The organism is Luteimicrobium sp. NPDC057192, assembly GCF_042670205.1.
Lineage (GTDB): Bacteria > Actinomycetota > Actinomycetes > Actinomycetales > Cellulomonadaceae > Luteimicrobium.
Genome location: NZ_JBHUWD010000036.1, coordinates 1 through 56916 on the forward strand (window position 1 = coordinate 1; position 56916 = coordinate 56916).

At 74.2% G+C, this 56916-nt stretch carries 55 protein-coding genes and 1 riboswitch; of the genes, 12 read left to right on the forward strand and 43 right to left on the reverse strand.

Going from position 1 to position 56916, the window contains the following annotated elements; translation table 11 throughout:
- Positions 1–69: 69 nt before the first annotated feature.
- From ribH to rpe, 5 genes are all read right to left on the reverse strand, one after another.
- Positions 70–534 carry a 6,7-dimethyl-8-ribityllumazine synthase gene (gene ribH, locus ACFT5B_RS15775; RefSeq protein WP_386799914.1) on the reverse strand — a complete coding sequence of 155 codons (465 nt, stop codon included), beginning with the start codon at positions 532–534 and terminating at the stop codon, positions 70–72.
- Positions 531–1820 (reverse strand): GTP cyclohydrolase II, encoded by a 1290-nt coding sequence (gene ribA / locus ACFT5B_RS15780; RefSeq protein WP_386799916.1) that lies wholly within the window; start codon positions 1818–1820, stop codon positions 531–533. The genes ribH and ribA overlap by 4 nt, the downstream gene beginning before the upstream one ends.
- On the reverse strand, positions 1817–2464 hold the full coding sequence (locus tag ACFT5B_RS15785; protein ID WP_386799918.1) for a riboflavin synthase: 648 nt from the start codon (positions 2462–2464) through the stop codon (positions 1817–1819). Before ACFT5B_RS15785 ends, ribA begins: the two co-directional genes overlap by 4 nt.
- On the reverse strand, positions 2464–3564 hold the full coding sequence (gene ribD / locus ACFT5B_RS15790; protein WP_386799920.1) for a bifunctional diaminohydroxyphosphoribosylaminopyrimidine deaminase/5-amino-6-(5-phosphoribosylamino)uracil reductase RibD: 1101 nt from the start codon (positions 3562–3564) through the stop codon (positions 2464–2466). The genes ACFT5B_RS15785 and ribD overlap by 1 nt, the downstream gene beginning before the upstream one ends.
- 121 nt (positions 3565–3685) lie before the next feature.
- Positions 3686–3829, reverse strand: a riboswitch (FMN riboswitch).
- Between the two features lie 83 nt (positions 3830–3912).
- The gene (gene rpe / locus ACFT5B_RS15795) at positions 3913–4575 is read right to left on the reverse strand and encodes a ribulose-phosphate 3-epimerase (protein WP_386799922.1); all 663 of its coding nucleotides are present in this window, start codon (positions 4573–4575) and stop codon (positions 3913–3915) included.
- Between the two features lie 63 nt (positions 4576–4638).
- On the opposite strand from rpe, the gene pdxY reads away from it, so the two are divergent.
- Positions 4639–5490, forward strand: coding sequence for a pyridoxal kinase PdxY (gene pdxY, locus ACFT5B_RS15800; RefSeq protein WP_386799924.1), 852 nt, complete (start codon positions 4639–4641; stop codon positions 5488–5490).
- 21 nt (positions 5491–5511) lie between these two features.
- Here pdxY and ACFT5B_RS15805 read toward each other — a convergent pair whose 3' ends face one another.
- The 3 genes from ACFT5B_RS15805 to ACFT5B_RS15815 are packed head-to-tail and all read right to left on the reverse strand — an operon-like array spanning position 5512 to position 9189.
- A complete protein-coding gene (locus ACFT5B_RS15805) occupies positions 5512–7020 on the reverse strand; it encodes an RsmB/NOP family class I SAM-dependent RNA methyltransferase (RefSeq protein ID WP_386799926.1) in 1509 nt (502 codons plus the stop codon).
- On the reverse strand, positions 7017–7958 hold the full coding sequence (gene fmt, locus ACFT5B_RS15810; RefSeq protein ID WP_386799928.1) for a methionyl-tRNA formyltransferase: 942 nt from the start codon (positions 7956–7958) through the stop codon (positions 7017–7019). Before fmt ends, ACFT5B_RS15805 begins: the two co-directional genes overlap by 4 nt.
- A 10-nt stretch (positions 7959–7968) precedes the next feature.
- Positions 7969–9189 (reverse strand): benzoate/H(+) symporter BenE family transporter, encoded by a 1221-nt coding sequence (locus tag ACFT5B_RS15815; RefSeq protein WP_386799930.1) that lies wholly within the window; start codon positions 9187–9189, stop codon positions 7969–7971.
- 23 nt (positions 9190–9212) lie between these two features.
- Here ACFT5B_RS15815 and ACFT5B_RS15820 point away from each other — a divergent pair, with 23 nt between their 5' ends.
- Entirely contained in the window at positions 9213–9776 is a 564-nt protein-coding gene (locus ACFT5B_RS15820) for a helix-turn-helix domain-containing protein (protein WP_386799932.1), read from the forward strand.
- On the opposite strand, the gene ACFT5B_RS15825 is transcribed toward ACFT5B_RS15820, so the two are convergent.
- The 3 genes from ACFT5B_RS15825 to metK form a co-directional block, all read right to left on the reverse strand.
- A complete protein-coding gene (locus ACFT5B_RS15825; protein ID WP_386799934.1) occupies positions 9757–10401 on the reverse strand; it encodes an HAD family hydrolase in 645 nt (214 codons plus the stop codon). The two genes, ACFT5B_RS15820 and ACFT5B_RS15825, sit on opposite strands and share 20 nt — an antisense overlap.
- Positions 10398–12548, reverse strand: coding sequence for a primosomal protein N' (locus ACFT5B_RS15830; protein ID WP_386799936.1), 2151 nt, complete (start codon positions 12546–12548; stop codon positions 10398–10400). The genes ACFT5B_RS15825 and ACFT5B_RS15830 overlap by 4 nt, the downstream gene beginning before the upstream one ends.
- A gap of 66 nt (positions 12549–12614) precedes the next feature.
- Entirely contained in the window at positions 12615–13844 is a 1230-nt protein-coding gene (gene metK / locus ACFT5B_RS15835; protein WP_386799938.1) for a methionine adenosyltransferase, read from the reverse strand.
- Positions 13845–13975: 131 nt separating this feature from the next.
- Here metK and ACFT5B_RS15840 point away from each other — a divergent pair, with 131 nt between their 5' ends.
- Positions 13976–14620 carry a 4a-hydroxytetrahydrobiopterin dehydratase gene (locus ACFT5B_RS15840; protein ID WP_386799940.1) on the forward strand — a complete coding sequence of 215 codons (645 nt, stop codon included), beginning with the start codon at positions 13976–13978 and terminating at the stop codon, positions 14618–14620.
- 266 nt (positions 14621–14886) lie between these two features.
- Here the strand turns inward: ACFT5B_RS15840 and coaBC are convergent, their stop codons facing one another.
- From coaBC to ACFT5B_RS15935, 19 genes are all read right to left on the reverse strand, one after another.
- Positions 14887–16095 carry a bifunctional phosphopantothenoylcysteine decarboxylase/phosphopantothenate--cysteine ligase CoaBC gene (gene coaBC, locus ACFT5B_RS15845; RefSeq protein WP_386799942.1) on the reverse strand — a complete coding sequence of 403 codons (1209 nt, stop codon included), beginning with the start codon at positions 16093–16095 and terminating at the stop codon, positions 14887–14889.
- A gap of 28 nt (positions 16096–16123) precedes the next feature.
- Positions 16124–16426 carry a DNA-directed RNA polymerase subunit omega gene (rpoZ, locus tag ACFT5B_RS15850; RefSeq protein ID WP_386799944.1) on the reverse strand — a complete coding sequence of 101 codons (303 nt, stop codon included), beginning with the start codon at positions 16424–16426 and terminating at the stop codon, positions 16124–16126.
- A gap of 115 nt (positions 16427–16541) precedes the next feature.
- On the reverse strand, positions 16542–17159 hold the full coding sequence (gene gmk, locus ACFT5B_RS15855; RefSeq protein WP_386800021.1) for a guanylate kinase: 618 nt from the start codon (positions 17157–17159) through the stop codon (positions 16542–16544).
- A 3-nt stretch (positions 17160–17162) separates the two neighbouring features.
- Complete coding sequence (gene mihF, locus ACFT5B_RS15860) at positions 17163–17483, reverse strand: integration host factor, actinobacterial type (RefSeq protein ID WP_386799946.1); 321 nt, start codon at positions 17481–17483, stop codon at positions 17163–17165.
- A 136-nt stretch (positions 17484–17619) separates the two neighbouring features.
- A complete protein-coding gene (locus ACFT5B_RS15865; RefSeq protein WP_386799948.1) occupies positions 17620–18423 on the reverse strand; it encodes a tyrosine-protein phosphatase in 804 nt (267 codons plus the stop codon).
- A gap of 55 nt (positions 18424–18478) precedes the next feature.
- Entirely contained in the window at positions 18479–19345 is an 867-nt protein-coding gene (gene pyrF / locus ACFT5B_RS15870) for an orotidine-5'-phosphate decarboxylase (protein ID WP_386799950.1), read from the reverse strand.
- A complete protein-coding gene (carB, locus tag ACFT5B_RS15875) occupies positions 19342–22680 on the reverse strand; it encodes a carbamoyl-phosphate synthase large subunit (protein ID WP_386799952.1) in 3339 nt (1112 codons plus the stop codon). Before carB ends, pyrF begins: the two co-directional genes overlap by 4 nt.
- Positions 22681–22683: 3 nt before the next feature.
- Positions 22684–23877, reverse strand: a complete 1194-nt coding sequence (gene carA, locus ACFT5B_RS15880) for a glutamine-hydrolyzing carbamoyl-phosphate synthase small subunit (RefSeq protein ID WP_386800023.1) — start codon at positions 23875–23877, stop codon at positions 22684–22686.
- Between the two features lie 35 nt (positions 23878–23912).
- Entirely contained in the window at positions 23913–24497 is a 585-nt protein-coding gene (locus ACFT5B_RS15885) for a hypothetical protein (protein WP_386799954.1), read from the reverse strand.
- Positions 24494–25873: a dihydroorotase gene (locus tag ACFT5B_RS15890; protein ID WP_386799956.1), complete on the reverse strand. Its 1380-nt coding sequence runs from the start codon at positions 25871–25873 to the stop codon at positions 24494–24496. Before ACFT5B_RS15890 ends, ACFT5B_RS15885 begins: the two co-directional genes overlap by 4 nt.
- Positions 25870–26886 (reverse strand): aspartate carbamoyltransferase catalytic subunit, encoded by a 1017-nt coding sequence (locus tag ACFT5B_RS15895; RefSeq protein WP_386799958.1) that lies wholly within the window; start codon positions 26884–26886, stop codon positions 25870–25872. Before ACFT5B_RS15895 ends, ACFT5B_RS15890 begins: the two co-directional genes overlap by 4 nt.
- Positions 26883–27509, reverse strand: a complete 627-nt coding sequence (gene pyrR / locus ACFT5B_RS15900) for a bifunctional pyr operon transcriptional regulator/uracil phosphoribosyltransferase PyrR (RefSeq protein ID WP_386799960.1) — start codon at positions 27507–27509, stop codon at positions 26883–26885. Before pyrR ends, ACFT5B_RS15895 begins: the two co-directional genes overlap by 4 nt.
- A gap of 167 nt (positions 27510–27676) precedes the next feature.
- On the reverse strand, positions 27677–29125 hold the full coding sequence (locus ACFT5B_RS15905; protein ID WP_386799962.1) for a pyridoxal phosphate-dependent decarboxylase family protein: 1449 nt from the start codon (positions 29123–29125) through the stop codon (positions 27677–27679).
- Positions 29122–30600 (reverse strand): MFS transporter, encoded by a 1479-nt coding sequence (locus tag ACFT5B_RS15910; protein ID WP_386799964.1) that lies wholly within the window; start codon positions 30598–30600, stop codon positions 29122–29124. The genes ACFT5B_RS15905 and ACFT5B_RS15910 overlap by 4 nt, the downstream gene beginning before the upstream one ends.
- A 98-nt stretch (positions 30601–30698) precedes the next feature.
- Positions 30699–31115, reverse strand: coding sequence for a transcription antitermination factor NusB (gene nusB / locus ACFT5B_RS15915; protein WP_386799966.1), 417 nt, complete (start codon positions 31113–31115; stop codon positions 30699–30701).
- Between the two features lies 1 nt (position 31116).
- Positions 31117–31680, reverse strand: a complete 564-nt coding sequence (gene efp, locus ACFT5B_RS15920) for an elongation factor P (RefSeq protein ID WP_386799968.1) — start codon at positions 31678–31680, stop codon at positions 31117–31119.
- Between the two features lie 87 nt (positions 31681–31767).
- Complete coding sequence (locus tag ACFT5B_RS15925; RefSeq protein WP_386799970.1) at positions 31768–32181, reverse strand: hypothetical protein; 414 nt, start codon at positions 32179–32181, stop codon at positions 31768–31770.
- A complete protein-coding gene (locus tag ACFT5B_RS15930; protein ID WP_386799972.1) occupies positions 32178–32813 on the reverse strand; it encodes a hypothetical protein in 636 nt (211 codons plus the stop codon). Before ACFT5B_RS15930 ends, ACFT5B_RS15925 begins: the two co-directional genes overlap by 4 nt.
- A 66-nt stretch (positions 32814–32879) precedes the next feature.
- Positions 32880–33320, reverse strand: coding sequence for a type II 3-dehydroquinate dehydratase (locus ACFT5B_RS15935; protein WP_386799974.1), 441 nt, complete (start codon positions 33318–33320; stop codon positions 32880–32882).
- A gap of 33 nt (positions 33321–33353) precedes the next feature.
- On the opposite strand from ACFT5B_RS15935, the gene ACFT5B_RS15940 reads away from it, so the two are divergent.
- The 4 genes from ACFT5B_RS15940 to ACFT5B_RS15955 all read left to right on the forward strand — a co-directional run bounded on the left by ACFT5B_RS15940 (position 33354) and on the right by ACFT5B_RS15955 (position 37768).
- The gene (locus tag ACFT5B_RS15940; protein ID WP_386799976.1) at positions 33354–34835 is read left to right on the forward strand and encodes an MFS transporter; all 1482 of its coding nucleotides are present in this window, start codon (positions 33354–33356) and stop codon (positions 34833–34835) included.
- A complete protein-coding gene (locus ACFT5B_RS15945) occupies positions 34832–35866 on the forward strand; it encodes a serine aminopeptidase domain-containing protein (RefSeq protein WP_386799978.1) in 1035 nt (344 codons plus the stop codon). The genes ACFT5B_RS15940 and ACFT5B_RS15945 overlap by 4 nt, the downstream gene beginning before the upstream one ends.
- Positions 35863–36630 carry a glycerophosphodiester phosphodiesterase gene (locus ACFT5B_RS15950; protein WP_386799980.1) on the forward strand — a complete coding sequence of 256 codons (768 nt, stop codon included), beginning with the start codon at positions 35863–35865 and terminating at the stop codon, positions 36628–36630. The genes ACFT5B_RS15945 and ACFT5B_RS15950 overlap by 4 nt, the downstream gene beginning before the upstream one ends.
- 181 nt (positions 36631–36811) lie before the next feature.
- A complete protein-coding gene (locus ACFT5B_RS15955) occupies positions 36812–37768 on the forward strand; it encodes a DUF559 domain-containing protein (RefSeq protein WP_386799982.1) in 957 nt (318 codons plus the stop codon).
- A gap of 167 nt (positions 37769–37935) precedes the next feature.
- Here the strand turns inward: ACFT5B_RS15955 and aroB are convergent, their stop codons facing one another.
- From aroB to aroC, 3 genes are read right to left on the reverse strand one after another with little or no spacing between them, the layout of a single operon-like run.
- Positions 37936–39111, reverse strand: a complete 1176-nt coding sequence (gene aroB / locus ACFT5B_RS15960; RefSeq protein WP_386799984.1) for a 3-dehydroquinate synthase — start codon at positions 39109–39111, stop codon at positions 37936–37938.
- Positions 39108–39671, reverse strand: a complete 564-nt coding sequence (locus tag ACFT5B_RS15965; RefSeq protein ID WP_386799986.1) for a shikimate kinase — start codon at positions 39669–39671, stop codon at positions 39108–39110. Before ACFT5B_RS15965 ends, aroB begins: the two co-directional genes overlap by 4 nt.
- Before the next feature lie 5 nt (positions 39672–39676).
- Entirely contained in the window at positions 39677–40894 is a 1218-nt protein-coding gene (gene aroC / locus ACFT5B_RS15970; protein WP_386799988.1) for a chorismate synthase, read from the reverse strand.
- 110 nt (positions 40895–41004) lie between these two features.
- Between aroC and ACFT5B_RS15975 the strand changes: the two genes are divergently transcribed.
- Positions 41005–41715, forward strand: a complete 711-nt coding sequence (locus ACFT5B_RS15975) for a prepilin peptidase (RefSeq protein ID WP_386799990.1) — start codon at positions 41005–41007, stop codon at positions 41713–41715.
- Between the two features lie 24 nt (positions 41716–41739).
- Here ACFT5B_RS15975 and ACFT5B_RS15980 read toward each other — a convergent pair whose 3' ends face one another.
- The 8 genes from ACFT5B_RS15980 to ACFT5B_RS16015 all read right to left on the reverse strand — a co-directional run bounded on the left by ACFT5B_RS15980 (position 41740) and on the right by ACFT5B_RS16015 (position 50262).
- Positions 41740–42606, reverse strand: coding sequence for a shikimate dehydrogenase (locus tag ACFT5B_RS15980; RefSeq protein WP_386799992.1), 867 nt, complete (start codon positions 42604–42606; stop codon positions 41740–41742).
- A gap of 10 nt (positions 42607–42616) precedes the next feature.
- Positions 42617–43774, reverse strand: a complete 1158-nt coding sequence (mltG, locus tag ACFT5B_RS15985; RefSeq protein WP_386799994.1) for an endolytic transglycosylase MltG — start codon at positions 43772–43774, stop codon at positions 42617–42619.
- 64 nt (positions 43775–43838) lie between these two features.
- Positions 43839–44306, reverse strand: a complete 468-nt coding sequence (ruvX, locus tag ACFT5B_RS15990) for a Holliday junction resolvase RuvX (RefSeq protein ID WP_386799996.1) — start codon at positions 44304–44306, stop codon at positions 43839–43841.
- Complete coding sequence (gene alaS / locus ACFT5B_RS15995) at positions 44303–46993, reverse strand: alanine--tRNA ligase (protein WP_386799998.1); 2691 nt, start codon at positions 46991–46993, stop codon at positions 44303–44305. The genes ruvX and alaS overlap by 4 nt, the downstream gene beginning before the upstream one ends.
- Positions 46994–47076: 83 nt before the next feature.
- Entirely contained in the window at positions 47077–47439 is a 363-nt protein-coding gene (locus ACFT5B_RS16000; RefSeq protein WP_386800000.1) for a hypothetical protein, read from the reverse strand.
- Positions 47436–47807 (reverse strand): DUF948 domain-containing protein, encoded by a 372-nt coding sequence (locus tag ACFT5B_RS16005; RefSeq protein WP_386800002.1) that lies wholly within the window; start codon positions 47805–47807, stop codon positions 47436–47438. Before ACFT5B_RS16005 ends, ACFT5B_RS16000 begins: the two co-directional genes overlap by 4 nt.
- A 199-nt stretch (positions 47808–48006) precedes the next feature.
- On the reverse strand, positions 48007–48633 hold the full coding sequence (gene rpsD / locus ACFT5B_RS16010) for a 30S ribosomal protein S4 (protein WP_386800004.1): 627 nt from the start codon (positions 48631–48633) through the stop codon (positions 48007–48009).
- Positions 48634–48879: 246 nt separating this feature from the next.
- Positions 48880–50262 carry a replication-associated recombination protein A gene (locus ACFT5B_RS16015; protein ID WP_386800007.1) on the reverse strand — a complete coding sequence of 461 codons (1383 nt, stop codon included), beginning with the start codon at positions 50260–50262 and terminating at the stop codon, positions 48880–48882.
- A gap of 94 nt (positions 50263–50356) precedes the next feature.
- Here ACFT5B_RS16015 and ACFT5B_RS16020 point away from each other — a divergent pair, with 94 nt between their 5' ends.
- Both ACFT5B_RS16020 and ACFT5B_RS16025 read left to right on the forward strand, forming a co-directional pair.
- Entirely contained in the window at positions 50357–52612 is a 2256-nt protein-coding gene (locus tag ACFT5B_RS16020; protein WP_386800009.1) for an MMPL family transporter, read from the forward strand.
- A 44-nt stretch (positions 52613–52656) separates the two neighbouring features.
- Complete coding sequence (locus tag ACFT5B_RS16025) at positions 52657–53163, forward strand: oxidoreductase (protein WP_386800011.1); 507 nt, start codon at positions 52657–52659, stop codon at positions 53161–53163.
- Here the strand turns inward: ACFT5B_RS16025 and ACFT5B_RS16030 are convergent.
- Positions 53156–53959 (reverse strand): enoyl-CoA hydratase/isomerase family protein, encoded by an 804-nt coding sequence (locus tag ACFT5B_RS16030; RefSeq protein WP_386800013.1) that lies wholly within the window; start codon positions 53957–53959, stop codon positions 53156–53158. The two genes, ACFT5B_RS16025 and ACFT5B_RS16030, sit on opposite strands and share 8 nt — an antisense overlap.
- Before the next feature lie 68 nt (positions 53960–54027).
- Positions 54028–55839, reverse strand: coding sequence for an aspartate--tRNA ligase (gene aspS, locus ACFT5B_RS16035; protein WP_386800015.1), 1812 nt, complete (start codon positions 55837–55839; stop codon positions 54028–54030).
- A gap of 295 nt (positions 55840–56134) precedes the next feature.
- Here aspS and ACFT5B_RS16040 point away from each other — a divergent pair, with 295 nt between their 5' ends.
- Positions 56135–56422 (forward strand): hypothetical protein, encoded by a 288-nt coding sequence (locus tag ACFT5B_RS16040; protein WP_386800017.1) that lies wholly within the window; start codon positions 56135–56137, stop codon positions 56420–56422.
- Between the two features lie 38 nt (positions 56423–56460).
- Positions 56461–56916 (forward strand): hypothetical protein (locus ACFT5B_RS16045; protein WP_386800019.1); only part of this gene is annotated, 456 nt, incomplete at its 3' end.

The window sequence follows — 56916 nt, forward strand, 5'->3', positions numbered from 1 at the left end:
GCGTACTTCTTGTGCGACACGCCCGGTGTGTCGCACAAGAAGTACGCACTCACGGGGAGGGGGTGGCGGTCAGAGGGCGCGGAGCGCGACGACGGTCGCGACGGCCGCCTCGGCCGCCTCGGCACCCTTGTCCTCCTTCGACCCCGGCAGGCCGGCGCGGTCGAGCGCCTGCTGCTCGTCGTCGCAGGTGAGCACGCCGAACCCGACGGGCACGCCCGTCCGCGTGGCGACGTCCGTGAGCCCGTGCGTGGCCGCCTCGCAGACGTACTCGAAGTGCGGGGTCCCGCCGCGGATCACGACGCCGAGCGCCACGACCGCGTCCGACGTCGCCGCCGCGCGCGCCGCCGCGACGGGCAGCTCGAACGTGCCCGGCACGCGGATCTCCCGCACGTCCGTGACGTTCGCCTCCGCGAGGGCACGGCGAGCGCCCGCGAGCAGGCCGTCCATGACGACGTCGTGCCAGCTCGCCGCGACGACCGTGACCCGCAGGCCGGTCCCGTCGGTGTGGATGGTCGGTGCTCCGGCGCCGCTCATGCGTGCTCCTCCGTGTCGTTGTCGGTGATGGACTCCAGCAGGTGGCCCATCTGGGTCTTCTTGGTGCGCAGGTAAGCGTCGTTGTAGACGGAGCGCCCCACCTCGAGCCGGCGCGTCGACGCCACGTCGATCCCGCTCGCGGTCAGCCCCGACACCTTGGCCGGGTTGTTGGTGAGCAGCTCGACCCGGTCGAGCCCGAGGTCAGCGAGGATCGCGGCCGCGGCCCCGTACTCGCGCCGGTCCACGGGCCAGCCCAGCTCGAGGTTCGCCTGCACGGTGTCGAGCCCGGCGTCCTGCAGCGCGTACGCGTGGACCTTGGCCAGCAGCCCGATGCCGCGCCCCTCGTGGCCCCTCAGGAAGACGACCGCGCCGCCTTCGCGTGTCACCGTCTCCATGGCGGCGTGGAGCTGGGGGCCGCAGTCGCATCGCAGCGACCCGAACGCGTCCCCGGTCAGGCACTCGGAGTGCACGCGGACGACGGGCGTCTCGGCGGGCTCGAGCGGCGGGTTCGCGGGCACGAGCGCGACGTGCTCCGCCCCCGTCCGCAGGTCGCGGTACCCGTGGATCCGGAAGTGCCCGTGAGCCGTCGGGAGGAAGGCCTCGGTCGTGGCGCGGACCCGCGGGACCCGTGCGCCGTCGCCCGGCGCCGCCTCGCTCGCACTCACCGGGTCGTGCTCGCGCCGCCACGCGATGAGGTCCGCGATGGTGAGGATCAGCAGCCCGTCCCGCTCGGCCAGCTCCTCGACGTCGCCCAGCCGCATCATCGTGCCGTCGTCGTTCACGAGCTCGGCGATCGCGCCGACGACGCCGGCTCCCGCCAGGCGGCACAGGTCCACCGCGGCCTCGGTGTGGCCCGCCCGGTGCAGCACCCCGCCCGGCACCGCCCGCAACGGCAGCACGTGGCCGGGCCGGATCAGGTCGGACGGCCCGCTCGCCGTGTCCGCGAGGACCTGCAGCGTGCGGGTGCGGTCCGCGGCCGAGATGCCCGTCGTGACCCCCGTCGCCGCGTCGACCGTGACCGTGTAGGCAGTACGCCGCGGGTCCTGCGACTGCGGCACCATGAGCGGCAGCTCGAGCGCGTCCGCCCGCCACGTCGGCATCGGCGCGCACAGGTACCCGCTCGAGTGCCGGATCGTCCATGCGACCCACTCGGCGCTCGCGGCCTGCGCCGACAGGACGACGTCCACCTCGTTCTCGCGCTCGGGCGAGTCCGCGACGAGCACGGGACGGCCGGCGCGCAGCTCCTCGAGGGCCTCCTCCACGGTGGCCAGCCGGACGGCGCTCATGCCCGCTCCTCGGTCGTGGCGGGGGCGGCCGCGACCTGCAGGTGCTGCAGGTGGCGCTCCACGTACTTCGACAGCACGTCGACCTCGAGGTTGACGACGTCGGACGTACCGAGCCGCCCGAGGGTGGTGTCGGCGAGGGTCGTGGGGATGAGGGAGACGCCGAACGCGTCGTCGAACACCCAGGTGACCGTGAGCGAGACCCCGCTCACGGTGACCGAGCCCTTCTCGGCGAGGTAGCGCGCGACGTCGGGCGAGGTCGCGACCGTGACCTCGTCCCACCGCGGTCCGGGGACCCGCTCCCGGATCGTGCCGATGCCGTCGACGTGGCCCTGGACGACGTGGCCTCCCAGGCGGGCGTCGGCCCGCAGCGCGCGCTCGAGGTTGACGCCGCGGCCCGGGGCGAGCTTCTCGAGGGCCGTGCGCCGCAGGGTCTCGGGCATGAGGTCCGCGCTGAACGTCCCCGGGCCGGCCGACCCGAGCGACGTCACGGTGAGACAGACACCGTCGACGGCGATCGAGTCGCCGTGCCCGGCGTCGGACGTCACGAGCGGGCCGCGCACGGTGAGCACCGCGTCCTTCTCGGGTCCGTCGGGGAACTCGATCCCGACGACCTCGCCGACCTCTTCGACGATCCCGGTGAACATCAGGCCTCCTGTGCAGTTGGGCGAGAGGGAGAGGGATGCGTGCGCGCCGTCAGCAGGACGTCGTCCCCCAGCCGGCGCACGTCGTGCGTGCGCCAGCGGGGCGCGTCCGCGAGGGTCGTGACGCCGAGGTCGCCGACGGCGCCCCGGCCGGCCCCGAGCAGCACGGGCGCGACGTAGGCGTGCAGCTCGTCGACGACGCCCGCGTCCAGGAACGCGGTGGCGAGCCGCGGCCCGCCCTCGACGAGCAGGGTGCGGACCTCGCGCGCGGCGAGCGCGGCGAGGACCTCGGTCACGTCGTGCGTTGCGAGGTGGACGAGCGCGCCGCCCTCCTCGGTCCGCAGCCGGGCGGCAGGGGGAACGTCGCGCCGCCCGACGACGACGCGCAGCGGCTGGTGCGCGGCGAGACCGCCGCCCGGCCGGCGGGCGGTCAGGGCGGGGTCGTCGGCCGCCACGGTCCCCGTGCCGACGGCGATCGCGTCGACGGTCGCGCGGACCTCGTGCGCGTGAGTGCGCGCCTCGGGGCCGGTGATCCATCGGCTCGAGCCGTCCGCGGCGGCGACGCGCCCGTCGAGGGTCGTGGCCGTCTTGAGGATCACGTAGGGGCGGCCCGCGGCGGCCGCCGTGGCCCAGGCGTGGGTGAGCTCGGTCGCCGCCGACGTCGGGCGGAGCTCGGTCCGCACGCCGCGGCTCGCGAGGTGCTCCGCTCCCCCGGCCGCGACCGGGTTCGGGTCCGCGACCGCGTAGACCACCTCGGCGACGCCGGCCTGCTCGAGCGCGACGGCGCAGGGACCGGTCCGACCGGTGTGGTTGCACGGCTCGAGGGTGACGACCGCGGTCGCGCCCCGGACGTCGACGCCCGCCTCGCGCGCCGCGGCCAGCGCCGCCGCCTCGGCGTGGGGTGTGCCCGCGCCGCGGTGCCAGCCCTCGGCGAGGACGGTCCGCTCCGGCGCGCCCGCGGCGGAGGGCGCGAGGAGCACGCACCCGACGCGCGGGTTCGGACCCCAGGACGGCCCGCGGGTCGCGAGCTCGACGGCGTGCGCCATGGCGTCGTCGACGGAGGCGACGGCGCGGGGTGCCGCGGCGGCGGGGTGGTCGGTCATGGCGGTGCGGGCGGTCCTTCCGGGCGGTGCGTCGGCGCACCTGCTCCGGGGGTCGGACGAGGCCCGGGTGCGCCACGTCAGGCATGGCACCCCGCACCACGGGACGTCACGACGACGCCCCGCACGCACTGCCTCCCATCCGGACTTTCACCGTCGGTCCCGGAATTCCACCAGGTCAACCGCCCCGCTGCCTCGGTCGAGGCTGCTGGACGGGTCGCGGACTGTCACCGCCGGTTCGGACTTTCACCGACCCCGGAGCACGTGCTCGTTGCTTGCTAACGATGATGCCACACGCCGTGTTCCCGGCCGGGCACGAGCGGCCCTGTGACCGCCTGTTGGGACGACGTGTCAGTGCGCGTGCCCCGACGCGAGCTGCCGCAGCGCGTCGATCTCCGCCGGGACGTCGTCGGCCCCGTACACCGCCGAGCCCGCGACGAAGACGTTCGCGCCTGCGTCGGCGGCGCGCTCGATCGTCGAGCGCGAGACCCCGCCGTCGACCTGGACCCACACGTCGAGGTCGGCGGCCGAGATCGCCCGCCGCGCGCGGTGGATCTTCGGGAGCGTGCCGTCGATGAACGACTGGCCGCCGAATCCCGGCTCGACCGTCATGACGAGCAGCATGTCGATCTCGGAGAGCAGGTCGAGGAACGGCTCGACGGGCGTCGCGGGGCGCAGCGCGAGGCCCGCGCGGGACCCCAGCCGCCGCAGCTCGCGCGCGAGCCGGACGGGGGCGGTGGCGGCCTCCGCGTGGAACGTCACGGACTGCGCGCCGGCCTCGGCGAAGCCCGGGGCCCAGCGGTCGGGGTCCTCGATCATGAGGTGGGTGTCCACGGGGACGGGGCTCACCTGGACGAGCCGCTCGACGACCGGCAGGCCGATCGTGAGGTTCGGCACGAAGTGGTTGTCCATGACGTCGACGTGCGCCCAGTCGGCCGTCGCGATCTTCCCGAGGTCACGCTCGAGGTTCGCGAAGTCGGCGGACAGGATGCTCGGGGCGATGAGGGCTGCCATGCGGCCCAGCCTAGGGGCGGACGACCGCCGCGGGCGCGCCGCCCGCGGTGGGATGATCGGGGCGTGAAGATCCTCTCGATCCAGTCAGCGGTCGCCTACGGGCACGTCGGGAACTCGGCAGCCGTCTTCCCGCTCCAGCGCATCGGCGTCGAGGTGCTCCCCGTGTACACGGTGAACTTCTCGAACCACACCGGCTACGGCCAGTGGCGCGGCCCCCTCATCAGCCCCGACGACGTGCGCGAGGTCCTCCGAGGGATCGAGGAGCGCGGGGTCCTCCCCCAGGTCGACGTCGTCCTCTCGGGATACCAGGGCGGCGAGGGCATCGCCGACGTGATCCTCGAGGCCGTCGAGCGCGTCAAGGCCGCCAACCCCGACGCCGTGTACTCGTGCGACCCGGTGATGGGCAACGCGAAGTCGGGCTGCTTCGTCGCCCCCGCGATCCCCGTGCTGCTGCGCGACCGCGTGGTCCCGGCGGCCGACATCATCACGCCCAACCAGTTCGAGCTGGGCTTCCTCACCGGCACCGAGCCGGACACGCTCGAGTCCACGCTCGCCTCGGTCGAGCTGGTCCGTGCCACCGGGCCTCGCACCGTCCTCGTGACGAGCGTCGAGCGCCCCGACCGCGAGGACGGCACCATCGAGATGCTCGCCGTCGACGACAGCGGCGCGTGGCTCGTCACGACCCCCTACATCCCGATGAAGGCCAACGGCTCGGGCGACGTGACGGCCGCGCTCTTCACGGCGCACTACCGCCGCACGGGCGACCTCGCGGACGCCCTCGCGCGCACCACCTCGAGCGTCTTCGACCTGCTCACGCGCACCCACGAGTCGGGCGAGCGCGAGCTCCAGCTCGTCGAGTCGCAGGAGGCGTACGCGCACCCTCGGATGCAGTTCACGCCGGAGCGCGTCGCCTGACCGCGCCCCGGCGGGGCGTCGCTAGGCCGCCCGACGGCGCAGCAGCGTGAGGTGCATGGCGTCCGTCCCGTGGACGTGGGGCCACAGCTGCACGTCGAGGCGGTCGGCGAGCGGTATCGCCTCGCCCGCGACACGGCGCACCGCCTCGGCGGCGTCCACGCGCTCGACGTCGTCGCGGCGCCGCAGCACGTCGTCCACGACGACCCGCGTCTCCGCGAGGTGCGGCGAGCACGTCACGTAGGCGACGAGCCCGCCGGGCCGGACGGCGTCGAGCGCGGAGGCGAGGAGCTCGCGCTGGAGCGCGGTGAGGTCCTGCAGGTCGGTGGGCGTGCGGCGCCAGCGGGACTCCGGGCGGCGGCGCAGCGCACCCAGGCCCGTGCAGGGCGCGTCGAGCAGCACGCGGTCGTAGGCGCCCGGCTCGAGCGTCCCGACCTCGCGGCCGTCGCCCGTCCGGACCTCCGTGACCGCGTCGCGCACCGCGCGGACGGACCGCTCGACGAGCCGCGCCCGGTGCGGCGCGACCTCGTTGGCGACGACCGTCGCACCCCGCTCGAGCGCCAGCGCGCCGAGCAGCGCCGCCTTCCCTCCCGGCCCGGCGCACAGGTCGAGCCAGCGCTCCCCCGCGCCCGCGGCACCGTCGACGTCCGCGGCGGCGAGGGCGAGCGTGACGAGCTGGCTCCCCTCGTCCTGCACCCCCACGCGCCCCTCGGTGACGCCGGGCACGGCGGCGGGGTCGCTGCCGGGCAGCACGACGGCGGTCGGGGCCCAGCGTCCGGCGGCGCCGTGCGCGTCGGACCGGACCTCGTCGGGGTCGGCGAGGCCGGGCCGCGCGACGAGCGTCACACGGGGCGCGGTGTTGTCGGCCTCGAGGAGCGCCGGCAGGTCGTCCGCCGTGAGCCCGTTGCCGACGAGCGCCTCACGGAGCGAGCGGACGATCCACGCCGGGTGGCTCTGCGTCGCGGCCAGGGCGGCCGTCTCGTCGGGAGCGGTGACCCGCAGCTCCTCGAGCCAGGCGTCGAGGTCGCGCTCCGCCACGCGCCGCAGGACCGCGTTGACGAACTGTCCCGCGCCGCTGCCGACCCGGTCGCGGACCAGCCCGACGGTCTCGGAGACGGCCGCGTGCGGCGGGACCCGCATCCCGAGGAGCTGGTGCGCGCCGAGCCGCAGCGCGTCGAGGACCGGCGGGTCGGTCTCGGCCAGGGGCCGTGACGAGCACCGCGACAGGATCGCGTCGTACCGGCCGCGGAGCCGGAGCGTGCCGTAGGCGAGCTCGGTCGCGAAGGCAGCGTCCCTGCCTTCGATGCGTCGCTCGCGCAGCAGCGGCGGCAGGACGAGGTTCGCGTAGGCGTCGGACGCGTCGACGTCGCGGAGCACGTCGAACGCCGCGGTCCGCGCGGGGTCCGCCGCGCGGCGGCGCTGCGACGGCGCCTGCGAGCTGCGGTTCCGGTCTCCGCGCAGTCGTGCGGCGCCCCGCTCGCGCCCGCGCGAGTCGCGGCCGTCGTAGCCCCCGCGACCGCCCTGGCCGCTCACGCGGCCGCCTCCGCACCGAGCACGGCGTCGCCGCCGAGGCGCGCTCCCCGCGCCCAGTCGGCCGCCGCCATGTGCTTCTTGCCGACGGGCGCGACGTTGCCGAGCTCCACGGCGTGGGTCGCGGTGCCGACTAGCACCTCACGCTTCCCGGTCCGGACCTGGCCCGGGGCGAGGTCGGTGACGTCGGTGCGGGGCCGGACGGGACCGAGCCCGAGCCGTCCTCCGTCGGGCGCCGTGGTCCACGCCCCCGGCGCCGGGGTGCAGCCGCGCACGAGCCGGTCGATCGCGAGGGCGGGCCGGCTCCAGACGACGCGGGCGTCGTCGGGGGTGATCTTGGGAGCGAGGCTGACGCCGTCGGCGGGCTGCTCCACGGGGGTCGCGGTTCCGTCCTCGATCGCGTCGAGCGTCCCGAGGAGCAACGGGGTGCACGCGGTCGAGAGGCGGCCGAGGAGATCGCCGGACGTGTCACGCGCCCGCACGGTCTCGGTCATCGTCCCGAACACCGGGCCCTCGTCGAGTCCGGGCGTGAGCCGGAACGTCGAGACGCCCGTGACCTCGTCGCCCGCCATGACGGCGCGCTGCACGGGGGCGGCCCCGCGCCAGGCCGGGAGGAGCGAGAAGTGGACGTTGACCCAGCCGTGGGGGACGGCGTCGAGGACGGCGCGCGGGAGGATCTCGCCGTAGGCGACCACGACCGCGGCATCGACGCGCAGGCCGGCGAGGACGTCGAGGAAGCCCTCGCTGCGCGGCCGCGCCGTGATCACGGGCAGGCCGGCCTCCTCGGCGCGCACGCGGACGGGGCTCGGGGTGAGGGCCCGGCCTCGGCCCACCCTGGCGTCGGGACGCGTGAGCACGGCGACGACCTCGTGGCGCGAGCCGAGGAGCGCCTCGAGCGACGGAACGGCGACGTCCGGGGTCCCGGCGAAGAGGAGGCGCATGGGCCCGATTCTACGGGCGGGCAGCGTCGTCGGTGGTCGCGGCCGCGGCGGAGGTGGGCGCCGAACGGTGCAGCACCGCTCCGACGACGAGTCCCGCGAGCAGCGCCCAGAACGCCGCACCCACGCCTGCGAGCGCGACCCCGGACGCCGCGACGACGAACGCCACGACCGCCGGCTCGCGCGGCCCGTCCGCGACGAACGCCCCCCGCAGCGCGCCCGCGAGGCTGCCGAGCAGCGCCAGCCCGGCAGCGGCCTCCACGACGCCGTCGGGCGCGAGGGCGACGAGCGCCGCGAGCCACGTCGAGGCGAGCGCGAGCACCACGTAGCACCAGCCGGCGACGTGCGCCGCGAGCCAGCGGCGGCGCGGGTCGGGGGCGGCGTCGGGCGAGGCGGCGAGGGCCGCGGTGATCGCGGCGAGGTTCACGGCGTGCCCACCGACCGGCGCCGCGAGCACCGTGCCGATCCCGGTCACCGTCATGGCGGACCGCCACGGCACGCGGTACCCGAAGGTCCCGAGCACGGCGACGCCGGGGACGTTCTGCGACGCCATCGTGACGAGGAACAGGGGAACCGCCAGCCCGACGACGGCCTGCCAGGTCAGGTGCGGCGTCGTCCAGACCAGGTGCCCGACCGACGCGCCCGGGAGCCCGCCGTGCCGGAGCTCGTCGACCACGACGAGGGCCAGCGTCAGCGCGAGGGCGGCCGGCGTCGCCCACCGCGGCGCGAGCCGCAGGAGCACGAGCCAGACGACCACCACCGGGACCACGAACGCGGGCTCGGAGGCGAGAGCGCGCACGGGAGCGAGGCACAGGGTCAGGAGCACGCCCGCGAGCATGGCTTGCGCGACCGGCACCGGGATCCGCCCGACGAGCGCCCCCAGCCGCGGCCATGCGGCCGTGACCAGCACGAGCACCCCCACGAGCACGAACGCCCCGACGGCGGCGGCCCACCCTCCCGCGACCGTTCCGGTACTCACGAGCAGCGCCGCGCCGGGCGTCGACCAGGCGAGCGTGAGCGGGATCCGGTGCCGCCACGAGAGCAGGACCATCCCGATCCCCTGGGCCAGGCAGAGCGCGGCAAGCCCGGAGCCGGCCTGCGCCGGCGTCGCCCCGACAGCCCGGAGCCCGGCGATGACCACCGCGAACGAGCTGGAGAACCCGACGAGAGCAGTGACGACGCCCGCGAGCACCGGCCGGGACCGGTCGCTGCGGGCGACCCGGGAGCGTTCCATATACGGAACGATAGTCTGAGCCTGTGGCAGCGCACGAGCACCCGGACCCGAGCGACGACGTCGCCCTCCGCGTGGGCCGCCGGATCCGGCAGCTCCGTGAAGGCCGCGGGCTCTCGCTGTCAGCGCTGGCCGCGCACGCGGGCGTCGGCAAAGGCCTGTTGTCCGAGCTCGAGGCGGGGCGCCGCAACCCCACGCTCGCGAGCCTCTACGCGCTCGCGGGACCGCTCCGGGTCACGCTCGCCGACCTCCTGGGCGACGCGCCCGGCAGCGTCGTCGACGGCGAGGGCGCCCGGAGCAGGCTGCTCGACGTGCGCACCGAGGACGACGGCACGACCGTCGAGGTCTACACGCTCGAGCACGACCCCGGCGTGGCGCGTCGGTCTCCCGCGCACGCACCCGGCGTCGTCGAGCACCTCGTGACCACGCGCGGGCGGTTCCGGGTCGTCCGCCACGGCGAGGACGGCGACGAGGTGCACGACGCGCCGCAGGGGCGGCACGTGAGCTGGACCAGCGACGTCGCGCACTCCTACGAGGCGGGACCCGACGGCGCGACGGCCGTCCTGGTGATCACGACCCCGCGAGGCTGACCCCGAGGCCGCGCAGGTCGCGCCGCAACGCCCCCGCCGTGGTGAAGCGCACCGCGACGAAGCCCACCCGCGCGGCCGCCTCGACGTTCGCCGGAGAGTCGTCGACGAAGACCGTGCGGGCCGGGTCGAGCCCGAACCGCTCGGCCGCGCGCTCGAAGATCGCGGGGTCGGGCTTGACGAGCCCCTCGCGGCCCGAGACGAGCACGTCCTCGAGCAGTCCGATGGCGGGCGCCGCGACGGGCCCGTGGGGGTACGTCTCCGCCGACCAGTTCGTCAGCCCGTAGAGCCGCAGCCCGAGCGCCCGCAGCTCCCGCACGACGTCCTCGCTGCCGGGGACCGGCCCCGCGAGGGTCGCAGCAAAGCGGGTCACGTAGGCGTCGATGAGAGGCGCGTGGTGCGGGTGCGTCGCGGCGACCTCGTCGCGGACGTCAGCCCACGACAGGCCGGCGTCGGCGCGGAGGTTGAGGCGGGGGAAGTCGACGTCGGCGAAGAACCGCTCGACGTCGTCGCGCGAGGCGATCCCCTCGAACGCGCCGTGCGGGTCCCACCGGACGAGCACGTTCCCGAGGTCGAACAGGACGGCCTCGACGGGCTCCTGGCGGTCGGCAGCGGGTTCGATGGTCACACGATCTCCTTCGGGTCGAGCCGGACACGGAGGTCGCCGCCCTCGCGGCGCGCGCTGCGCACGGCGAGCGACGTCGCCAGCTGGCGCGCCAGCTCGCGGCCTTCCTCCCACGGCACACGGACGAGCACCCGGACGGGTTCGGCGCCCGGCAGGACGAGCGCGCCGTCGTCGGGCGCGCGACCCGGGCGCTGCGTGGACACCGGGTCGAGCGTCACGGGGCCGAGCACGGCGTCCCCGGTGGCCAGGGCGACGCGCCCGACGACGGCGGACACCGCGGTGCGCTCCCCCTCGACGGACGCCATGCGCACCGCGGGCGGCAGACCGAGCTCCGCCACCTCGTCGAGCTCGCGCGCGGCCAGCCCGACAGGGTCCCAGCGCACGAGCGCCCCGGTGGGCGCGGGGGCCGCGTCGCCGACGAGGAGAACCGTGCCGCCGTCCGGTGCGGCGCGGACGAGCGCGGCCGCGGCGAGCCACCGGGCGAGCGCGTCCTGCGCCACGCCGAGACCACGACCGGCCGTGCTCGCGGCGGCGTCGAGCAGCAGCGCGCACGCGTAACCACCGGTCGCGACCGGCTCGGCGCCGGGCGTCGAGACGACGATCGCGCGCCGCGCCGGCACGGTGTCGAGCACCCCCGTCGCCGCGCCCGACACCCGCACCGTGACCCCGGGAAACGCGCGCCCGAGCTCCTCGGCCGTGCGCCCCGAGCCCACGGACGTCGCACGCAGGCCGTGCGCGCCGCACTCGTCGCACGTCCAGTCCGCGGCCAGCCGGCCGCACCAGCGGCACTGAGGGTCCGTGCGCGCGCCCGACAGGCCGAGCGGCCCATGGCAGGTCGCGCAGCGCGCGGGGGTCCGGCAGCGCGAGCACGCGACCACGGGGACGTACCCGCTGCGCGGGACCTGGACGAGCACCGGACCGGCCTCGAGGGCCTGCCGGACGGCGTGCAGCGCAGGCGCGGGAAGACGCGCCGCGGCACCCGGGCCCTCCTTCGCGAGCTCGACCGACGTCAGCGCCCGCACCCGCGGGGTCCGCTCGCGCACGACCGCCCGCGGCGCGACGACGTCCTTGGCCCAGCCGCGGGACACCAGCGCCTGGGTCGCGGTCGTGCGGGCGTGCGAGCCCACGAGGAACGCGCACCGCTCGAGCTCCGCGCGCAGCGCGAGGACCTCCCGGGTGTGCGGGTAGGGGGCGCGCGGCTCGGCGTGCGTCTCGGCGGTGTCGTCCCAGCAGACCACGAGCCCCAGCTCCGGCACGGGCGCGAACGCAGCGGCGCGCGTCCCGATCGCCACCCGGACGTCGCCGCGCAGCACCGCGAGGAACTGCGCGTAGCGGGCCGACGGCCCGTCGTCGGCCGTGAGGTGCGCGACCCGGCCCCCGGTCGAGGGCACCCACGGCCCGAGCCCGCGCGCCTCGAGGGCGCGCGAGAGGCGGGCGACGTCCCGCGCGTCGGGCAGGACGACGAGGGCGCCGCGTCCCCCGGCGACCGTGACCCGCACGGCCTCGGCGAGGGCGGCCGACCAGTGCGCACCCGTCTCGACGAGCGGGTCCGGTCCGGGCAGCGTCGTCCAGGCCGCGCGCGGCGCGCCACCGGCAGCGAGGTGGCGCAGGAGCGCGACCCCGCCCCGGTACGCACGCCATTCCCCGGGCGCCGCAGCCAGGGCGGGGAGGTCGGCGTCGGCGGCGTCGGCGTGCGCCGCCTGCTCGGTGCGGGCGTGCCGAGGAGGCACGGCGAGACGGAGGACGTCGGCGAGCGTGCCCGCGTACCGGTCCGCCACGGTGCGCGCGAGCCGGAGCACCGACGGCGTGAGGACACGCTCGGGCGAGACCACGCGGCGCAGCGGGACCAGGCGGTCCCCGTGCTCGGACGACTCCGCGCGCTCGAGCACGTACCCGCCGACGTCCTGCCCGCCGAACCGGACCTTGACCCGGACGCCCGGCTGGGCGGCGTCGCTCGCGTCCGCCGGGACGGCGTAGTCGAACGTGCGGTCGAGGTGGGCCGGGGGCAGCTCGAGCGCGACCCGCGCGACCGGAAGCTCCTCGGCGAGCGGGATGCCGCCCTCGGCTACGCGTCGACGTCTCGCCCCGCGTGGGGTGCCGGCCGTCTCGAGGCCCGGCAGCGCGAGCTGCTCGACCGGTTCCGCTCCCATGGCCCTATCCCAGCACGCCGCGCCCGCCCCGGGGCGCCACGTGCACAGGCGGGGCAGCCCGCCCGGTCAGACGGCGGCGCGCAGCGCGTCGACGCGGTCGGTACGCTCCCACGTCAGGCCGTCGAGCTCGCGCCCGAAGTGCCCGTACGCCGCGGTCCGCCGGTAGATCGGCCGCAGAAGGTCGAGGTCCGCGATGATCGCCGCGGGACGCAGGTCGAAGACCTCGCGGATCGCCGCCTGGATGCGCTCGACCGGCACGGTCTCGGTGCCGAACGTCTCCACGTACAGGCCGACGGGGTGGGCACGCCCGATCGCGTACGCGACCTGGACCTCGCACCGGCGCGCGAGACCCGCGGCCACGACGTTCTTCGCGACCCAGCGCATCGCGTAGGCCGCCGACCGGTCGACCTTCGACGGGTCCTTGCCCGAGAACGCGCCGCCGCCGTGGCGTGCCATCCCGCCGTACGTGTCGACGATGATCTTGCGGCCCGTGAGCCCCGCGTCGCCCTTGGGCCCACCGATCTCGAACTTGCCGGTCGGGTTCACGAACACCTGGCGCGGCCCCTCGAGGCTCGCGCCGTCCGGGAGCTCGAGCGCCGCGAGGACCGGCTCGATCACGCTCTCACGGACCTGCTCGCGCAGCTCCGACTGGATGGTCTTCTCGTCGTGCTGCGCCGACACCACCACGGTCTCGATGCCGACCGGGCGGTCGCCGTCGTACGCCACCGTGACCTGCGTCTTGCCGTCGGGCCGCAGGCCCGGGAGCGTGCCGTCCTTGCGGACCAGGGCGAGCCGCTCCGCGAGCCGGTGCGCCAGGAACACCGGGAGCGGCATGAGCGTCGCGGTGTCGTCGCAGGCGTACCCGAACATGAGGCCCTGGTCGCCCGCGCCCTGGACGTCGAAGGGGTCACGCGTCACGGACGGGCCCGACGAGTCGTCCCGCTCCTCCTCGGACTTGTCCACGCCCTGCGCGATGTCCGGGGACTGCTGCCCGATCGACACGGACACGCCGCACGAGTCGCCGTCGAACCCGATGTCCGACGACGTGTAGCCGATGCTCTTGACGACCTCGCGGACGATCTGCGGGATCTCGACGTACGCCGTCGTCGTGACCTCGCCGGCCACGTGGACGAGGCCGGTCGTCACGAGCGTCTCCACCGCGACCCGCGCGCCGGGATCCTGGGTGAGCATCGCGTCGAGGATCGCGTCGGAGATCTGGTCGCAGACCTTGTCCGGGTGTCCTTCCGTCACCGACTCGGAGGTGAACAGGCGCATGCCGGAGAGGTCGCTCGTCATGCGCGCCAGCGTACAGGCGCGTACGTCCGAGGGAACCCCCCGTGCACGTGCGTGTCCGCACGTCGAGACGGCGCGGCGCCGCGCGGGTCCGGCGAGGTGCCCACGCGGGCAGGCCGCGCCACGATGGGGAGATGACGACGCTCACCGGACAACAGGTCGACGACGCAGCCCCCACGGGCTGGGCGAACCTCGGCGGGGTCCTCGTGACCCGGTTCGCGACACCCGACTTCGCGACGGGCCTCGAGCTCGTCGACGCGATCGGCGCGCTCGCCGAGGAGGCGAACCACCACCCCGACGTGGACCTGCGCTACACGCGTGTCGACGTCGCCCTCACGAGCCACGACGCGGGCGGCCTCACGGCCCGGGACGTCGAGCTGGCGCGGCGGATCACCGAGGCCGCGGCCGTGCGGGACCTCACGCCCGACGAGACCGACGTGTCCCGGGTCGAGCTGGGGCTCGACTCCCCCGACCACGCGCGCATCCAGCCGTTCTGGGAGGCGTTCCTCGCCTACGAGCACCGCCGCGGGATCGACGACGAGCTCCGTGACCCCGCGGGAGCTCAGCCCCTCGTCTGGTTCCAGCCTTCGGGCTCGGAGGAGCCGCGCCAGCGGTGGCACCTCGACGTCTGGGTGCCACCGTCGCAGGTGCAGCCGCGCATCGACGCGGCGCTCGCGGCGGGCGGGACGGTCGACGACGCCGCCGCCCCCGCCTTCTGGGTGCTGGCGGACGCCGAGGGCAACCGGTCGTGCCTGTGCACGTGGCAGCAGCGCGACTGAGCGCAGCCACCTCACGAAGCATCCCGGCCGTGGGTACCTCACGAAGTAGACCGGCATCCGGGGTACCTCGCGAAGTAGACCGGCATCCGGGGTATCTCGCGAAGTAGACCGGCAGCCGGGGTACCTCGCGAAGTACCCCGGATGCCGGGGTACTTCGGCGTTCAGGCGTGGCCCGACGACGCCGCGAAGCCTGGGCGGGCAAGGCGGCACGAAGCGAGACGACGGCGAGGCACCCGCCCGCGAGCCCGACCACGCGGGCAGTGCAGTCAGCGGGTGAGGCGCTTGACGACGGCGTCCCAGACGACGTCGGCGACGTGCTCCTTGGAGCCTGCGGCGGTCTCGACGACCTCGCCGGCAGAGTCGACGATCGTCACGTCGTTCTCGTCCGTCCCGAAGGCCTTCCCTGCCCCGACGGCGTTGACGACGACGAGGTCCGCGCCCTTCCGGCGGGCCTTGGCCCGCCCGTGGAACAGGACGTCGCCCGTCGCGTCGCCGGTCTCGGCCGCGAAGCCCACGACCACCTGGCCGGGGCGCAGGCGCTCGGTCGCGAGCTCCCGCAAGATGTCCGGGTTCTCGACGAGCTCGATGGGTGCGGGCGTCTCGCCGGGCACCTTCTTGATCTTGGCGTCCGGGACGTGCACCGGCCGGAAGTCCGCGACGGCCGCGGCCATCACGACGGCGTCCGCCTCGTGCGCCGCGGCGCGGACGGCGTCACGCAGCTCGGCCGTGGACACGACGGGGACGAACGTGCCCACGCCGGTCGGGGCCTGCGGGAGGTTCGCACCGACGAGCACGACCTCGGCTCCGCGGGCGACCGCCGACCGGGCCAGCGCGACGCCCTGCTTGCCGCTCGACGCGTTGCCGATGAAGCGGACCGGGTCGATGGCCTCGCGGGTGCCTCCCGCGGACACCACGACGCGCCGACCGGCGAGGTCGCGGGGGCGCGAGCCGCGGGCGGCGACGTCGAGCGCGACCCGCGCGATCTCCTCGGGCTCGGGGAGCCGACCGGGGCCGCTGTCGGCGCCCGTGAGCCGGCCCGACGCGGGCTCGATCACGTGCACGCCCCGCGCCCGGAGCGTCGCGACGTTCGCCACCGTGGCGGGGTGCTCCCACATCTCGGTGTGCATCGCGGGCGCCACGACGACGGGTGCCCGCGTGACCAGCAAGGTCGCGGTCAGCAGGTCGTCCGCCTGGCCCGTCGCAGCGCGCGCGAGCAGGTCCGCCGTCGCGGGCGCGACCACGACGAGGTCGGCCGACTGCCCGAGCGCGACGTGCGCGACGCCCGGGACGTCGTCGAACACGTCGGTGCTGACGGGCTCACCCGACAGCGCCTCCCACGTGGGCGCGCCGACGAAGCGCAGCGCGGCCGCGGTGGGGATCACACGGACCGCGTGCCCCGCCTCGCGCAGCAGGCGCAGCAGCAGGACCGCCTTGTAGGCGGCGACCCCGCCCGCGACCCCGAGGACGACGCGCATGGCCAGCTAACCCCGATCGCTCAGCAGCTCAGAGCTGAGGCGCGGCGGAGTCGCCGGGAACGCCCTCGACGTCCTCGCGCTCCGTCATGGTGAGGAGGCCGGCGTTGATCTCGCGGAGCGCGATCGACAGCGGCTTCTCCTGCGGGCGCGTCTCGACGAGCGGGCCCACGTTCTCGAGGAGACCCTCGTTGAGCTGCGCGTAGTACGAGTTGATCTGGCGGGCGCGGCGCGCGCCGTAGATCACGAGCGCGTACTTCGAGTCGGCACGGTCGAGCAGGTCGTCGATCGGCGGGTCGGTGATGCCCTCGGGCTTGGCGACGGTTCCGGACACGGAGGCTCCAGTTCGAGAAGGACGGAAGGGGATCTAGCCCATTCTACGGGGTCGGACGCGCGAGACGCCCGCAACCCGGGCCGAGGCGCCGGTCACAGGCCCCCGGAACCGCGCGCTAGGCGTTCACGGCGCCGGTCGTGCGGCCCGCACCGTGCGGGGCCAGGCCCATCACGGCGACGAGCTCGTCCGTGGCGCGGTGCACCTCGTCGTTGACGATCGTGTGGTCGAACTCGGGCTCCGCGGCCAGCTCGACGCGCGCGGTGCCGAGGCGGCGCTCGCGCTCCTCGGCGTCCTCGGTCCCCCGTCCGACGAGGCGGCGGACGAGCTCCTCCCAGCTCGGCGGGGCGAGGAAGACGAACCGCGCGTCAGGCATCGACTCGCGGACCTGCCGCGCACCCTGGAGGTCGATCTCCAGGAGCACGGGGCGTCCGTCGGCCAGTCGCTCGAGCACGGGCCCGCGCGGCGTCCCGTACCGGTTGCGGCCGTGGACCACCGCCCACTCGAGCAGCTCGCCGTGCTCGACCATCCGGTCGAACTCCTCGTCCGTGAGGAAGACGTAGTGGACGCCGTCGACCTCCCCGGGCCGCGGCGGGCGCGTCGTCGCCGACACGGACAGCCAGATCTCCGGGTAGCGGGCGCGCACGTCCGCCGAGACGGTGCCCTTGCCGACGGCCGTCGGACCTGCGAGGACGGTGAGCCGGGCGCGGGGCGCGGCGGAGTCGGTGCGTGTGATCGTTCAGCCCTTCGAGTCGAACCTCTCGATCAGGGCCTTCGCCTGGTGCGGACCCAGCCCGCGGACGCGGCGGGTCTCGGCGATCCCGATCTCCTCCATGATCGCACGGGCCTTGACCTTGCCGACGCCGGGCAGGGACTCGAGGAGGGAGACGACCTTGAGCTTGCCGATCACGTCGTCGGTCTGCCCCTGCTCGATGACCTCGGAGAGCGAGCCCTGCGAGTACTTGAGCCGGTTCTTCACCTCGGCGCGGGCACGCCGGGCGGCGGCCGCCTTCTCGAGTGCGGCGGCGCGCTGTTCTGGGGTGAGGTTCGGGAGTGCCACGGTGGTCGCCCTTCGAGTGGTGGGGATGCCGGACGGCAACTGCACCCCTCGAACGTAGCGAGGCACCCGGGCCCGTGCAATCGATCGGCGCCCGACACGCGCAACGCACAGGTGATCTCTGACCTGCTCGGACGGGTCAGAGGAGCCGACCGACGAGGCTGTCACGGTCCTCGGAGGACAGCCCGCACGCCGCGACGTAGGCATCCACGCTGCCGTGCTCGCGCACCGCGAGGTCCCACGCCGAGAGCAGGAAGTCGTCCTCGACGGACACGAACGGCTCCACCGCGTCGGCGTCCAGGCCGGGGATCGGGGGGATCCGCGCGAGCATCGTCTGGGCGGCCTGCGCGCTGAGGAGGTACTCGGCGAGCCGGGCGTCGTCGTCGACCCCGCACAGGTACTGCACGAGCGCGACGAGCCAGCCCGTGCGGTCCTTGCCCGCCGAGCAGTGCACCACGGCCGCGCCGTCGGCGTGCGCGAGATCGGTGAGCGCGCGGCCGACCGCGGCGCGCACGACGCCGTCGGTGACGAACGAGGCGTAGACCGTCCGCATCATCGTGCGGGCGACCTCGGCTGGCCGGTCGGCCTCGAGGAGGCGGACGACGAGAGCCTGGGTGTCCGCGGTCGGCGACATGGGCGCGCCGTCCACGGAGGCACGTGCGGAGTCGGCGGAGGCCAGCGCGGACGCGGGGTCCATCGCCCGGTGCAGGACGGCGATCCCCGTCCCGACGGCGTCCGCGCCGTCCCGTTCGACCTCCTGCGGCCCGCGGAGGTCGATCACGGTCGTGACCCCGAGCCCGTCGAGGGTGGCTCGGCCGTCGTCGTCGAGGCGGGCGAGGCTCGCCGTGCGCAGGAGCACGCGCTCGCGCAACGGCGCGCTGCTGCCGCTGGGCACGGCCCGGCCACCGACGTCCCGCGCGTTCCACGTCCCGGAGATCTCCATCCGGCCATCCTGGCAGGTCAGGGGCCTGACGCGCGAGACCTCCGGGACGTGGCGGTCAGTCGCGGAGCGCGCTCCGGGCCTCCGCGGAGGCCTCGTCGGCCGCACGGCGCAGCGAGGCGAGGTCCGGGCCCGCGCGCAGCACGCCCCGCGAGGAGGACGCGAGCACCTGGCGGCGCGCCTTGCCGAAGACCGAGGCGAGCTCGGCGGGTCCCCCGCCCTGCGCACCGACGCCCGGGGCGAGCAGCGGACCGTTGACCGCCGTCAGGTCCGTGGCGGTCCGCTCGGCGGCGTCCCCGACGGTCGCGCCGACGACGAGCCCGATCGACCCCATCGGGTCGACGTCCGCGTTGAGCGCGGCGGCGTGCGCGGCCATCGTCGCGGCGACGCTCGGCCCGTTCGGCCAGCCGTCCACCGTGAGGGTGCGCGCGTGCTGGACCTCGTGGCCCTCCTTGTTCGAGGTCAGGCACAGGACGAACAGCCCGCGCCCCGTGGCCAGTGCCAGGTCGACCGCCGGCTCGAGCGACCCGAAGCCGAGGTACGGCGAGACCGTCAGCGCGTCGCCCGCGAGCGGCGAGCCGTCGCGGAGGAACGCCTCCGCGTACGCGTCCATGGTCGAGCCGATGTCGCCGCGCTTGGCGTCCACGACGACGAGCGTCCCCGCCGCCTGAGCGGCCGCGATGACGTCCTCGAGCGCCGCGACCCCGCGCGAGCCGTGGCGCTCGAAGAAAGCCGCCTGCGGCTTGACGGCCGGCACGCGCCCGCCGACGGCCTCGACGACCCGCAGGCCGAACTCGCGCACGCCCGCGGCGTCGTCGGGCAGGCCCCAGGCGTCGAGGAGGGTCGCGTGCGGGTCGATCCCCACGCACAGGGGCCCTCGCTCGTCCATGGCCGCGGCGAGCCGCGCCCCGAACGGCGCGGTCACGCCGTGGCCCCAGCCGTGCGGGCGGAGCGCTCCGCGAGGTGCTCCTGCAGGCTCCCGACGGCGAACGGCCCGGCGAGCTGCGCCTCGATGCCCTGCACCGCGGCCGAGAGCTGCTGCACGGTCGTGACGATCGGCTTGTCCGCGGCGGTCGTGGCGGCGCGGATCTCGTAGCCGTCGGCGCGCGCCCCCTGGCCGTTCGGGGTGTTGACGACCATGTCGACCTCGCCCTCGGTGATGAGGTCCACGATCGTGGGCTCGCCGTCGGCCCCGCGGCCCTGGGAGTACTTGCGCACGACGGTCGCCGGGATCCCGCTGCGCTGCAGCACGACCGCGGTGCCCTCGGTGGCCAGCACCTCGAAGCCGAGCTCGGTCAGGCGCCGGATCGGCAGGACGATCGACCGCTTGTCGCGGTCGGCGACCGACACGAACACGCGGCCCGACTCCGGGAGCCCGCCGAACGCGGCGGACTGCGACTTCGCGAACGCCGTCGGGAAGTCGGTGTCGAAGCCCATGACCTCGCCCGTCGAGCGCATCTCCGGGCCGAGCACGGTGTCGACGGCCACGCCCTCGGCGGTGCGGAACCGCTTGAAGGGCAGGACGGCCTCCTTGACCGCGATCGGGTCCGCGAGGTCGATCGTCGCGCCGTCGCGGTCGGAGGGCAGCAGCCCCTCCGCGCGCAGCTCCGCGATGGTCTCCCCCGCCATGACGCGCGCCGCGGCCTTCGCGAGCGGGACGCCCGTCGCCTTGGACACGAACGGCACCGTGCGCGACGCGCGCGGGTTGGCCTCGAGCACGTACAGGACGTCCGAGACGAGCGCGTACTGCACGTTGAGCAGGCCCCGGACCCCGACGCCCTTCGCGATCGCCTCGGTCGAGCGGCGGATCCGCTCGAGCTCGGCGGCCGACAGCGAGACGGGCGGGAGCACGCACGCGGAGTCGCCCGAGTGGATGCCGGCCTCCTCGATGTGCTCCATGACGCCCCCGAGGAACATCTCGGTGCCGTCGTAGAGGGCGTCGACGTCGATCTCCATGGCGTCGTCGAGGAAGCGGTCGATGAGCAGCGGGGCGGGCAGCGAGCCGGCGGCCTGCTCGTTCGCGGCGGCGAGGGCGCGCTCGACGTAGCCCGTGAGCTGCTCGGCCGAGTAGACGATCTCCATGCCGCGGCCGCCCAGCACGTACGACGGGCGGACGAGGACCGGGTAGCCGATCGACTCCGCCACCTCGCGTGCGCGGTCGAGCGAGCGGGCCGTGCCGAACGCCGGGGCCGGGAGGCCGGCGTCGGCGAGGACCTGGCCGAACACGCCGCGGTCCTCCGCGGCGTCGATCGCCTCGGGGCTCGTGCCGAGGATCGGCAGGCCGGCGTCGGCGAGCTTCTGCGCGAGGCTCAGCGGCGTCTGCCCGCCGAGCTGCACGATGATGCCCTTGACCGGGCCCGCGGCGAGCTCCGACTGGTAGACCTCGAGCACGTCCTCGAACGTGAGGGGCTCGAAGTACAGGCGGTCGGACGTGTCGTAGTCCGTCGAGACGGTCTCCGGGTTGCAGTTGACCATGACGGTCTCGTACGTGTCGGCGAGCGCGAGCGTCGCGTGCACGCACGAGTAGTCGAACTCGATGCCCTGGCCGATGCGGTTCGGGCCCGAGCCGAGGATGATCACGGCCTCGCGCTCGCGCGGCGCGACCTCGGTCTCCTCGTCGTACGACGAGTAGTGGTACGGCGTGCGGGCGGCGAACTCGGCGGCGCAGGTGTCGACCGTCTTGAAGACCGGGCGGACGCCGAGCGCGTAGCGGACCTCGCGGACCGTGGCCTCGCCGGCCGGGCCGAGGTGCCGCAGGCGCGCGACCTGCGCGTCGGACAGCCCGTGCCTCTTGGCCCGCGCGAGGACGTCGCGCGTGATCGCGGGCGCGTCGGCGACGTCGGCCGCGACCTCGTTGATCAGCTGGATCTGGTCGAGGAACCACGGGTCGATCTTGGTCGCCTCGAAGACCTGCTCGACCGTCGCACCCGCGCGCAGCGCCTGCTGGACGCCGATGATCCGACCCTCGGTCGGGCGGGCGATCTGCTCGAGGAGCGCCTCGAGCTCGGCGCCGGAGACGGGCTCGCCGTCCCAGTGGAACACCGAGCCCGACTTGTCGATCGACCGCATGGCCTTGCCGAGCGCCTCGGTGAAGCTGCGGCCCAGCGCCATGGCCTCGCCGACCGACTTCATGGTGGTCGTGAGGGTCGGGTCGGCGGCCGGGAACTTCTCGAACGCGAACCGCGGCACCTTGACGACGACGTAGTCGAGCGTCGGCTCGAAGCTCGCGGGCGTGACCTGCGTGATGTCGTTGGGGATCTCGTCGAGCGTGTAGCCGACGGCGAGCTTCGCGGCGATCTTCGCGATCGGGAAGCCCGTCGCCTTCGACGCGAGCGCAGACGAGCGGGAGACGCGCGGGTTCATCTCGATGACGATGACGCGGCCCGTCGCCGGGTCGACGGCGAACTGGATGTTGCAGCCGCCCGTGTCGACGCCGACCTCGCGGATCACGGCGATGGAGATGTCGCGGAGCTTCTGGTACTCGCGGTCCGTGAGGGTCAGCGCGGGCGCGACCGTGATCGAGTCGCCCGTGTGCACGCCGACCGGGTCGACGTTCTCGATCGAGCAGACGACCACGACGTTGTCGTGCTTGTCGCGCATGAGCTCGAGCTCGTACTCCTTCCAGCCGAGGATCGACTCCTCCAGGAGCACCTCGGTGGTCGGCGAGTAGTGGAGGCCCTGGCCGACGATGCGGCGCAGGTCGTCCTCGTCGTACGCGATGCCGGAGCCCAGTCCGCCCATGGTGAACGACGGGCGCACGACCATCGGGTAGCCGAGCGTGCCGGCCGCCGCGATCGCCTCGTCGATCGTGTGGATGATCTCCGAGCGCGCGCTCTCCCCGCCGCACTTGGCGACGACGCCCTTGAACTGCTCGCGGTCCTCGCCCTTCTGGATGGCGGGGATGTTCGCGCCGATGAGCTCGACGTCGTACTTCTCGAGGACCCCCGCCTCGTGCAGGGCGATGGCCGCGTTGAGCGCGGTCTGGCCGCCGAGCGTCGGGAGCAGCGCGTCCGGGCGCTCCTTGGCGATGATCGAGGTGAGGACGTCGGTCGTGATCGGCTCGACGTAGGTCGCGTCGGCGAACTCCGGGTCCGTCATGATCGTCGCCGGGTTCGAGTTCACGAGGACGACCCGCAGGCCCTCCTCCTTGAGCACGCGGCACGCCTGCGTGCCCGAGTAGTCGAACTCGCAGGCCTGCCCGATGACGATGGGGCCCGAGCCGATGACGAGGACGCTCTTGATGTCGGTTCTGCGCGGCACGGGTCAGGCCTCCTGCTCGGTCGTGCTCTGGGTCATGAGGTCGAGGAAGCGGTCGAAGAGGTACGCCGCGTCGTGCGGGCCGGCCGCAGCCTCGGGGTGGTACTGCACGGAGAACGCGGGCAGGTCGAGCGCCTCGAGCCCCTCGACCACCTGGTCGTTGAGCCCGACGTGCGACACGCGCACCCGGCCGTAACGGCCGTCGTCGTAGGGGGCCGTCGACTCACCGTCGAGCGGGGCGTCGACCGCGAAGCCGTGGTTGTGCGCCGTGACCTCGACCCGGCCCGTCGTGCGGTCCATGACGGGCTGGTTGATGCCGCGGTGCCCGTACGCCAGCTTGTACGTGCCGTACCCGAGGGCCCGGCCGAAGATCTGGTTGCCGTAGCAGATCCCGAAGTACGGGATCCTCCGGTCCAGGACGGCGCGCAGCAGCTCGACCTCGGTGGTCGCCGCGCCCGGGTCGCCCGGGCCGTTCGAGAAGAACACGCCGTCGGGGTGCAGCGCCTCGATCTCCTCGATGGTGGTGGTCGCCGGGACCACGTGCACGCGCATGCCGCGCTCGGCCATCCGGTGCGGCGTCATCGACTTGATGCCGAGGTCGACCGCGACCACGGTCGCGACGGGCTCCTGGCCGGCGTGCTCGCCGAGCGGCTCGATCGTGTACGCCTCGGCCACGGAGACCTCGGCGGCCAGGGCCGCGCCCTCCATCGCGGGCGCTGAACGCACCTCGTCGACGAGCTCGGCGACCGGGCGCACGCGGCCGCCGCGGACGAGGTCGTCGCCCGAGAAGATCGCCGCCCGCATCACGCCCAGCTCGCGCAGGTGGCGCGTGAGCGCGCGCGTGTCCACGTCGCTGATCCCGACGACGCCCTGCGCCGCGAGCTCCTCGTCCAGGGAGCGGTCGGCGCGCCAGTTCGAGTACCGGCGGGCGGGGTCGCGCACCACGTACCCGGAGACCCAGATCCGGCCGGACTCGGGGTCCTCGTCGTTGACCCCCGTGTTGCCGATGTGCGGCGCCGTCATGACGACGATCTGCCGGTGGTAGGAGGGGTCGGTGAGCGTCTCCTGGTAGCCGGTCATGCCGGTGTTGAAGACGATCTCCCCCACGGTCGTCCCGCGCGCGCCGTAGGCGCGGCCCACGCTCGCGCGGCCGTCCTCGAGGACGAGCACCGCGGCGTCGGGGCCGAGGTCGGCGGGCAGCTCGGCGGTCGCCGTGCTGGGGGTGGCAGGTGCGTTCACTTGTTCTCCTCCGTCGTCTCCTGCGCGGCGTCGTCCCGCGCGCCGGTCCCCGTGCTGCCGCCTGGCCGCAGCGCGTTGACCGCGTCGACCAGCAGCGGCCTGTCGGCCGCGTGCCTGGTCCTCAGTCCTGTGTCGAGCGTGACCGGCTCGTCGGCGCCGGTGGCGACGAGCCGCCACGTCACCACGACGAGCCCGTCCTTGCCCACGAACTTGCCCGCCATGCCGGGCGCCGTCTTGGCCTCCACCACGTCGGCCGCGGGGACGAACACGTCCTCCGCGCCCTCGCGCTCGACGACCACGCCGCCCGCGAAGACCTGGACGGTCGCGTTCGACCGGAACCCGAGGTCGTGCGACGCGACGCGGTCCAACCAGTCTCCCGCGGTCGTGCTCGACACGTAGACCGCGTCCACGGGCTGGGTGCGCGCCTCGCCGAGCGCGGCGTCGTCGGGCCGGGCGGGCAGCGCCGGCACGAGCGCGCGGCCGCGGCGGGACCGGCCCCGCCAGCCGAACCACATGATCGCGAGCAGCGCGGCCGCGATGACGACCCAGATCCCGACCGCGACCGGCATGGGGAGGTTCATCGGGCACCGCCCGCCGCGAGGACGCCCGCTTCCACGGGGACCCCGTCGAGCACCGTCGGCCGCCCCCGCAGGAACGTCGCGACGACCCGCCCGGGCAGCTCGCGCCCCGCGAACGGGGTGTTGGCGCTCGCCGTCTCCTGGGCGCGCCCGTCGACGACGCGGCGCGCGGCCGGGTCGACGAGCACGAGGTTCGCGGGCTCCCCGACCGCGACGGGGCGGCCCTGCGCGAGCTCGCCCGTGTCGATGCGGCCGATCCGGGCCGGGTTGGCCGACATGACGCGCGCGACGTCGGCCCAGGTCAGGCGGCCGGTGTCGACCATGGTGGCCTGGACGACGCTCAGCGCGGTCTCCAGCCCGGTCATGCCGAACGCGGCCGCCGCCCACTCGCAGTCCTTGTCCTCGCGGGCGTGCGGGGCGTGGTCGGTCGCGACGATGTCGATCGTCCCGTCGGCCAGGCCCTCGCGGACGGCGTCCACGTCGGCCTGGGTGCGCAGCGGCGGGTTGACCTTGAACGTCGGGTCGTAGCCGCGCGCCTCCTCGTCGGTCAGGACGAGGTGGTGGGGCGTGACCTCCGCGGTCACGTCGATGCCGCGGCCCTTGGCCCAGCGCACGATCTCGACCGAGCCGGCGGTCGACAGGTGGCACACGTGCAGGCGCGAGCCGACGTGCTCGGCGAGGAGCACGTCGCGGGCGATGATCGCCTCCTCGGCGACCGCGGGCCAGCCCGCGAGCCCCAGCTCGGCCGACACGACGCCCTCGTTCATCTGGGCGCCCTCGGTCAGGCGCGGCTCCTGCGCGTGCTGGGCGACGACGCCGTCGAACGCCTTGACGTACTCGAGCGCGCGTCGCATCAGGACGGGGTCCCAGACGCACTTGCCGTCGTCCGAGAAGACCCGGACCCGCGCGGCCGACTGGGCCATCGCGCCGAGCTCGGCGAGCTGGGTCCCCGCGAGCCCGACGCTCACCGCGCCGACGGGGTGCACGTCGACCCAGCCGGCGTCCCGGCCGATCCGCCAGACCTGCTCGACGACGCCCGCGGTGTCGGCGACCGGGGTCGTGTTGGCCATCGCGTGGACGGCGGTGAAGCCGCCCGCGGCGGCGGCGCGGGTGCCGGACTCGATGGTCTCGGTGTCCTCGCGACCCGGCTCGCGCAGGTGCGTGTGCAGGTCGACGAGGCCCGGGAGGGCGACGAGGTCGGTGCCATCGACGACGACCGCGTCACCGGCGTCCGAGAACGGCGTCGCGGCGCCGGCGTCGTGGGGCTCGATCGCGGCGATCACGCCGTCGCGCAGGAGCACGTCCGCTCGCTCGCCCCCGAGCGGTCGCACCCCGCGCAGGACGTAGGTGGACGTCGTGGTGGTGGCGGCGTGGCTCATGCGTGGGCCTCCTCGGTCCGGGCTGGGGTGGTCGGAGCGGCGTCGTGCTGCCCCGTGAGCAGCAGGTAGAGCACCGCCATGCGGACCGCGACGCCGTTGGCGACCTGCTCGACGATGACCGCGCGCGGCGAGTCGGCCGCCTCAGCGGAGATCTCGAGGCCGCGGTTCATCGGGCCGGGGTGCATGACGATCGTGTGCTCGGGCAGGGTCGCGAGGCGCCGTGCGTCGAGGCCGTAGGCGCGCGAGTACTCGAGCGGGCTCGGGAAGAATCCGCCGCCCGCGGAGCTCATCCGCTCGCGCTGGACGCGGAGCATCATGACGGCGTCGGGCTTGCCGTCGCCGAGCGTCGCGTCGAGGTCGTACGAGACGTCGCACGGCCAGGTCTCGACGCCGACGGGCACGAGCGTGGGCGGCGCGACGAGCGTGACGTGCGCGCCGAGCGTCGTCAGCAGCGCCACGTTCGACCGGGCGACGCGCGAGTGCAGGACGTCCCCGACGATCGCGACGTGCAGGCCGTCGAGGTCCGCCCCGACGCCGGACGTGGCGCCCAGCGCGGGGTCGCCCGCCAGGTGCCGGCGCAGCGTGAACGCGTCGAGCAGCGCCTGCGTGGGGTGCTGGTGCGTGCCGTCGCCCGCGTTCACGACGGCGGCGTCGAGCCAGCCGGCGCGCGCGAGCAGGTGCGGTGCGCCCGACGCCTGGTGGCGGACCACGACGGCGTCCGCGCCCATGGCCTGCAGGGTGAGGGCGGTGTCCTTGAGGGACTCGCCCTTGGAGACGCTCGAGCCCTTCGCGGAGAAGTTGATGACGTCGGCCGACAGGCGCTTGGCGGCGGTCTCGAACGAGATCCGGGTGCGCGTCGAGTCCTCGAAGAAGAGGTTGACGACCGTGCGGCCCCGCAGCGTCGGCAGCTTCTTGATCTCGCGGGACTGCGTGGCGGCCATCTCGGCGGCCGTGTCCAGGACGTGGACCGCCTCCGCGCGCGTGAGGTCCGCGGCTGACAGCAGGTGCTTCATCGGGCGTCCTCCGTGGTCCGGCCAGCGGGCTCCGGCGCGCCCTGGATGACGACGGCGTCCTCGCCGTCCAGCTCGGCGAGCCGCACGCGGACCCGCTCGGCGTGCGAGGTGGGCAGGTTCTTGCCCACGAAGTCGGGGCGGATCGGGAGCTCGCGGTGGCCCCGGTCGACGAGCGCCGCGAGCTGCACGGCGCGAGGGCGCCCGAGGTCGCTGATCGCGTCGAGAGCGGCGCGGATGGTCCGCCCCGAGTAGAGGACGTCGTCGACCAGGACGACGACCTTCCCGTCGATGCCGCCGGCCGGCAGCTGCGTGCGGCCGATGGTCCGGGTGGGGTGGTCGCGCAGGTCGTCGCGGTACATCGTGACGTCGAGCTCGCCGGCAGGCGCGAGGGGCCCGGCGTTGGCGGGGTCGGTCGCCGCGATGACGGCGAGCCGCTCGACCAGACGGTGCGCGAGGGGGACGCCCCGCGTGGGGATCCCGAGGAGCACCACGTCACGGGTGCCCTTGTTGCGCTCGACGATCTCGTGCGCGATGCGGGTCAGCGCCCGCTGGATCTCGGTCGGGCCGAGGACGATCGTGCCGGCGGGCACGCTCGTGCTGCCAGGAATCTGGCCATGACTCATCAAGACCTCCTTCCCCGCCTCCCGGACGGGTGTTAAAGGAACGTCGGTTGTTGTTCGTGTTGTGGGCGTGAACGCCGAGGCGAGTCTACCGGAGCGTGCGCCGGGGCCGCCCGGATCCGGGCCGCGCGGCCGTGAGCCTCGTCACGGCCGCGCGGCCGGGGCGGCCGTCAGCCGCGCGCCGGGTCGATCGCGGCGGCCAGCACCTCGGCGAGCACCGGGTGCTTCACCTCGGGCGGCAGCGCCTCGAGCGTCGCCATGACGACGGCGAGGTCGTCGGGCAGCCCGTGGGCGAGGACCTGCTGGGCGAGCGCCGGGTCGGGGGCGGCGGGGGCCAGCCCGCGCACCTCGTCGGCGCCGGCACGGAGCGCGCCGATCAGGTCGTCCGCCACCCGTTCGGTGACCGGGGTGACGGTGAGGTGGACGGTCCGCGGCAGCACCGTGCCGTCCCCCTGCACGAGCGCGGGCTGCGCCTGGAGGAGGAAGCCCCGCCGGCGCACGGCGTCGATGAGCAGGAACGGGTCCACCCGGCGGTCCTCGGTCACGTCCTCGTCGGTCGCGAGCGCGACCAGAGGCCCGTCCGGCCGCCCGACGACGCTCAGCCCCTCGACCTGCGCGGCCCCCTCGACCACGGCGTCCGTCGCGCGCCGGGTCCGCGCCACGAGCGCCGCGAGCCCGTGGGTCCCGAGCGTGCGCGTGATCGCCCACGCGGCCGCCATCGGCCCGGCTCCGCGCGAGCCGAGGACCGTCGGGTTCACCACGGGGTAGCCGGGCCACGCCGACGTCACGAAGTACTGGGTGCGGTGCCGCTCGCGACCGCGGTAGAGCACGACCGACGCCCCCTTGGGCGCGTACCCGTACTTGTGCAGGTCGGCCGACACCGACGTCACGCCGGGGACGGCGAAGTCCCAGGCCGGCAGCGGGTCCTCGTCCTCGCCGCGCCACCAGGGCAGCACCCACCCGCCCAGGCACGCGTCGACGTGGCACGGCACGCCGCGCTCGGCCGCACCGGCCGCGACGCGCTCGACCGGGTCCAGGACCCCGAACGGGTACGACGGCGCGCTCACCACCACCAGCGCGGTCCGGTCGTCGACCTCGGCCAGCAGCCGGTCCGGGTCGACGGTGCCCGTCGCCGGGTCGACCGGGACGCTCACCAGGTCGAGGTCCAGGTAGGCCGCCGCCTTGTGGAACGCCGGGTGCGCCGTTGTCGGGGCGACGAGCCGCGGGCGGGCGTGCGCCCGGACCGGGTCGGCGGCGCGCCAGACGTCGCGTGCCGACTTCACCGCGAGCAGGCACGACTCGGTGCCGCCCGAGGTGACCGAGCCGACCACGTCGTCGTCGCCGTGCAGGACGCCCCGCGCGAGCGCGACCAGGTCACGCTCGACGGCCGCCACCGAACGGAACGTCGTCGGGTCCAAGCCGTTGACCGGGAGGAACAGCTCCACGGCCCGCGCCGCGAGCTCGTCGAGAGCCGCGTCGTCGGGGTCGTACACGTACGACAGCACCCGGCCGCCGTGCGTCGGCGGGTCCTGCGCGCGCAGGCCCTCGAGCAGGGCCAGGACCTCGGGCGCGGGGAGCCCGGCACCGGTCTCGGCGGGGACGGCGGGCGGGTTGCTCATGCGGGCTCCGGGTCGTGATCGGCAGCGTCGACCACGGCGGCCGACAGCGGGTAGCGGGACAGCGGCACGAGGCTCACGAGCGTGAGCGCCGCGGGGAGGACGGTGAACGCGAGCACGACGCCGAGGCGGGCGCTCGCGGGCTGCGCGACGGCCTCGGTCGCGGTGTGCGAGACGAAACCGGTCGCGGCGAGGATGCCGAGGACGAGCGTCGGGCCGAGCGCGAGGCCGGCCGTCTCACCCGCGGTCCAGACTCCGCTGAGGATCCCGGCACGTTCGGCGCCGCGGTCGCGGGCGTCGACGGCGATGACGTCCGGCAGCATCGCGAGCGGGTAGAGCTGCATGCCCGCGTACGCGACACCGGCGGCGGCGACGGGCGCGTAGACCCAGGGTCCGGGTGCCCAGTGCATCGGCAGGAGGGCGAGCGCCGCGGTGGCGAACAGCACGGACGAGCCGACGAGCGCGGTCCGCTTGCCGACGCGCCGCGCGACCCGGGTCGCGACGGGCATGACGAGGAGCGCCGGGGCGACGAGCGCGGCGAACAGGAACGTCACGTCGGCCTCGTCGCCGAGCGTGTAGGTGGCGACGTACTGGGCGCCGGCGAGCATCCCGCCGGTGGCGAGCGCCTGCAGCACGAACGCCCCGGCGAGCCGCCGGAACGCCGGCACCTCCCGCACCGCAGCGACCCCAGACCTGAGGTGCGACGCGACGCCGCGGACGCGACCCGGAGAGGCAGGGGGGGCGGGCCGTGGTGGGCCCTGTACGGGCGTCGGAAGCCCCTCGCGGCGTCGAGGCGCACCCCAGAAAGCCCCCAGCATGCCCAGCCCGAGCGCGACCCCGCACACGATCCCCATGAGGAGGTATCCGGGCCGTCCGCCTCCCGCGGCGTCCCGCAGCGCGGGGCCGCCGGCGCCGAACGCGAGGATCGCGACGGCGAGCACGGCGATGCGGGGCGCGACGAGCCGGGTGCGGGCGGCGTAGTCGGGCGCGATCTCGGCCGGCAGGGCGATGTAGGGGACCTGGAAGATGCTGTAGGCGGTGGCGGCGAGCAGGAACGTGACGACGACCCACCACGCCGCTCCCCCGCCCGTGAGCGCGCCGGGCACCGCGAACACGGCCGCGAACAGGAGCGGGAGCGTGAGGGCGCCGGCGAGGAGGAACGGGCGGCGGGTCCCGCGCCGGGCCGCGGAGGTGTCGGATGCGGCGCCGATCGCGGGCGCGAGCAGGACGTCCCAGACCTTGGGGACGGTCACCACGAGGCTCGCGAGCCCCGCTCCGACGCCGAGGGTGTCGGTCAGGTAGTACGCGAGGACGAGTCCCGGCAGGGTGCCGAAGCCGCCGGTGCCGACGGACCCGGCGGCGTAGCCGACGACGGCCCTGCGGGGCAGCGCGGCCTCGCGGACAGGAGCGGGGGGCGCGTCGGTGGGGGCGGGCGGGTTCTCGCTCGCCGACCGGGGCGGGGGTGGCGTCGTCGGCACACGAGCATGATGCCGGACGGCGCCGCGAGCGCGAAAACGCCGGAGCCCCGGGCGCCGCGGTGGGCGCCCGGGGCTCCGGGACGGTGGTGCTGCGGTCGTCAGGCCCGCAGGGTGGGCCCGAGCTCGGCGACGCGGGCGAGGAGCCCGTTCACGAACGACGGCGAGTCGTCGGTCGAGAGCGACGTCGCGAGCGAGACGGCCTCGTCGAGCGCGACACCGTCGGGGACGTCGTCGTTGTAGACGATCTCCCAGACGCCGACCCGCAGGATCGCGCGGTCGACCACGGGCATGCGCTCGATCGTCCAGCCGTGCGAGTAGGTCGCGAGGATCTCGTCGATGCGCTCGCGGTGGGCGTCCACGCCCTCGACGACCTCGACGGCGTACTCGGGCAGGGAGGCCTGCGTGCCGGGCTGGGCGAGCCGCTCGGAGAGCATGGTGACCGGCGCGATGCCGCGCGAGTCCGCCTCGTAGAGGACGTCGACCGCGCGCTTGCGCGCCTTGCTGCGCGCCGCCACGTCAGTCGTTCACGCGGCCGAGGTACGACCCGTCGCGGGTGTCGACCTTGACCTTCGTGCCGGCCTCGAGGAAGAGCGGGACCTGGATGCTGGCGCCGGTCTCGAGCGTGGCGGGCTTGGTGCCGCCGGTCGAGCGGTCGCCCTGGAGGCCGGGCTCGGTGTACGTGACCTCGAGGACCACGGACGCGGGGAGCTCGACGAACAGCGGCGCGCCGTCGTGCGTGGCGACGATCGCGTTCTGGTTCTCCAGCATGTAGTCCGACGCCGAGCCGACGGTCGTGGCCGCGACGGGCAGCTGGTCGTACGTGACGGTGTCCATGAAGATGAAGTCGTCGCCGTCGCGGTACAGGTACTGCATGTCGCGCTTGTCGACGTTCGCGGTCTCGATCTTCGTGCCGGCGTTGAACGTCCGGTCGACCACCTTGCCCGAGAGCACGTTCTTGAGCTTCGTGCGGACGAACGCGCCGCCCTTGCCGGGCTTGACGTGCTGGAACTCGATGACGGTCCAGAGCTGGCCGTCCAGGTTGAGCACGGTGCCGTTCTTGATGTCGTTGGTGGTCGCCACGTTCTGCTTCCTGAGGTCGGGGAGAGGTCCGGGTGCGTGAGGCGCGGGACCGCGCTGGGCGGAGCCCGCGAAAAAGCCCAGGCGATTCTACCTGACGAGGCCGTTCAGCCACAGACCGAGCAGTCCGGCGGCCGCGGCCCACACGAGCGACGCGAGCGTCCCGATGACGAACCGCTCCGAGACACCCGGGTTGTCGCGGATCTCGGGGTACCGGCCGAGGCCCTTCACGGCGACCACGACGGCGACGCCGGCGGGGAACCCGGCGAGCAGGCAGCCGGTCACCGCGAGCCGCTCGAGGATGCCGATCCAGGTCCCGCCGCGCAGGACGGCGGCGGGGTCCGGGGCGTCGGTGGTCTCGGCGTCGGCTACGGGCGCCTCCCCCGCGGAGGTGCGGCCGGCGGCACGCAGCACCGCGGGGACGACGACCAGGCCGCCGACGACACTGGCGGCGACCAGGAGGACGGAGATCCCGGTGACAGCGAGCACCTGCCCCGCGCTCATGCGGTCGTGCCTCGGTCGTCCATGTCCGCGTCGGCCTCCTCGAGCAGCCGGGCCGCGAGCGGGCGCGCCGCGGCCTCGTCGGCCCACATGCTAGCCCGCACCCGCTGGCTCACCGCCTGGGCCGACACGCCGAGCCGCTCGGCGGTCGCGCGCTGGGTCAGGCCGGCGCGGAGCAGGTCGACGACCTCCCAGCCGGCGTCCGTCCGGCGCTCCGCGACGCCCGAGAGCAGCCGGAGCACCGCCTCGGCCTCGGCGGCCCGGTCGGCCGCCGGGCCCCGGGCGGCCCCGACGACGGCGACCGGCGCGTCGCCCGCGCGCCGCTTGGCCCGCTCGACCGCCTCGCGCGCCCGGACGAACGCCGCCCCCGAGCCCTCGCGCGTGCTCGCCGGCAGCGGTTCGTCGACGGGTCCGACCCCGATGCCGACGCTCCACTCCCCCAGGCGCGCCGCGGTCTGCGCGACGTCGAGGACGGTGGTCGCGTCGTCAAGCACGCCCTGGACCTCGTCGCCGACCGTGCGGTCGAACGGCAGGACCACGCCCGGCGCACCACGCCGCGGCAGGGCGTCGAGCAGCTCGGGTACCCGGTCGCCGCGGCGGCGACTGGCACGTTGATCGAGCGTCAGGACCCACATGCGGCAAGCCTACGATCTTGATCTGAGAGAATCAAGGCTTAGAACTTGAAGATTGGATCCCCAGGTTCAGGGCTTGGCAGAGACCGCCAACAGCGCCAACCGGTACGAGTCGAACCCGAACCCCGCGACCGTCCCCGTCGCCACCGGCCCGATCACCGACGTGTGCCGGAACTCCTCCCGCGCCATCGGGTTCGAGATGTGGACCTCGACCAGCACCAGGCCCGCCTTCGTCACCTGCGCCGCCGCGTCCCGCAACGAGTACGAGTAGTGCGTGAACGCCGCCGGGTTCAGCACCACGTGCGCACCCGCGTCCACCGCCTCGTACAACCAGTGCACCAGCTCGGCCTCGTCGTCCGTCTGCCGCACCTCGGCGTCCACACCCAGCTCACCCGACCACCCGGCCACCGACTCCCGCAGGTCAGCGAGGCTCAGCGCCCCGTACACGTCAGGCTCCCGCACCCCCAGCCGACCGAGGTTCGGACCGTTCAGCACCAGCACGCGCGTCATGTGCCCGAGCGTATCGGGCCGTAGCATGCGCACGTGCCCGCACGCAGCGCCGCCCGGACCCCACGCCCCTCGCCCGACGACGCGAGCGGCGCCCCCGCACCACGCCACCCCCGTCGCGAGATCACCGCCTGGTCCCTGTGGGACTGGGGCGGAGCCGCGTTCAACGCCGTCGTCACCACCTTCGTCTTCACCCCCTGGCTCACGAGCGACACCTTCGTCGAGCAGGGCGCCGACACCGACGCCGTCACCGCCCAGCACTCCGCCTGGCTCGGCTGGGGGCTCACCGTCGCCGGCGTCCTCATCGCCGTCCTCGCCCCCGCGCTCGGGGCGCTCGCGGACCGGTCCGGCCGGCGCAAGCTCTGGCTCGGCGCCAACTCGGCCGTCGTCTTCGTGACGATGCTCGCGCTCTGGTTCGTCGAGCCGGTACCCGGGCACCTGTCGCGCGCCGTCGTGCTCGGCGTCGTCCTGCTCTCGGTCGGCAACGTGTTCTACGAGCTCGCGGGCGTCGCGTACAACGCCCTGCTCCTGCAGATCTCGACGCCCCGCACCATCGGGCGCATCAGCGGCATCGGCTGGGGCGCGGGGTACGTGGGCGGGATCGTGCTCCTGCTGATCCTCTTCGTCGGCTTCATCAACCCCGACGTCGGGTGGTTCGGCGTCACCGACGCGCACGGCCTCGACTTCCGCGTCTCCATGGTGCTCGCCGCCCTCTGGTTCGGGATCTTCGCGATCCCCGTGCTCGTCGTCGTGCAGGAACGGCGGAGGCCGCCGTTCACCGGTGAGGTGGCCGAGCCGGCGGCCGCAGCCGTCGCCCGGCAGGCGGACGCCGACGCCCGCGCCCGCGGGCTCCGCGCCGTCGCCGCCGCGTACCGGCAGCTCTTCCGCGACCTCGCGCGGCTGTGGCGCACGAGCCGCTCGACCCTCGGGTTCCTCGTCGCCAGCGCCGTGTTCCGGGACGGGCTCGCCGGGGTGTTCACGTTCGGCGCCGTCATCGCGTCGGGCACGTTCGGGTTCAGCTCGAGCGAGGTCATCGTGTTCGCGATCGCCGCGAACGTCGTGGCCGGGATCTGCACCATCAGCGCCGGCTGGCTCGACGACCGGATCGGGCCGCGGCGCGTCGTGATCGGGTCGCTCGTCGGGCTGGTCGTCGCGGGCACCGCGGTGTTCGTCCTGCACGACGCCGGGCAGGCGCCCTTCTGGGTCTTCGGGCTCCTGCTCTCCGCGTTCGTCGGGCCTGCACAGTCGGCGAGCCGGGCGCTCCTCGGGCGCCTGGCCGAGCCCGGCCGAGAGACCGAGATCTTCGGCCTGTACGCCACGACCGGACGCGCAGCGAGCTTCCTCGCGCCATTCGCCTTCTCGACGCTCGTGTCGATCACCGGGCACCAGTACTGGGGCATCCTCGGGATCGTCGGGGTCCTGCTCCTCGGGCTCGTCCTTCTGCTGCTCGTGCGCTTCCCGAGCGGCCGCGGCATCGGCGGCCTGCACGACGCGCCGGCCCCGGAGACGGCCGCGTGAGCGACACCGTCGCCTGGCGGCCCGACGCCGAGCTGGGCGACGCGTTCTCCGTCGCCACGCTGCCCGCGCCCGCGGGCGGCGGCGCGAGCCGCGGCCACGGCGGGGCCGTCCCGCCGCAGGTCACGCTCGTGCGCGCGTCGGCCGGGCGCCTGGGCGGCGAGGACGGCTCGCGGCCGCGCGCCGTCGTCCTGCACGTGCACGGGTACAACGACTACTTCTTCCAGGCGCACCTCGCCGCGGCGCTCACGGGTGCCGGATACGGCTTCGTCGCGGTCGACCTCCGCCGGGCCGGACGCTCGTGGCGGCCCGGCGAGGTGCCCCACTACGTCGACGACCTCCACGAGCACGCCGCCGACCTGGCCCTCGCCGCGTCGGGGGCGCGCGCGATGCACCCGGGGGTCCCGCTCGTGGTCCACGCCCATTCCACGGGCGGCCTGACCGCGTCGCTCTGGGCGCACTCGACCCGCCGAGGAACCGACGGCCCGGACGTGCTCATCCTGGACAGCCCGTTCCTCGACCTACGATCGTCCTGGTTCAACCGGACGGTCGGGACGCGGGTGCTGGACGCCGTCGGACCGTACGCGCCGCTGCGGCCCATGACGAGCGCGCCGTCGGTCTACGCGATGCACCAGCTCGCGAGCAACGGTGGCCGGTGGGAGTTCGACACCACGCTCAAGCGACCCGAGGGGCTGCCCGTCCGTGCCGGCTGGCTGCGGGCCGTCCGCCGTGGCCAGGCACGCGTCGAGCGCGGGCTCGACGTCGCCGCACCCGTGCTCGTCGCCCGGTCCGCCCGCTCCGGCCCCGACCGCGAGGACAACCCCGACCTCGACCGGGAGGACACCGTGCTCGACGTGCGGTCGATCGCGCGCCTCGCGCCGCGGCTCGGCCGGGACGTGACGGAGCTCGTCGTCGACGGCGGGGTGCACGACCTCACGCTCTCGGCCGACCGGCCGCGCGCCGCCTACCTCGACGGCGTCCTGAGCTGGCTCGACGGACGCCTCCGAGCCGGGCCCGGACGGACCGGCCGATGACCCGCACCCCGTACCTCGACGCGCCCTTCGTGGCGCTCGCGCACCGTGGGTTCTCGCTCGACGGGCTCGAGAACTCCCTGCGCGCGTTCGAGGCCGCGCACGCCCTCGGCTTCCGCTACGTCGAGACCGACGCGCACGGGACGTCCGACGGCGTCGCGGTCGCCCTGCACGACGCGACGCTCGACCGCACGACGGACGCGACCGGGGTGGTCGCCGACCTCCCCTGGGCCGTCGTGGCGCGGGCCCGCATCGGCGGCGTCGAGCCCGTGCCCCGGCTCGATGACCTCTTCGGCGCGTGGCCCGACCTGCGCGTCAACATCGACGTCAAGGGCGCGTCCGGGGTACGGCCCGTCGCCGAGGCGATCGAGCGGACGCGCGCTCACGACCGCGTGTGCGTCACGTCGTTCTCCGTCGCCCGGCGGCGTGCGACGGTGGCCCTGCTCAGCCGGCCCGTCGCGACGTCCGCGGGGCAGGGCGAGGTCGTGCGGTTCCTGCTCGCCGCCCGGCTGCGGTCGGCGTCGGGCGTTGCCCGCGCCCTGCGGGACGTGGACTGCCTTCAGGTCCCCGTCGCGCAGGGCGTTGTGCGCGTCGTCGACGCGCGGACCGTCGCCGCCGCGCACCGCTCGGGACGGCAGGTCCACGTGTGGACCATCGACGAGCCCGCCGAGATGCGCCGGCTGATCGACCTGGGCGTCGACGGCATCGTGACCAACCGTGCCGACCTGCTCCGCGACGTCCTCACGGAGCGCGGCCTCACCCCCTGACCGCGAGGTACCCCGGCATCCCGCATACCTCGCGAGGCGACAGTGCATCGTGTCTTCTCCTCGGCGGCTCGCTACTTCGTTGCGACGAGAGCCGACGGCGCACCTGGGGAGACGAGAGACAATCCACAGGTCCAGCCCATGTCGGCGCGCGCCGGCCTCGCGCTCCCCGATGCTGCGGGGCATGACGAACACGCAAGAGCGCCCCCGGGACGTAGGGGTCTCGCTGGAACCGCCGGAACTGCCCGAAGTCGAGCGCTACTCGCGTGGACGACGCCACGAGATCGAGGCCCGGGTACGGGACGGGACGTTGGTGCGTCTGCGCACAGGCGTCTACGGGCCCCGCGTCGTCGAGGACAGCGTCGCGAAGCGCGTTCAGGCGCGGATGCTGCAGCAGGTCCGGGCCGCCGTCGAGAGACTTCGCGGTGAGTTCTGGTTCAGTCACGTGACGGCCGCCGTCTTGTGGGGCTGCTGGACATGGAAATCGGACGGGCTCGTGCACCTGACCGAGCTGAGCAACCCTTCGATCCGTCGATCCAGCGAACGGATGATGCGCCGGCACTGGACGCCGTTGCCGCAGCGGGATCGGTCTTCCATCAACGGCATCCCAGTGACCTCGCTCGAGCGGACCGCGGTCGATTGCGCACGCATGCTCCGTCCAGGGCCCGCACTCGTCGTCCTCGACGCGGCTCTGCGCAAGCGGGCGGACCGTCGACTGATGGCGACCATTCTCGAGGAGAGCCGCGGCAAGAGGGGTGTCCGTCAAGCACGCGAGCTGCTGCCGCTCGCCGTCGCCACGTCCGAGTCGCCGGGCGAGAGCATCGTCCGGTGGGTGGCGCTGGACGCCGGGCTGCGGCCACCGTCCACCGCGATCCCCGTGGTCACCGAGATCGGGAAGTTCTGGGTCGATCTCGGGTGGGAGGACCTGAAGATCGGGATCGAGTTCGACGGCGAAGAGAAGTACAGCGGGAAGTACGGCGAACCGGCCGAGGTACGGCGTCAGGAACGGGAACGCCAGGCGGCGCTGGAGCGTGACGGATGGATCATCCTGAGGTTCCGCTGGGACGACTTCCTGGACCTCGACACGATCGCCGAAGAGGTCCGCCGCGCGCTGGCCCACCGCCACGCCCCCGCCAAGTAGACCGGATGCCGGGGTACCTCGCGAAGTACCCGGGATGCCGGGGTACCTCGCGAAGTACCCGGGATGCCGGGGTACCTCGCGGGGGTGGGTCCTCGCCGGGAGGGTCACCCTCGGCCGCTGTCCGGTCAGAGGGAGACGGTCAGAGGGAGACGGTCAGAGGGAGACGGTCAGAGGGAGATGGTGCGCGACGGCGGCGCCTCCGCCGAGATCTCCGCGTAGGCGGCCTGGAGCAGCGCGGGGTCGGGGCCCTCGAGCCGCGTGGGGCGCGCGACGTCGTCGAGCACGACGAACCGGAGCAGGTCGCCACGGGTCTTCTTGTCCCGGCGCATCGCGCCGAGCAGCTGGTCCCACCGGTCGCCGCGGTACGTCGTCGGCAGCCCGAGCGACGACAGGATCGCTCGGTGGCGGTCGACGACGTCGTCGTCGAGCTTGCCCGCGAGCCGCGACAGCTCGGCTGCGAACACCATCCCGACGGACACGGCGGCCCCGTGCCGCCACCCGTACCGCTCGGCGAGCTCGATCGCGTGGCCGAGCGTGTGCCCGTAGTTGAGGATCTCGCGGAGGCCCGCCTCCTTGAGGTCCTCCCCCACGACAGCGGCCTTGACCGTGACCGACCGGCGCACGAGCTCCGCCACGACGGCGCGAAGCTCGTCGGACGGCTCGCTTCCCGTCGCCTCCCACGAACCCCAGTCGCGCAGCTCGGCGGCGTGCGCCTCGACGAGCTCGAGGATCCGCGGGTCCGCGATGAAGCCGGTCTTCACGACCTCCGCGAGCCCGGCGACGAACTCGAACCGCGGCAGCGACTCGAGGGTCGCGAGGTCGGCGAGCACGCCCGCGGGCGGGTAGAACGCACCGACGAGGTTCTTGCCCTCGGCCGTGTTGATCCCGGTCTTCCCGCCGACGGCGGCGTCGACCATCGCGAGCAGCGTCGTCGGGACCTGCACCACGCGGATCCCGCGCAGCCAGGTCGCGGCCACGAAGCCCGCGAGATCGGTCGTCGCTCCCCCGCCGACGCCGACGATCGCGTCCGAGCGCGTGAAGTCCGCCTGCCCGAGCACGCCCCACAGGAACGCGGCGACCTGCGCGGACTTGGCCTCCTCGGCGTCGGGCACCTCGGCCAGGAACGCCTGGTACCCGACGGCCTCGAGGTCGTCGCGAACGACTTCCGCGGACGCCGTGAGCGACGGCTGGTGCACGACGAGCACCCGGCGCACGTCGGGGCCGAGCACGCGCGGCAGCTCGCCGAGCAGGTGCCGGCCGATGAGCACGTCGTACGGCGCGTCCCCTCGTACGGTCACGGCCTCGGGCGCGGTGCCCGCCTCGTCCACGAGCGACTCGCTCACACGTCCTCCTCGGTCCGGGGCGGTGCGCTCTGCTGCGCCCGCCCGATGTGCTCGACGATCTCCTCGACGACCCGGCGCGGCCCGTGGGCGTCCGTCGTCACGCGCACGGTCGCGACCGCCTCGTAGACGGGCCGCCGCGCGGCCATCAGCTCGTCCCAGCGCGTCATGGCGTCACCCGCGAGCAACGGCCGGCTGGTGTCTCCGCGCAGCCGACGGGCGGCGGCCACGCGGCTCACGTCGAGGAACACGACGACGCCACCCCGCTCCACGTACTCGGACAGCCGTTCGCGCGTGGCGGCGTCGAGCACCGCGCCGCCCCCGAGCGAGAGCACGCCAGGGTGCGAGACGAGCGCCGCGGCGACCGCGTCGCGCTCGAGCGCGCGGAACGCCGGCTCGCCCTGCTCGGCGAAGATCGTCGAGACGGCGATGCCCGCCGTCCGTTCGACGTCCGCGTCGGTGTCCCGGCCCTCCACGTCGAGCCGGCGGGCCAGGTGCCGCATGACGGTCGACTTGCCGCTCGCGGGCGGTCCGACGAGGACCGCGACGGGCTGGGGTGCCATGCGGGTCAGCGGAGCAGCTCGGGGACGGCGGCGAGGTAGGACTCGACGTTGCGGCGCACCTCGGCGACGGAGTCGCCACCGAACTTCTCGAGCGCGGCCTGCGCGAGGACGAGAGCGACCTCCGCCTCCGCGACGACGGCAGCGGGCGGCACCGCGCACACGTCCGAGCGCTGGTGCTGCGCGGTCGCGGCCTCTCCGGTCACGACGTCGACCGTCGCGAGAGCGCGCGGGACCGTCGAGATCGGCTTCATGGCGCCGCGCACCCGCAGCACCTCGCCGTTGCTCATCCCGCCCTCGACGCCGCCGGCCCGGTTCGACGACCGGTGCAGCAGGCCGTCCTCGCCGCGGACGATCTCGTCGTGCGCCTGCGAGCCGCGGCGGTGGGCGGTGCGGAAGCCGTCGCCGACCTCGACACCCTTGAACGCCTGGATGCCCATGATCGCGCCCGCGAGCCGGGCGTCGAGGCGCCGGTCCGACGAGACGTACGACCCGATCCCCGACGGCACCCCGTACGCGAGCACCTCGACGACGCCGCCGAGCGTGTCGCCGTCCTTCTTGGCCTCGTCGATCTCCGCGACCATCGCCGCCGACGACGCCGCGTCGAAGCAGCGCACCGGGTCCGCGTCGAGCGCGGCGACGTCGTCGGGGGTGGGCAGCGTCGCGTCGTCTGGCACGTCCACCGAGCCGATCGCGACGACGTGCGAGACGAGCCGCACCCCGAGCGCCTGCTCGAGGAATGCGGCGGCGGCGCGGCCGAGCACGACCCGGGTCGCCGTCTCGCGGGCGGACGCGCGCTCGAGCACCGGACGCGCGTCCTCGAACGCGTACTTGCGCATGCCGATCAGGTCGGCGTGGCCCGGGCGGGGCCGCGTGAGCGGGCGGTTGCGCGCGATCTCGCGCTCGTCACCGGTGCCCGCGTCGACCAGGAGCGCCTCCGGGGGCACGGGGTCCGCCGCCATGACGTCGACCCACTTGGGCCACTCGGTGTTGCCGATCTGGATCGCCAGCGGGCCGCCCTGCGTGAGCCCGTGCCGCAGCCCGCCGAGGACGGTCAGCTCGTCCTGCTCGAACTTCTGCCGCGAGCCGCGGCCGTAGCCGAGGCGGCGGCGCGCGAGGGCCGCGCGCAGGTCGTCGGAGACGAGCTCGACGCCGGCCGGCAGCCCTTCGATGATCCCGACGAGCGCGGGGCCGTGCGACTCACCTGCGGTCAACCAACGGAGCATGGTCCCGATTCTTCCATGCGGCCACCGGGCGGACGGCCGTCGTCCGGTGCCTGGACGACGGCCTGTGGACAGTCCCGATACGCCCTGCGGTGTCTCGGTACAGTGCCGCCGTGCCGACGACGAAGCCCGCCTCCCCCGGCGACCTCACGGACACCCCGCCCACCGGGGCGTCGGTGGTGCGCTCACCACGGCGCACCGCCGCAGCCGTGCGGAGCGAGGTCGCCGCAGTGACGCTGCCCGCGACGGTGGTCACGGCGGTCGCGCTGGTCCTGGTCGGGCTCGCCGTGGGCTCGGCGGCGGCCGCGCGTCACGAGGCCGAGACGAACGCGACCGCGACCCTCGTTCTCGCCGCGGCACCCGCGCTCGTCGTGCTGGCGCTCGTCGCGGGTCCTCTCACCGTCATCGACGTCCGCACGCACCGCCTGCCCGACGCGCTGACGCTCCCTGGGATCGTCCTGGGCGCGCTGACGCTCGGGGCGGCGGCACTCGTGCTCGGCGACGGGTCGGCCGTCGTGCGGACGGCAGTCGGGACCGCGGTCACGGCGGGCTTCTACGCGCTGCTCGCACGCCTCGGCGGGCTGGGGCGCGGCGACGTGAAGCTCGCGTGGCTCGTGGGCCTCCCGCTCGCCTGGGTGGGCTGGGCGACGCTCGCGACCGGCGTCCTGCTGGCGTTCCTGCTCGGCGGGCTCTGGTCGGTCGGGCTGCTCGTGACGCGCCGAGCCAACCGCAAGACCGCGGTCGCGTTCGGCCCGTTCATGCTCGCGGGGGCTCTGCTCGCGGTCGTGCTCACGGCGACTGCCGCTCCGGCGGTCAGCGTCTGAGAGGAGGGACGCGTCCGGACGTTGTCACCGTGCTGCGAGAGCCGCCCGGAGCGCGGTGTCCATCGCGTCGACGGGCGCCGTGCGGCCCGTCATGAGCCTGACCTGCTCGGCCGCCTGGTGGAGGAGCATGCGCTCGCCGTCGACGGTGTCGCCACCCGCGCGCCGCCATGCCTGCGCGAGAGCCGTGGGCCGTGGGTCGTAGGCGACGTCGAGCAGCAGGCCCACGACCGGGACGGCGAGCTCGGCTGCCAGGCCGTCCGCAGCATGCGGGGGCAGCGTCGAGACGATGACGTCGTGCGCGGGCAGCGCCTTGGCGGCGTCGTCGAGCACGACGAAGCGCGGCCGCACGTGCAGGCGCTCCGCGACGGCAGCGAGCTCCGAGGTGCGCGCGAGCGACCGCGCATACACGACGGGCTCGACGCAGCCCAGCTCCCGCAGGGCCGCCAGGGTCGACGCGGCCGTGGCGCCGGCCCCGAGGACTGCGGCCGACCCGAGCGTGGGCAGGGCGAACGGCGCGCCACCGCCCGTCCGCGCGTCCGACTCAGTGACGAGCCCCTCGCGCAGCGCGGCCACCAGACCGTGCACGTCGGTGTTCGACCCGCGCCGGCCCCCGTCGTCGAGCACGACCGTGTTGACCGCACCGACCTGGTGAGCGAGCGGGGTCACGTCGTCGAGCAGGCCGATCACAGCCTGCTTGAGCGGCATCGTGAGGCTCAGCCCGGCCCAGGTGTCGTCGAGCTCGTCCAGGAACGCGGGCAGCGCGTCCTCGGTGACGTCGTGCGCCGTGTAGTACCAGTCGTCGAGACCCAGCGCCGCGTAGGCGGCGCGGTGGAGCACCGGGGAGAGCGAGTGCGAGATCGGGTGGCCGAGGACGGCCGCGTGGCGTGTCACTGAGTCGGCGTCACTTCTTGTGCGCTGCCTGCCAGGCCCGCAGCTCAGCCAAGTTGTCCAGATGCTCCGGGTAGGTGTCGGCGAACTTCGTCTCGCCCGTGTCGAGGTTGACGGTCACCCAGAACAGCCACGATCCGTCAGCCGGATTCAGCACCGCCTTGATCGATGCCGCGCCGGGGTTGGCGATCGGCCCCGGCGGGAGGCCCTTGTGCGCATACGTCGAGTACGCGTTCTTCGGGTCGTTGTTCTGGGCCTGCGTCACGGGCGATCCCGGTGTCCCCAGGCCGTAGGCCGTCGTGGAGTCAGCCTGCAGGACCATCCCGTCGGCCAGGCGGTTGTCGATCGCCCGTGAGACCTTCGGCCGGTCCTTGTCCCGGGAGACCTCGCGCTCCACGATCGACGCCTTGATCAGGACCTCCTCCTGGTCGCCGGACGCGACCTTGAGCTTCTTCAGCTCGGCCTTCGTCTGCGCGATCATCTGGTTGAGGATCTCGGTCGCGGTCACGTCGGGATCGAACGAGTACGTCGCCGGGTAGAGCCAGCCCTCGTAGTTGCCCTTCGCCACGGAAGGCAGGCCCGTGCCCTTGGTGTTCTTCTTGGCCTTCTCGAACTGGGCTGCGGGGATGCCGGTGACGCTGCTGGCCCGCGTGATGGCCTGGTCCGCGGTGTACCCCTCGGGGATCGTCACCTGGAACTCGACGCGCCCGTTGTTCGACGCGAGGAGCGCGACGGCGTCGGCGGCCTTCATCTCCTTGCGGACGGTGTAGACGCCGGGCTGGATGCCCGCGGCGTTGACGTTCGCGCTGTAGGCGTTCGTGAAGGCCTTGACGCTCTTGACGACGCCCGCCTCGACGAGCGTCTCGCCGATCGCGGTCCCGGAGTCTCCCGGGTTGACCTTGACCTCGACCGACCCGGTGCCGGGCCCGGCATAGTCCTCGGCCTTGGGGTGGAGGCTCCCGATCGACAGCCCCGGCAGGACGTGGTTGTAGACGTACCAGCCGGCACCGCCGACCACGACGAGGGCGAGGAACAGCACGACGATCCGGCGGCGACGGCGCCGACGGCGAGCAGCAGCGGACGCCTTCTGGCTGCGCCGCTGGGCGGTGCGAGAAGGAACGGGTGCGGGGCCGGTCGTCGTCGGCGGTGGTGCCGAGAACAGGTCCGTCATGCCGTCCAACCTCTTTCTCGTCGTCGTCTGGTCGTGCTCCCCCTGCGTGTGCTTCTGCGGCGGCTCAGGCACTGACGAGCTCGCCCGTCCGTTCCCCGACGCGACGCTCGGCGTCGAGGGCGGTCTGGAGGATGATAACCGCCGCCACCTGGTCGACTACCGCCCGCTGCTTGCGGCCGGGACGACCCGCCTCCTTCATGGAGCGGTGGGCGCTCACGGACGACATGCGCTCGTCCACGAGGTGGACGGGTACCGGGTCGATCGCTCGCGCAACCAGTCCAGCGTACGCGCGAGCGGCCTGTGCGGAAGCACCCTCGGCCCCGGAGAGGTGGCGTGGCAGCCCGACGTACACGACACGTGCACCGCGCTCGACCACCTCGTCCACGATGCGCCGGACGTCGCTCTTCCCCGCCTCGTCGCGCCGGAGCGTCTCCACCGGGGTGGCGACGAGGCCGTCCGGGTCGCTCGCGGCGAGCCCGACCCGGACGGTCCCCACGTCGATCGCGAGGCGTGGCCCTCGTTCGAGAGTCACGACGCCTGCGCGGCCACCGCGTCACGGACGGCGTCGAGCGCCGCGGGCACGGCCGCGGCGTCCTGGCCGCCACCCTGGGCGACGTCGTCCTTGCCGCCGCCACCGCCGCCGAGGACGCCGGACGCGGCCTTGACCAGGGCACCGGCACGCACGCCCGCCTGGCGAGCGGACGCGTTGGTGGCCGCCACGACGAGCGGGCGGCCCTTCGCGACGCCCGCGACCGCGACGACGGCGGGGTCGGCCTCACCGAGGCGTGACCGGACGTCGAGAGCGAGCGCGCGCAGGTCATCGGCGGACGCGACGTCACCGGCGTCGTGCGTCACGACGCGGACGGAACCGACCTGGGCGGCCCCGGCCGCCAGCGAACCGGCCGCGGCGAGGAGCTGCGCCTGGCGGACGCCGGCGAGCTCCTTCTCGGCGTCGCGCAGCCGGGTGACCAGCGACGACACGCGCTCGGACAGCTCGTCGGGGCGCGCGCCGAGCAGCTGGGTGAGCTGCCCGACGAGCGCGTGCTCCTTGGCCTGGAACCCGTATGCGCCGTCCCCGACGAGCGCCTCGACGCGCCGGACGCCCGAGCCGACGGAGGACTCGCCGAGCAGCGTCACGCGGCCGATCTCGCCGGACTGCTTGACGTGCGTCCCGGCGCACAGCTCGCGGGACCAGTCGCCGCCGATCGAGACGACCCGCACACGGTCGCCGTACTTCTCGCCGAACAGCGCCATCGCGCCGAGCGCCTTGGCCTCGGCGATCGGCATGACCTGGTCGGTGACGTCCAGGTTGTCGACGAGCAGCGTGTTGACGCGCTCCTCGATCTCGCCGAGGGCGCTCTGCGGGACCGCGGACGACGACCGGAAGTCGAAGCGGACGCGGCTCGGCGAGTTCTCCGAGCCGGCCTGCGTGCGGTCGGGGCCGACCGTCTCGTGCAGCGCCTTGTGGATCATGTGCGTGGCGCTGTGCGCCTTGCTGATCGCCTTCCGGCGCGCGAGGTCGATGGTGCCGGTCCCCCGGTCGCCGAGCGCCGCGGTCCCTTCGACGAGGCGTCCCCGGTGCACCGAGAGCCCCTTCACGGGACGCTGCACGTCGTCCACCTCGATGGACGCGCCGCCGTCGAGCACGATGGTGCCGTGGTCGGCGAGCTGGCCGCCGGCCTCGGCGTAGAACGGCGTGCGGTCGAGCACGACCTCGACGTCGGCCGGCGCGGTCGCGGCCGGCGCGGGCACGCCGTCCACGAGCAGGCCGACGATGCCGACCTCCGCCGTCGTGTCGGTGTAGCCGAGGAACTCGACGGGCTTGTCGAGCTGCTTGTCGATGGTCTCGTAGGCGGCGAGGTCGGCGCCGCCCCGGCGCTTGGCGAGCGCGTCCTCGCGCGCCCGCTGGCGCTGCTCGGACATGAGCCGCCGGAACGCGTTCTCGTCGACCTGGACGCCCTGCTCGGCGGCCATCTCGAGCGTGAGGTCGATCGGGAAGCCGTAGGTGTCGTGCAGCTGGAACGCCTGGTCGCCCCCGAGCACGGGGACCTGACCGGCGGGCGCGGACTCCTTGAGCTTGCGCACCGACGTGTCGAGGATCGTCGTGCCCGACGCGAGCGTGCGACGGAAGGCGTCCTCCTCCGCGTACGCGACCTGGGAGAGCCGCTCGAAGTCGGTGGCCAGCTCCGGGTACGACGGCGACATCGCGTCGCGGCTCACGGGCAGCAGCGACGGCAGCGACGGCTCGTCGACGCCGAGCAGGCGCATCGCACGCACCGAGCGGCGCAGCAGACGGCGCAGCACGTAGCCGCGGCCCTCGTTCGAGGGACGCACGCCGTCGCCGATGATCATGAGCGCCGACCGGACGTGGTCCGCCACGACACGCATGCGCACGTCGTCGTCGTGGACGGCGCCGTACGTCTTGCCGGACAGCTCGGCGGCAGCCGCGATGACCGGGAACACCTCGTCGATCTCGTAGAGGTTGTCCTTGCCCTGGAGCAGGTACGCGACGCGCTCGAGGCCCATGCCCGTGTCGATGTTCTTGCGCTGGAGCTCCCCGACGATCCGGAAGTCCTCCTTCGACTTCACGTTGTCGATCGCGTACTGCATGAACACGAGGTTCCAGATCTCGAGGTACCGGTCCTCGTCGACGACGGGGCCGCCCTCGCGCCCGAACTCGGGGCCACGGTCGATGTAGATCTCCGAGCAGGGGCCGGCAGGCCCGGGCTGCCCGGTCGACCAGTAGTTGTCCTTCTTGCCGCGAGACTGGATGCGCTCGTCGGGCAGCCCGGCGATGCGCTTCCACAGCTCACGCGCCTCGTGGTCCTCGTGGTAGACGGTCACCCAGACCGTCTCGGGGTCGAAGCCGTACTTCCCCTCGTCGCGCGAGCCCGTGACCAGGTCCCACGCGTACGTGATGGCGCCTTCCTTGAAGTAGTCGCCGAACGAGAAGTTGCCGTTCATCTGGAAGAACGTGCCGTGCCGCGTCGTCTTGCCGACCTCGTCGATGTCGAGCGTGCGGACGCACTTCTGGACGCTGGTCGCACGGTCCCACGGAGGCGTCTGCTGGGCCGTCATGTAGGGGATGAACGGCACCATGCCCGCGATCGTGAACAGCGTCGACGGGTCCGGGGAGATCAGGGACGCCGAGGGCACGACGGTGTGGCCGTTGGCCTCGAAGTAGTCGAGCCAGCGCTTGCGGATCTCGGCGGTACGCATGGTGTCCTTCGTCGGTCGGGACGGCCCGGAGGGCGGGCCGGTCGTGCAGTCAGGGGTGGGGCAGGGTGACGCTCGGGGCGACGTCAGAAGAACGCGTAACCCACGTCGGGATCTTCCTCGTCGCGCGGGACGGCGCCCGGCGCCGCCGGCTTCGCGTCGCCCGGGCGACGGCCCTCGGCGCGCGCGCGGCGCACGTCGTCGGGGGCCGGCTGGCCTTCGGCCAGGAGCGCCGCCTGGAGCTCGGCCTCGCGCGCGTCGCGCGCGGTCCGGAACTCCTCGCCGAACGTCCGGACGAACGTGACGGCGCGGCCGCCGACCGCGTTCGCGCGGTCGGTCGCCTGGTCGACGAGCGACGCGGGCGCGTAGCGGGCGACGACCTTGCGACCCTGGCGGACGACCACGACGGTCACCGCGACGCCCACGCCGATCCAGAAGAGGCGCCTCACTCGGCACCGCCGGCGGAGCGGCCCGACGCGCGGGCGAAGGCCTTGCGGACGCCGTAGCTGAACGCGGCGACCTTGACGAGCGGGCGCCCCACCGTCGCGGCGTACAGACCGGTGAGCGCGGAGACGTTCTCGCTGACCTGGGCGGCCGAGGTGGTGATGACGTCGACCTTCGCGAGCTGTCCGTTGGTCGACGCGACCGTGGTGGCGGCCTCGTCGAGGATCGGGACCGAGTGCTCGGTGATCTGCCGCACGGAGTCGCGCGTCTCGTCGAGCACGCGCCCGAGCTTGAGCAGCGGTACGGCGAGGAACCCGACCAGCAGGACGAACGCGATCGCCGCGATCAGACCGGCCACGTCACCGACGCTCATGTGCTCCCTCATCTCTGTCCGGGTGCGCGACCCGGAACGGGCCGCGACGCCACCTTACCGAGGTGGCAGTGGTCGTGCGGCGCCCGCCCGGCCGCGCCCGCGCGTCGTGCGCGTGGGACCGCCGACCGGGTCCGGACACACGGACGCCCCGCTCGCACCTGAGCGGGCAAGCGGGGCGTCCGACGTGCGGCGGGCTGGGTCAGCGCGCGTAGTACTCGACGACGAGCTGGACCTCGCAGGTCACGGGGACCTCGGCGCGCTTCGGGCGGCGCGTCAGCTGCGCGGTGAGCTTCTCGAGCTGGACGTCCAGGTAGCCCGGGACGGCGGGGAGCACGTCACGGTGCGCGCCGGCGGCGGCGACCTGGAACGGCGTGGTGGCCTGGCTCTTCGGCTTGACCTGGATGGTCTGGCCCGGCTTCACGCGGAAGGACGGACGGTCGACGATCTTGCCGTCCACGAGGATGTGGCGGTGCACGACGGCCTGACGGGCCTGGAGGATCGTGCGGGCGAAGCCGGAGCGCAGCACGAGGGCGTCGAGACGGGTCTCGAGGTTCTCGACGAGCGCCTCACCGGTCAGACCCTTGTCCTTGCGGGCCTCCTCGTACGCACGGGCGAGCTGCTTCTCGCGGAGCGCGTACTGGGCACGCAGACGCTGCTTCTCGCGCAGACGGACGGCGTAGTCGGACTCGGTGCGGCGGCGGGCGCGGCCGTGCTCGCCGGGCGGGTAGGGGCGCTTCTCGAAGTGCTTGACGGCCTTCGGGGTCAGGGCGATGCCGAGCGCACGGCTCAGGCGCACCTGACGGCGCGAGCGGGTCACAGAGGACACGGTGGTTCCTTCTCTTCCTGTCGTGTTCTGACGTCGCACCGGGCGGTCGGGAGGACCGGCGGCGCTGGACCAGCCGATGAGCCGCACGCCGTCGTCGACCGGGAAGGGTCTGCGAGGAGGTGGGCTACTGGGCCGAGGTCCCAGGGGTCGCCCGAACGGGCAACCCGTCGATCTTACCCCACGCGGTACGGCGTCACGGAACGCGGCTCGCGCTCCCCGGTGGCGTCCGGCGGTAGCGGCGCACGCTCAGTCGCCGTCGAGGATCTGCCGGATGCGCGCGAGCCGCTCCTGCACCTGCCGCTCGTACCCCCGGTCGTTCGGCTCGTAGTAGCGGCGGCCGACCAGCTCGTCGGGCAGGTACTGCTGCGCGGCGACCGCGTGCGGTGCGTCGTGCGCATAGCGGTAGCCCTCCCCGTGGCCGAGCCGCTCGGCGCCGGCGTAGTGCGCGTCACGCAGGTGGGACGGGACCGTGCCCACGCGACCGGCGCGGATGTCGGCGAGGGCCGCGTCGACCCCGAGGTACGCGGCGTTGGACTTGGGTGCCGTGGCGAGGTGCACCACGGCCTCGGCCAGCACGATCCGCCCCTCGGGCATCCCGATGAACGCGACCGCTTGCGCGGCTGCGACGGCCGTCTGGAGCGCCGACGGGTCGGCCATCCCGACGTCCTCAGCCGCGGAGATGACGAGGCGCCGCGCGATGAAGCGCGGGTCCTCCCCCGCCGCGACCATGCGCGCCAGGTAGTGCAACGCGGCGTCGACGTCCGAGCCGCGGATCGACTTGATGAACGCGGACACGACGTCGTAGTGCTGGTCCCCGTCGCGGTCGTAGCGCACGGCTGCGACGTCTACGGCGCGCTCGATGGTCTCGAGGTCGACACCCGGTGTCCCGGTGCCCGGGCCGGTCCCGGACAGGGCCGCGCCCGCCGCGGCCTCGAGGATGGTGAGCGCCTTGCGCGCGTCCCCGCCCGCGAGCCGGAGCAGGTGGTCCTCGGCGTCCTCCTCGAGCACGACCGAGCCCGCGAGGCCCCGCTGGTCGTCGAGGGCGCGCCGCACGACCGCCCGGACGTCGTCGCCCGTGAGCGGCTCGAGCGTCAAAAGCAGCGAGCGCGAGAGCAACGGCGCGTTGACGGAGAAGCTCGGGTTCTCGGTCGTCGCGGCGACGAGCGTCACCCAGCGGTTCTCGACGCTCGGTAGGAGCGCGTCCTGCTGCGTCTTGGAGAACCGGTGCACCTCGTCCACGAACAGGACGGTCTCCTGACCACCGTTGACGAGGCGGCGCCGAGCGTCGTCGATGACCGCACGGAGGTCCTTGACCCCGGCCGTGACCGCGGACAGCTCCACGAACCGTCGCCCCGACGACCGGGCGACCAGGTAGGCGAGCGTCGTCTTGCCCGTGCCCGGCGGGCCCCAGAGGATCACCGACGACGGCGCGGCGCGCCCCGCGTCCGCCCCCGCGTCGTCCACCAGGCGGCGCAAGGGCGAGCCGGGGCGGAGCAGGTGGGCCTGGCCCACGACCTCGTCGAGCGTCCTCGGACGCATCCGGACGGCGAGGGGCGCGGAGGCCGGGACCTCGGGGAGGCCGGTGGGGCCGGTCGAGGCGGCGTCGAACAGGTCCCCGAGCACGTCCATGGGCACGAGCGTACGCAGCGCAGCCCACACCACGGGCACGCGAGGACGCGCCGCGGGCGTGACGCACCCGCGCGAGGGATGGAATGCTGACCCCGTGTTCGCCAGCCTCGGCCGCGCCGTCGCGCGGCACCCGCTCCGCGCCGTCGCCGCCTGGGTGGTCGTCGCCGCGCTCTCGTACCTCGTGGCGGTCGCGGGCGTGGGCTCCGACGAGGGCCTCTTCGACCGCGTCACGTCGGGAGAGCCGCAGGTCAGCGGGTCGGAGAGCGCGACCGGGCTGGCGCTCATCAACTCGTCGAGCGAGCAGGCCGTGAGCATCACCGCGATCGTCGACGACGCGCCGCCCACCACCAAGGGCCTCGCGACCGCGCTCGGCCCCCTGCACGACGACCTGACGGGCACGGACGGCGTCGACGCCGTGATCGACCCGTTCGTCCTCCCCGACGGCCCGAAGTCGGACGCCGCGAAGCCCCTGATCGCTCAGGACGGCCAAGGCTTCATCGTGGTAGTCGACCTCAAGACGTCGCTCAGCGACGCCCAGACCAAGGACGCCGAGAACGCCGTCGTCGCACGGCTGCGCGAGCTCCCGTCCGACGTCGGCACGGTTGCGCCGGATGCGACGGTGCTCGTCTCGAGCGACGACCTCGTCGTGCACGCGATCACCGACCAGCTCGAGAAGGACCTGCGCACGGGCGAGGCGATCGCACTCCCCGTGGCGCTCGTCATCATGGTCCTGGTGTTCGGCGGGCTTCTCGCGGCGAGCATGCCGATCCTCGGCGCGCTGGCGTCGATCGGGTGCGGCTTCGGGGTGCTCTACCTGCTCACGTACGTGCTCGACGTCGACGCGACGGTCATCAACGTGGTGACCGTCCTCGGCATCGGCCTGTCCATCGACTACGGCCTGCTCGTGGTGTCCCGGTACCGCGAAGAGCTCACGCGCGTGGACGCCCCCGACGACGGCACCGCGCCCCGCCGACGACGTCGCGGCGGCCGCGCGGGCAGCGCGCACGAGGCGCTCGTCGCCACGGTGTCGACCGCCGGGCGGACGGTCGCCTTCTCCGCGCTCACGGTCGCGATCTCCATCGCGACCCTCGCGATCTTCGAGCCCGAGCTCATGCGCGCGATCGGCATCGCCGGCGTCGCGATCATCCTGCTCGCGCTCGCCACCGCCCTCACGCTCGTGCCCGCGCTGCTGCGGATGTCCGGGACCCGCCTGGCCCGGCCCGGCGTCGTCGGCCGCATCCCGGGGCTCCGCGCGGTCCTGGCCCGGACGTCCGACGTGTCGGCGGACGAGGGCGTCTTCTCGCGCCTCGCGACGCGGGTCCAGCGCCGCCCGCTCCTCGTGCTCGTCGCATGCGTCGCCGTCCTCGGCGTCCTCGCGGCACCCGCGGCGAGCCTCCAGCTCCGGAACTCCGGCATCGAGCTCCTTCCCTCCGACAGCGAGTCCCGGCAGTTCGTCGCCGAGCTCTCCGACCAGTACCCCGCCTCGCGCAGCCCCGAGCTCCGCGTGGTCGTCCAGGGCACCGAGCAGCAGGGCAAGGACCTCGCCGGCAAGATCGCGGTCCTCGACGGCGTGCAGTCCGTCGACCCGCCCGCGCAGGGCGACGGCATCGAGGTCCTGGGCGTCCGGACGACCGATCACGACCCCGGCAGTGCGGCGGTCGTCGACGTCGTCCACGAGATCCGCGACCTGCGCGACCAGGGCGTCACCACGACCTACTACGTGACGGGCCAGGCAGCGGGCCAGGTCGACTTCACGGCCGCGCTCGCCGACCGGCTGTGGTGGGCGGTCGGGATCATCGCGCTCGCGACGTTCGTGCTCCTCGCGATCATGACGGGCTCCGTCGTCCTCCCGATCAAGGCCTTGCTGACCAACGCCCTCTCGATCTTCGCGTCCCTCGGCGTGCTGGTGTGGGTCTTCCAGGACGGGCACCTGTCCGGCCTGCTCGACTTCACGAGCACGGGAGGCATCGAGGTCTACGTGGTCGCGCTGGTGCTGGCGTTCGCGTTCGGCCTCGCGATGGACTACGAGGTCTTCCTGCTGTCCCGGATCAAGGAGCTCCACGACGCTGGCGTCTCGGCGCGCGAGTCGGTCCGGCTGGGCCTGCAGCGGTCGGGCCGCATCATCACGAGCGCCGCCGCGATCATCATCGTGGTGTTCGCGGGCTTCGCGGCCGGGCGTCTGCTGGTCACCAAGGAGATCGGGTTCGCGCTCGCGATCGCCGTCTTCATCGACGCGACGATCGTGCGGATGCTGCTCGTCCCGGCGACCATGACACTCCTGGGCCGGGCCAACTGGTGGGGGCCGCGCTGGCTCAAGCGGCTCTCGACGCGGGGCGCCGTGCGGTCCTGACCTCGCCCTGTCCCGGGCGGCGTCGCGCACGTACCGTGGGGGACATGAGCGAGCCGCAGCGCAGCGCCCCCGCCGACGACGCCGGGCCAGGGCCGGACGCCCGCCCGACGGTCTTCGAGTCCTGCGGGGGTGCGCCGGCGATGCTCGCGCTGGCCCGGGCCTGGCACGTGCGGTGCCTCGCCGACCCGGAGGCCGCGCACCCGTTCACGCACCGGCCTATCCACCCGCAGCACGCCGAGCGTCTCGCCGCCTACTGGGGCGAGTCCCTCGGCGGCCCGCCGACGTACACGTCCGCGCTCGGGACCGAGGCCGACTTCGTCCGCACCCACGCCGGCAACGGGCCCCACGACTCCCTCGACGCCGCGGCCGCGGCCTGCTTCGCCCTGGCCCTCGACGACGCCGCGATCCCCGACGACCCGGCGCTCCGCGACACGCTGGCGCGCTGGTTCGCGTGGTCGAACCACCTGGTGAACCACGGCTGGCCGACGCCCGCCGACGTCCCCGACGACCTCCGCCTCCCCCGCTGGGACTGGGAGGGTCCGGTCAGCTGAGTCCGGCCAGGTCGCGCAGCCGTGAGGCCTGGGCGGTGCGCTCCGCCGCGAGCTGCTCGTCGGCGGTCCGCGCTCCCGCGCCGCGCATCAGGCCGGTCACGGCTCGCACCGCACCGGCGGGCGGGGCGAGCAGGCTCGCCACGAGGTCACGGACGGCGTCCTCGAGCGAACCCGTTCCGACGACGGCGTTCGCGAGCCCGATGCGCTCGGCCTCGCCCGCCTCGACCCAGCGGCCGGAGGCGGCGATCTCGAGCGCCCGCGCCGGCCCGACGAGCTCGGCGAGGGGGCGCGTACCGCCCAGGTCGGGGACGAGGCCGAGCTGGACCTCACGCAGGCTCAGCCGGGCGTCGTCGGCGAGGACCCGCAGGTCGCACGCGAGAGCGAGCTGGAACCCGGCGCCCACGGCGTGGCCCTGGACGGCGGCAACAGTGACGGCGTCGACCCGGCGCCACCAGGTGAACGCGCGCTGGTACTCCGCGATCGCCGCGACGGTCCGCTCCTCGCCCGCCGCGACAAGGTCGGTGAGGCTCGGCTCCCCGGGGATGCCGCCGGGTGCGAGCATGGCCCGGTCGAGCCCGGCGGAGAAGGACGTGCCGGCGCCGCGCAGGACGACGACCCGCGCCTCGGGCGGCACGGCCTCCCCGATCGAGGCCAGGGCACGCCACGTCGCGGGCGTCTGGGCGTTGCGCGCCTCCGGCCGGTCGAGCGTCACGGTCAGGACGGGGCCGTCGAGGTCGGCACGCACCGACCCCGCCGCCAGGAGCGCGGGGTCGACGGAGGCAAGCGGTGTCGTCACGCCCGCCACGCTAGACGCCGCAGGCCCGCGGTCTCGGGTAGAGACCGCGGGCCCGCGGGAGACCTGCGTCAGACGACCGGCGTGGGCTCCGCGGCCCGTGCGTCGCCGTCGCGGCGCTGCTCGGCGGGCTTCGCGTCGACGCCCGCCTCCTTGCGCTGCTCGGGGGTGATGGGTGCGGGAGCGCCCGTCAGCGGGTCGTAGCCGCCGCCCGACTTCGGGAACGCGATGACGTCGCGGATCGACTCCGAGTCCGTGAGGAGCGCGACGATCCGGTCCCAGCCGAACGCGATCCCGCCGTGCGGCGGGGCGCCGAACTGGAACGCGTCGAGGAGGAAGCCGAACTTCTCCTGTGCCTGCGCCTCGTCGATGCCCATGACCTGGAAGACGCGCTCCTGCACGTCGCGGCGGTGGATACGGATCGAGCCGCCGCCGATCTCGTTGCCGTTGCACACGATGTCGTACGCGTAGGCGAGCGCGTTGCCCGGGTCCTGCTCGAACGTGTCGAGCCAGTCCGGCGTCGGGCTCGTGAACGCGTGGTGCACCGCGGTCCAGGCCCCCTCGCCCACGGCCACGTCGTCGTCCTCGCCGGTCGGCTTGAACAGCGGCGCGTCGACGACCCAGACGAACGCCCAGGCGTCCTCCTCGATCATGCCGGTGCGCTTCGCGATCTCGAGGCGCGCGGCGCCGAGGAGCTCGCGGGACTGCGTCACCTTGCCCGCTGCGAAGAACACCGCGTCGCCCGGGTTCGCGCCGGTCGCGTCGCGCAGACCCTCGCGCTCGGCGTCGGAGAGGTTCTTGGCGACCGGACCGGCGAGCGTGCCGTCCTCGGCGAACGTCACGTACGCGAGGCCCTTGGCCCCGCGCTGCTTGGCCCACTCCTGCCAGGCGTCGAACTGGCGGCGCGGCTGCGACGCACCGCCCGGCATGACGACGGCGCCCACGTACGGCGCCTGGAAGACGCGGAACGGGGTGTCCTTGAAGTAGTCGGTGAGCTCGACGAGCGGGTTGCCGAAGCGCAGGTCGGGCTTGTCGCTCCCGTAAAGGCGCATCGCGTCGGCGAACGTCATGCGCGGGATCGGCGTCGGGATCCGGTACCCGATGAGGTCCCACAGCTCGGTGAGGATCTCCTCGCCGAGCGCGATCACGTCGTCCTGCTCGACGAAGCTCAGCTCGACGTCCAGCTGCGTGAACTCCGGCTGGCGGTCGGCGCGGAAGTCCTCGTCGCGGTAGCAGCGGGCGATCTGGTAGTACCGCTCGAGCCCGGCGACCATGAGGAGCTGCTTGAAGAGCTGCGGCGACTGCGGCAGCGCGTACCAGCTTCCCGGCGCCAGGCGGGCGGGCACGACGAAGTCGCGCGCGCCCTCGGGGGTCGAGCGCGTCAGCGTCGGGGTCTCGACCTCGACGAAGTCGTGGGCGTCGAGCACGCGGCGGGCCGCCTGGTTGGCCTTGGCGCGCAGCCGGAGCGCGTGCGCCGGCGTCGGACGGCGCAGGTCGAGGTAGCGGTGCTTGAGGCGCGCCTCCTCGCCGATCGTCTCGGTCCCCTCGAGTGCGGTCGAGACCTGGAACGGCAGCGGCGCGGACTCGTTCAGCACGACGACGTCGCTCGCGACGACCTCGATCTCGCCGGTCGCGAGGTGCGGGTTCTCGTTGCCGTCCGGACGGCGCGAGACCTCGCCCGTCACCTGGAGCACGAACTCCGCGCGCAGCGGGTGCGCGACGGCCTCGTCGCGGATCACGACCTGGGCGATGCCCGACGCATCACGCAGGTCGATGAACGCCACTCCCCCGTGATCCCGGCGCCGGTCGACCCAGCCCGTGAGGGTGACGGTCTGACCGATGTGGTCGGCTCGCAGCGAGCCGGCCGTGTGGGTGCGGAGCACGGAGGTGTCCTTTCGAGAACCGGTGGATGACGCCCGCTGGTCGCGGCACGCTCGGGGTGACGCCCGTGCGCACGCGCACACGGGTGCCGTCCGAGTGTAGTCGGTGGCCACTCGGCGGAGCCGCCCCGTCGGACCGCCCGACGTCCAGGGCGACGCTGTGGACGACGGCGCGCCCGTGTCGCTCCCGTTCGCTACGGTCGTCCGGCGGCGATCCCCGCAGGTCATGGGGAGATCTCCCCATTTTCGACGGAACGGTCGCCCGCTATGCTCGCGGGCCAGGAGGGGGTGTGGGTCGATGGCCGATCTGAAGCTTGACCTGGACGCGGTGACCGAGCTGGGAAGCAACCTGACTCGGGTGGCGGACGAGTTCGAGGACGCGAACGCGCACAGCGACCGCATAGCGGAGGCGGTGGGGCACGACCACCTCGCCAAGACCGTGCGGGACTTCGCCCACAAGTGGGACGACACCCGCGGCAAGATGACGGAGAACCTCCGCCTGCTCGCGGACAGCGCAACCCAGGTCGCCGACGCGTTCACGCAGACGGACGCCGACATGGCCAAGGCGCTCGCCGGAGACGGCTGATGTCGCGTCCGGTCGATTGGTCGCCGGTGGGGTTGGACGTGGATCCGACGCCGGGTGATCCGGTGCTGGTGCTGTCGGGTGGGCGGGAGTACCAGGACGTCGCGGAGTCCATCGAGGGTGCGGCGTCGGCGATGGCCCGTCTTGATGTGGCGGGTGCGGTCTCGGCGGCGGTGGATGCGTTGATGGACCGCAAGGAAGACACGATCGGCGAGGTCCGGAAGGCGCACGCGAGGTATCAGGCCGCGGGTGACGCGTTGGTGTCCTATGCGGGGACGTTGGAGCGGGTGCAGTCCGACACGTTGGCCGCGTTGAACAAGGCGCGGGGTGCGCACGCGGACGCCGCTGACGCGTCCCGGACCCAGTCCTACTACCAGGACCTGGCCGAGTCGGAGACCGACGCGGCGACCAAGACGGCGTACAAGCACAAGGCTGAGACCGCGGCGAACGGTGCCGCGTCGGCCCAGCATGTGATCGCCGGGGCGCAGGACGACATC

Excerpts from the sequence above, each read along its gene's own strand:
- ribH (WP_386799914.1), bottom strand. The coding sequence starts at position 534 with ATGAGCGGCGCCGGAGCACCGACCATCCACACCGACGGGACCGGCCTG.
- ribA (WP_386799916.1), bottom strand. The coding sequence starts at position 1,820 with ATGAGCGCCGTCCGGCTGGCCACCGTGGAGGAGGCCCTCGAGGAGCTG.
- ACFT5B_RS15785 (WP_386799918.1), bottom strand. The coding sequence starts at position 2,464 with ATGTTCACCGGGATCGTCGAAGAGGTCGGCGAGGTCGTCGGGATCGAG.
- ribD (WP_386799920.1), bottom strand. The coding sequence starts at position 3,564 with ATGACCGACCACCCCGCCGCCGCGGCACCCCGCGCCGTCGCCTCCGTC.
- rpe (WP_386799922.1), bottom strand. The coding sequence starts at position 4,575 with ATGGCAGCCCTCATCGCCCCGAGCATCCTGTCCGCCGACTTCGCGAAC.
- fmt (WP_386799928.1), bottom strand. The coding sequence starts at position 7,958 with ATGCGCCTCCTCTTCGCCGGGACCCCGGACGTCGCCGTTCCGTCGCTC.
- ACFT5B_RS15815 (WP_386799930.1), bottom strand. The coding sequence starts at position 9,189 with ATGGAACGCTCCCGGGTCGCCCGCAGCGACCGGTCCCGGCCGGTGCTC.
- ACFT5B_RS15830 (WP_386799936.1), bottom strand. The coding sequence starts at position 12,548 with ATGGGAGCGGAACCGGTCGAGCAGCTCGCGCTGCCGGGCCTCGAGACG.
- metK (WP_386799938.1), bottom strand. The coding sequence starts at position 13,844 with ATGACGAGCGACCTCTCCGGCATGCGCCTGTTCACCTCCGAGTCGGTG.
- ACFT5B_RS15840 (WP_386799940.1), top strand. The coding sequence starts at position 13,976 with ATGACGACGCTCACCGGACAACAGGTCGACGACGCAGCCCCCACGGGC.
- coaBC (WP_386799942.1), bottom strand. The coding sequence starts at position 16,095 with ATGCGCGTCGTCCTCGGGGTCGCGGGCGGGGTCGCCGCCTACAAGGCG.
- ACFT5B_RS15865 (WP_386799948.1), bottom strand. The coding sequence starts at position 18,423 with ATGGAGATCTCCGGGACGTGGAACGCGCGGGACGTCGGTGGCCGGGCC.
- ACFT5B_RS15885 (WP_386799954.1), bottom strand. The coding sequence starts at position 24,497 with ATGAACCTCCCCATGCCGGTCGCGGTCGGGATCTGGGTCGTCATCGCG.
- ACFT5B_RS15890 (WP_386799956.1), bottom strand. The coding sequence starts at position 25,873 with ATGAGCCACGCCGCCACCACCACGACGTCCACCTACGTCCTGCGCGGG.
- ACFT5B_RS15895 (WP_386799958.1), bottom strand. The coding sequence starts at position 26,886 with ATGAAGCACCTGCTGTCAGCCGCGGACCTCACGCGCGCGGAGGCGGTC.
- pyrR (WP_386799960.1), bottom strand. The coding sequence starts at position 27,509 with ATGAGTCATGGCCAGATTCCTGGCAGCACGAGCGTGCCCGCCGGCACG.
- ACFT5B_RS15905 (WP_386799962.1), bottom strand. The coding sequence starts at position 29,125 with ATGAGCAACCCGCCCGCCGTCCCCGCCGAGACCGGTGCCGGGCTCCCC.
- ACFT5B_RS15925 (WP_386799970.1), bottom strand. The coding sequence starts at position 32,181 with ATGAGCGCGGGGCAGGTGCTCGCTGTCACCGGGATCTCCGTCCTCCTG.
- ACFT5B_RS15930 (WP_386799972.1), bottom strand. The coding sequence starts at position 32,813 with ATGTGGGTCCTGACGCTCGATCAACGTGCCAGTCGCCGCCGCGGCGAC.
- ACFT5B_RS15935 (WP_386799974.1), bottom strand. The coding sequence starts at position 33,320 with ATGACGCGCGTGCTGGTGCTGAACGGTCCGAACCTCGGTCGGCTGGGG.
- ACFT5B_RS15950 (WP_386799980.1), top strand. The coding sequence starts at position 35,863 with ATGACCCGCACCCCGTACCTCGACGCGCCCTTCGTGGCGCTCGCGCAC.
- ACFT5B_RS15955 (WP_386799982.1), top strand. The coding sequence starts at position 36,812 with ATGACGAACACGCAAGAGCGCCCCCGGGACGTAGGGGTCTCGCTGGAA.
- ACFT5B_RS15965 (WP_386799986.1), bottom strand. The coding sequence starts at position 39,671 with ATGGCACCCCAGCCCGTCGCGGTCCTCGTCGGACCGCCCGCGAGCGGC.
- aroC (WP_386799988.1), bottom strand. The coding sequence starts at position 40,894 with ATGCTCCGTTGGTTGACCGCAGGTGAGTCGCACGGCCCCGCGCTCGTC.
- mltG (WP_386799994.1), bottom strand. The coding sequence starts at position 43,774 with ATGACGGACCTGTTCTCGGCACCACCGCCGACGACGACCGGCCCCGCA.
- alaS (WP_386799998.1), bottom strand. The coding sequence starts at position 46,993 with ATGCGTACCGCCGAGATCCGCAAGCGCTGGCTCGACTACTTCGAGGCC.
- ACFT5B_RS16005 (WP_386800002.1), bottom strand. The coding sequence starts at position 47,807 with ATGAGCGTCGGTGACGTGGCCGGTCTGATCGCGGCGATCGCGTTCGTC.
- ACFT5B_RS16015 (WP_386800007.1), bottom strand. The coding sequence starts at position 50,262 with ATGGACGTGCTCGGGGACCTGTTCGACGCCGCCTCGACCGGCCCCACC.
- ACFT5B_RS16025 (WP_386800011.1), top strand. The coding sequence starts at position 52,657 with ATGAGCGAGCCGCAGCGCAGCGCCCCCGCCGACGACGCCGGGCCAGGG.
- ACFT5B_RS16040 (WP_386800017.1), top strand. The coding sequence starts at position 56,135 with ATGGCCGATCTGAAGCTTGACCTGGACGCGGTGACCGAGCTGGGAAGC.